Annotated in this window: 46 protein-coding genes and 1 pseudogene (2 of these 47 cut by a window edge); 21 read left to right on the forward strand and 26 right to left on the reverse strand. The window is 58.8% G+C overall.

From position 1 onward, the window contains the following. A protein-coding gene (locus tag GSUB_RS02650) for an NINE protein (protein WP_040199070.1) crosses the window boundary here: on the forward strand, positions 1–350 show its 3' portion. 70 nt of this gene lie to the left of the window's left edge; the window shows 350 of its 420 coding nt (coding positions 71–420); its start codon lies off the left edge, out of view; the stop codon is at positions 348–350. 31 nt (positions 351–381) lie between these two features. Here GSUB_RS02650 and GSUB_RS02655 read toward each other — a convergent pair whose 3' ends face one another. The 8 genes from GSUB_RS02655 to GSUB_RS02690 form a co-directional block, all read right to left on the reverse strand. Continuing rightward, positions 382–1,578 (reverse strand): 6-phosphofructokinase, encoded by a 1,197-nt coding sequence (locus GSUB_RS02655; protein ID WP_040199071.1) that lies wholly within the window; start codon positions 1,576–1,578, stop codon positions 382–384. Between the two features lie 66 nt (positions 1,579–1,644). Next, the gene (gene trxB / locus GSUB_RS02660; protein ID WP_040199072.1) at positions 1,645–2,592 is read right to left on the reverse strand and encodes a thioredoxin-disulfide reductase; all 948 of its coding nucleotides are present in this window, start codon (positions 2,590–2,592) and stop codon (positions 1,645–1,647) included. Continuing rightward, on the reverse strand, positions 2,576–3,457 hold the full coding sequence (gene lipA / locus GSUB_RS02665) for a lipoyl synthase (protein ID WP_200890163.1): 882 nt from the start codon (positions 3,455–3,457) through the stop codon (positions 2,576–2,578). Before lipA ends, trxB begins: the two co-directional genes overlap by 17 nt. Next, positions 3,429–4,148: a lipoyl(octanoyl) transferase LipB gene (gene lipB / locus GSUB_RS02670; RefSeq protein WP_158414030.1), complete on the reverse strand. Its 720-nt coding sequence runs from the start codon at positions 4,146–4,148 to the stop codon at positions 3,429–3,431. The genes lipA and lipB overlap by 29 nt, the downstream gene beginning before the upstream one ends. Continuing rightward, on the reverse strand, positions 4,132–4,323 hold the full coding sequence (locus GSUB_RS02675) for a ferredoxin (RefSeq protein WP_040199074.1): 192 nt from the start codon (positions 4,321–4,323) through the stop codon (positions 4,132–4,134). Before GSUB_RS02675 ends, lipB begins: the two co-directional genes overlap by 17 nt. A 92-nt stretch (positions 4,324–4,415) precedes the next feature. Beyond that, complete coding sequence (gene rd / locus GSUB_RS02680) at positions 4,416–4,574, reverse strand: rubredoxin (protein ID WP_040201971.1); 159 nt, start codon at positions 4,572–4,574, stop codon at positions 4,416–4,418. Positions 4,575–4,782: 208 nt separating this feature from the next. Continuing rightward, positions 4,783–5,442 (reverse strand): isoprenoid biosynthesis glyoxalase ElbB, encoded by a 660-nt coding sequence (gene elbB / locus GSUB_RS02685; RefSeq protein ID WP_040199075.1) that lies wholly within the window; start codon positions 5,440–5,442, stop codon positions 4,783–4,785. A 154-nt stretch (positions 5,443–5,596) separates the two neighbouring features. Then, positions 5,597–6,190, reverse strand: a complete 594-nt coding sequence (locus tag GSUB_RS02690) for a helix-turn-helix domain-containing protein (RefSeq protein ID WP_040199076.1) — start codon at positions 6,188–6,190, stop codon at positions 5,597–5,599. 183 nt (positions 6,191–6,373) lie between these two features. Between GSUB_RS02690 and GSUB_RS02695 the strand changes: the two genes are divergently transcribed. The 5 genes from GSUB_RS02695 to GSUB_RS02715 all read left to right on the forward strand — a co-directional run bounded on the left by GSUB_RS02695 (position 6,374) and on the right by GSUB_RS02715 (position 10,071). Then, on the forward strand, positions 6,374–7,102 hold the full coding sequence (locus GSUB_RS02695) for an HAD family hydrolase (RefSeq protein ID WP_040199077.1): 729 nt from the start codon (positions 6,374–6,376) through the stop codon (positions 7,100–7,102). A 132-nt stretch (positions 7,103–7,234) separates the two neighbouring features. Then, positions 7,235–7,504 (forward strand): hypothetical protein, encoded by a 270-nt coding sequence (locus GSUB_RS02700; protein WP_040199078.1) that lies wholly within the window; start codon positions 7,235–7,237, stop codon positions 7,502–7,504. After that, positions 7,505–8,473: an RluA family pseudouridine synthase gene (locus GSUB_RS02705; RefSeq protein WP_040199079.1), complete on the forward strand. Its 969-nt coding sequence runs from the start codon at positions 7,505–7,507 to the stop codon at positions 8,471–8,473. Between the two features lie 97 nt (positions 8,474–8,570). Continuing rightward, positions 8,571–9,374 (forward strand): peptidoglycan editing factor PgeF, encoded by an 804-nt coding sequence (gene pgeF / locus GSUB_RS02710; protein WP_040199081.1) that lies wholly within the window; start codon positions 8,571–8,573, stop codon positions 9,372–9,374. Positions 9,375–9,423: 49 nt separating this feature from the next. Then, positions 9,424–10,071 (forward strand): response regulator, encoded by a 648-nt coding sequence (locus tag GSUB_RS02715; protein WP_040199082.1) that lies wholly within the window; start codon positions 9,424–9,426, stop codon positions 10,069–10,071. A 320-nt stretch (positions 10,072–10,391) separates the two neighbouring features. On the opposite strand, the gene GSUB_RS02720 is transcribed toward GSUB_RS02715, so the two are convergent. The 8 genes and pseudogenes from GSUB_RS02720 to GSUB_RS02760 all read right to left on the reverse strand — a co-directional run bounded on the left by GSUB_RS02720 (position 10,392) and on the right by GSUB_RS02760 (position 18,614). After that, a complete protein-coding gene (locus tag GSUB_RS02720) occupies positions 10,392–12,227 on the reverse strand; it encodes an ABC transporter ATP-binding protein (RefSeq protein WP_052464425.1) in 1,836 nt (611 codons plus the stop codon). Between the two features lie 73 nt (positions 12,228–12,300). Further along, positions 12,301–13,233 (reverse strand): cobalt ECF transporter T component CbiQ, encoded by a 933-nt coding sequence (cbiQ, locus tag GSUB_RS02725; protein ID WP_040199083.1) that lies wholly within the window; start codon positions 13,231–13,233, stop codon positions 12,301–12,303. Beyond that, positions 13,230–13,856, reverse strand: coding sequence for a cobalt transporter CbiM (gene cbiM / locus GSUB_RS02730; RefSeq protein ID WP_040199084.1), 627 nt, complete (start codon positions 13,854–13,856; stop codon positions 13,230–13,232). Before cbiM ends, cbiQ begins: the two co-directional genes overlap by 4 nt. A gap of 6 nt (positions 13,857–13,862) precedes the next feature. Next, positions 13,863–14,180 (reverse strand): HI_1622 family ECF transport-associated protein, encoded by a 318-nt coding sequence (locus tag GSUB_RS02735; protein WP_144401922.1) that lies wholly within the window; start codon positions 14,178–14,180, stop codon positions 13,863–13,865. 5 nt (positions 14,181–14,185) lie between these two features. After that, complete coding sequence (locus GSUB_RS02740) at positions 14,186–14,524, reverse strand: hypothetical protein (RefSeq protein ID WP_040199086.1); 339 nt, start codon at positions 14,522–14,524, stop codon at positions 14,186–14,188. Between the two features lie 200 nt (positions 14,525–14,724). Next, complete coding sequence (locus tag GSUB_RS02745) at positions 14,725–15,519, reverse strand: DUF4198 domain-containing protein (protein ID WP_040199087.1); 795 nt, start codon at positions 15,517–15,519, stop codon at positions 14,725–14,727. Between the two features lie 232 nt (positions 15,520–15,751). Beyond that, a complete protein-coding gene (locus GSUB_RS02750; RefSeq protein ID WP_040199088.1) occupies positions 15,752–16,447 on the reverse strand; it encodes an anaerobic ribonucleoside-triphosphate reductase activating protein in 696 nt (231 codons plus the stop codon). Positions 16,448–16,455: 8 nt separating this feature from the next. After that, positions 16,456–18,614: pseudogene (locus GSUB_RS02760) on the reverse strand (ribonucleoside triphosphate reductase). A gap of 396 nt (positions 18,615–19,010) precedes the next feature. Between GSUB_RS02760 and nikR the strand changes: the two are divergent. Beyond that, positions 19,011–19,430, forward strand: coding sequence for a nickel-responsive transcriptional regulator NikR (gene nikR / locus GSUB_RS02765; protein WP_040199091.1), 420 nt, complete (start codon positions 19,011–19,013; stop codon positions 19,428–19,430). Between the two features lie 128 nt (positions 19,431–19,558). Here nikR and GSUB_RS02770 read toward each other — a convergent pair whose 3' ends face one another. The 4 genes from GSUB_RS02770 to GSUB_RS02785 form a co-directional block, all read right to left on the reverse strand. Continuing rightward, positions 19,559–19,843: a hypothetical protein gene (locus GSUB_RS02770; protein ID WP_040199092.1), complete on the reverse strand. Its 285-nt coding sequence runs from the start codon at positions 19,841–19,843 to the stop codon at positions 19,559–19,561. Between the two features lie 169 nt (positions 19,844–20,012). After that, the gene (locus tag GSUB_RS02775) at positions 20,013–20,786 is read right to left on the reverse strand and encodes an acyl-CoA dehydratase activase (protein WP_040199093.1); all 774 of its coding nucleotides are present in this window, start codon (positions 20,784–20,786) and stop codon (positions 20,013–20,015) included. After that, entirely contained in the window at positions 20,783–21,775 is a 993-nt protein-coding gene (locus GSUB_RS02780; protein ID WP_040199095.1) for a 2-hydroxyacyl-CoA dehydratase family protein, read from the reverse strand. Before GSUB_RS02780 ends, GSUB_RS02775 begins: the two co-directional genes overlap by 4 nt. A gap of 55 nt (positions 21,776–21,830) precedes the next feature. Then, the gene (locus GSUB_RS02785; RefSeq protein WP_040199096.1) at positions 21,831–22,163 is read right to left on the reverse strand and encodes a hypothetical protein; all 333 of its coding nucleotides are present in this window, start codon (positions 22,161–22,163) and stop codon (positions 21,831–21,833) included. A gap of 231 nt (positions 22,164–22,394) precedes the next feature. On the opposite strand from GSUB_RS02785, the gene murI reads away from it, so the two are divergent. The 12 genes from murI (at position 22,395) to GSUB_RS02845 (ending at position 46,848) form a co-directional block, all read left to right on the forward strand. After that, positions 22,395–23,192, forward strand: a complete 798-nt coding sequence (gene murI, locus GSUB_RS02790; protein WP_040201974.1) for a glutamate racemase — start codon at positions 22,395–22,397, stop codon at positions 23,190–23,192. A gap of 44 nt (positions 23,193–23,236) precedes the next feature. Continuing rightward, on the forward strand, positions 23,237–23,851 hold the full coding sequence (locus GSUB_RS02795) for a GerMN domain-containing protein (protein ID WP_052464428.1): 615 nt from the start codon (positions 23,237–23,239) through the stop codon (positions 23,849–23,851). Continuing rightward, entirely contained in the window at positions 23,848–26,244 is a 2,397-nt protein-coding gene (locus GSUB_RS02800) for a homocysteine S-methyltransferase family protein (protein WP_040199097.1), read from the forward strand. Before GSUB_RS02795 ends, GSUB_RS02800 begins: the two co-directional genes overlap by 4 nt. Before the next feature lie 88 nt (positions 26,245–26,332). Further along, entirely contained in the window at positions 26,333–26,827 is a 495-nt protein-coding gene (locus GSUB_RS02805; RefSeq protein ID WP_040199098.1) for a RomY N-terminal domain-containing regulatory protein, read from the forward strand. Positions 26,828–26,920: 93 nt separating this feature from the next. Beyond that, on the forward strand, positions 26,921–27,748 hold the full coding sequence (locus GSUB_RS02810) for a transketolase (protein WP_040199099.1): 828 nt from the start codon (positions 26,921–26,923) through the stop codon (positions 27,746–27,748). Between the two features lie 67 nt (positions 27,749–27,815). Continuing rightward, positions 27,816–28,760 carry a transketolase family protein gene (locus GSUB_RS02815; RefSeq protein ID WP_040199100.1) on the forward strand — a complete coding sequence of 315 codons (945 nt, stop codon included), beginning with the start codon at positions 27,816–27,818 and terminating at the stop codon, positions 28,758–28,760. 71 nt (positions 28,761–28,831) lie between these two features. Then, complete coding sequence (locus tag GSUB_RS02820) at positions 28,832–30,358, forward strand: sensor histidine kinase (protein WP_235269899.1); 1,527 nt, start codon at positions 28,832–28,834, stop codon at positions 30,356–30,358. Then, positions 30,330–31,700: a sigma-54-dependent transcriptional regulator gene (locus GSUB_RS02825; RefSeq protein ID WP_040199101.1), complete on the forward strand. Its 1,371-nt coding sequence runs from the start codon at positions 30,330–30,332 to the stop codon at positions 31,698–31,700. The genes GSUB_RS02820 and GSUB_RS02825 overlap by 29 nt, the downstream gene beginning before the upstream one ends. Before the next feature lie 331 nt (positions 31,701–32,031). Continuing rightward, positions 32,032–34,998 (forward strand): FG-GAP-like repeat-containing protein, encoded by a 2,967-nt coding sequence (locus GSUB_RS02830; protein WP_040199102.1) that lies wholly within the window; start codon positions 32,032–32,034, stop codon positions 34,996–34,998. A gap of 82 nt (positions 34,999–35,080) precedes the next feature. Next, on the forward strand, positions 35,081–35,860 hold the full coding sequence (locus GSUB_RS17835; protein WP_052464429.1) for a hypothetical protein: 780 nt from the start codon (positions 35,081–35,083) through the stop codon (positions 35,858–35,860). Between the two features lie 120 nt (positions 35,861–35,980). Next, on the forward strand, positions 35,981–36,784 hold the full coding sequence (locus GSUB_RS02840; protein WP_040199103.1) for an Ig-like domain-containing protein: 804 nt from the start codon (positions 35,981–35,983) through the stop codon (positions 36,782–36,784). Between the two features lie 323 nt (positions 36,785–37,107). Beyond that, the gene (locus GSUB_RS02845; protein WP_040199104.1) at positions 37,108–46,848 is read left to right on the forward strand and encodes a CxxxxCH/CxxCH domain c-type cytochrome; all 9,741 of its coding nucleotides are present in this window, start codon (positions 37,108–37,110) and stop codon (positions 46,846–46,848) included. A gap of 90 nt (positions 46,849–46,938) precedes the next feature. Here the strand turns inward: GSUB_RS02845 and GSUB_RS02850 are convergent, their stop codons facing one another. The 6 genes from GSUB_RS02850 to GSUB_RS02875 form a co-directional block, all read right to left on the reverse strand. After that, a complete protein-coding gene (locus GSUB_RS02850) occupies positions 46,939–49,449 on the reverse strand; it encodes a fused MFS/spermidine synthase (RefSeq protein WP_040199105.1) in 2,511 nt (836 codons plus the stop codon). 89 nt (positions 49,450–49,538) lie between these two features. Continuing rightward, positions 49,539–50,876, reverse strand: coding sequence for a tetratricopeptide repeat protein (locus tag GSUB_RS02855; protein WP_040199106.1), 1,338 nt, complete (start codon positions 50,874–50,876; stop codon positions 49,539–49,541). 3 nt (positions 50,877–50,879) lie between these two features. Beyond that, on the reverse strand, positions 50,880–52,391 hold the full coding sequence (locus tag GSUB_RS02860; RefSeq protein WP_040199107.1) for a 4Fe-4S binding protein: 1,512 nt from the start codon (positions 52,389–52,391) through the stop codon (positions 50,880–50,882). A 234-nt stretch (positions 52,392–52,625) separates the two neighbouring features. Beyond that, positions 52,626–53,531, reverse strand: coding sequence for a HEAT repeat domain-containing protein (locus GSUB_RS02865; RefSeq protein WP_040199108.1), 906 nt, complete (start codon positions 53,529–53,531; stop codon positions 52,626–52,628). After that, the gene (locus GSUB_RS02870; protein WP_040199109.1) at positions 53,531–54,286 is read right to left on the reverse strand and encodes a carboxypeptidase-like regulatory domain-containing protein; all 756 of its coding nucleotides are present in this window, start codon (positions 54,284–54,286) and stop codon (positions 53,531–53,533) included. The genes GSUB_RS02865 and GSUB_RS02870 overlap by 1 nt, the downstream gene beginning before the upstream one ends. A gap of 47 nt (positions 54,287–54,333) precedes the next feature. Then, positions 54,334–55,353, reverse strand: a complete 1,020-nt coding sequence (locus tag GSUB_RS02875) for an ethylbenzene dehydrogenase-related protein (RefSeq protein ID WP_040199110.1) — start codon at positions 55,351–55,353, stop codon at positions 54,334–54,336. Positions 55,354–55,835: 482 nt separating this feature from the next. On the opposite strand from GSUB_RS02875, the gene GSUB_RS02880 reads away from it, so the two are divergent. Together GSUB_RS02880 and GSUB_RS02890 are read left to right on the forward strand one after the other, a co-directional pair. Continuing rightward, positions 55,836–57,302 carry a CRTAC1 family protein gene (locus GSUB_RS02880; protein ID WP_040199111.1) on the forward strand — a complete coding sequence of 489 codons (1,467 nt, stop codon included), beginning with the start codon at positions 55,836–55,838 and terminating at the stop codon, positions 57,300–57,302. A 239-nt stretch (positions 57,303–57,541) separates the two neighbouring features. Beyond that, on the forward strand, positions 57,542–57,671 hold the 5' portion of the coding sequence (locus GSUB_RS02890; RefSeq protein ID WP_052464432.1) for a spermine/spermidine synthase domain-containing protein. Its footprint extends 2,309 nt past the window's final position; 130 of the gene's 2,439 nt are visible here — the first part of the coding sequence; the start codon lies at positions 57,542–57,544; its stop codon lies off the right edge, out of view.

The following is a 57,671-nucleotide window of genomic DNA, read 5'->3' on the forward strand; positions in this document are numbered from 1 at the left end:
ACCGCTTCTATTACGGCCGCCCCATCAGCGCAACGATCTATTTCTTCACCCTCGGTCTGTTTTTCATCGGCTGGATCATCGACCTGTTTCTGATCCCATCCATGGATCGCTCCGCCGATCTGCGCTTCACCCCCGGGGCGAGAGACTACAACATCGCCTGGGTGCTGCTCACTTTCGTCGGCGTATTCGGCGTTCACCGCTTTTATCTGGGCAAATGGCTGACCGGGTTGATTTATCTACTCACCGGCGGTTTGTTTCTTGTCGGCATCATTTACGATTACTGGACGCTCAACGCCCAGGTCAGTGAGGTGAACAGCCGTTTGGGAGGAGTGAACGGGGTCGTCTCCTGACGTGGCAGGAAACGGCCCCGCTGCGTGTTTCTTACAGATCGCTGGTCATGATGAACAGGGGCTGGCGCTGGAAGGATTCGTATTTGGGGCGCAGCCGCTCGATATTGTAGTACTTCTCCACGTCGACCACTTTTTTCTGGCCGGTGACGGTCGTGATCGGCACTGTGTCGTAATGGCCGTTGTGGATGCTGACCAGCCGTCCCGAGGTGCCTTCGAGCACCAGGTCGAGGGCGATATTGCCGAAGGCCATGGGAACGATGGAGTCCAGTGCGTCCGGTTCGCCGCTGCGCACCAGGTAGCCGAGGCGCTGGTTGAGCACATTGATGCTGCGGCCGTTATTAAACCCGGGCGAGAGTTCCTTGAGCATCGCCGAGACTTTGTCCCCGATCCCTCCCAGCTTGCGGTGACCGTACTGGTCGACCTCCTCCCCCTCGAACGACATATCCTGCTGGTGGCGCATTTTGGCCCCTTCGGAAACCAGGACCACGGCGTATTTGCTCGGATGCTTGTTGCGATCCTCGGTGAGCAGGCGCGCTAACTGCTCAATGTCGAAGTTGTGCTCCGGGATGATGCAGCGATCCGCCGCTCCGGCCATGGTCGGCAGCAGCGCGGTAAACCCGGCGTAGCGCCCAAAGACCTCGATCACCAGGTAGCGCTCGTGTGAGCCGGCCGAGGTGCGCAGGCGGTGGGTCAGCTCGATGGTGCGGGTGACGCAGGTGGAAAAACCGATGCAGTAGTCGGTGCCCGGCACGTCGTTGTCCATCGTTTTGGGGATGGCGACCACTTTGACCCCTTCCTCGTGCAGGCGCTGCGCATAGCTCAGGGTGTCGTCACCGCCGATGGGGATCAGAAAATCGAGCCCGAGAAATTCGATGTTTTTCAGCACCTCGGGGGTGACGTCGTTAATCTTTTCCGTGTACTTGTCCCGCAGGTGCGCGGGCAGATTGTCTTTCGGCAGATGGCTCGGCCGGGTGCGCGAGGTGTGTAGAAAGGTGCCGCCGGTGCGGCCGGCGCGGTTGACCACGTCGCGGGTCAACTCCTGCACGCACGAGCTGTTGTCGGCCTGCGGCTCTGCTACCAGTTCAACCAGTCCCGCCCAGCCGCGGCGAATTCCCAGAACCCGGTAACCTTCGCGCAGCGCACGGATGGTAATGGCGCGAATCGCCGGATTGAGTCCCGGCACGTCGCCGCCGCCTGTGAGAATTCCGATGGTTCCTTTGTTTGCCATGATGACACCTCCAAGGGTTGTGAATAAAACTGACGGAGATCTTTTTCGCACACAGATGTGCCGGACTTATTCCACGCCAAGATCATCCAGGTAGCGCGCGGCCTGCATGGCGGCGGTACAGCCGGAGCCGGCGGCAGTGATGGCCTGGCGGATGTTGGGATCCTGCACGTCGCCGGCGGCAAAAACACCGGGGATGCTGGTGCGGCATCCGTCATGAGTGAGGATGTAGCCGTCCTGGTCCATGTGCAGCTGCCCCTTGAACAGGTCGGTGTTGGGGTTGTGGCCGATGGCGACAAACAGGCCGTGGCAGGAGAAATCCTCCTCCTCGCCGCTTTTCACATTTTTCAGGCGCACGCCGGTCACCCCGGTTTGAGGATCGCTGTGGATAGCCGTAACCACCGTATCCCAGCGGAAATCGATCTTCTTGTTCTCCATGGCTCTTTTCTGCAGCGGCGGTGAAGCGCGCAGCTCGTCGCGGCGATGGACGACCGTGACACGGGAAGCGAACCGTGCGAGAAAAGAAGCCTCTTCCATGGCGGTATCGCCGCCGCCCACGATCACCACTTCTTTCTCCTTGTAGAAGAATCCGTCGCAGGTGGCGCAGACCGAAACGCCGCGGCCGTAAAGGTCCCATTCGTTTTCCAGGCCCAGCATGCGCGGCGAGGCACCGGTGGCGATGATCAGGGTGCGGCACTGATGGCATTGGTCGCCGACCCATACGCGAAAGGGCGTTTTCTTCAGGTCGACCCGGGTGACCTCCTCCTCGGCGAACTGCGTCCCGAAGCGCTCCGCCTGGCGCCGCATGCGATCCATCAGCTCATTGCCGTCGATGCCCTCGGGGAAGCCGGGAAAATTATCGATGACCGTGGTGGTGGTCAGCTGGCCGCCGGGTTGACGTCCGTGCACCACCAGCGGGCAGCAGCGGCTGCGCGCGGCATAGATGGCGGCGGTCAGGCCGGCGGGGCCTGAGCCGAGGATAAGAGTCTGCAGAATTGAATCACAGCTTTGGGGCATGATGAGACTCCTTGAACTGTTGTTCGGCGTGATAACTGGAGCGCACCAGCGGACCGGATTCGACATGAACAAATCCCAGTTTGAGAGCGTCCTGGCGCAGATCTTCAAATTCTTCGGGAGGGACGTAGCGGTGCACCGGGTGATGGCTGCGGCTCGGGGCCAGGTACTGTCCCAGGGTCAGAAAAGAGACCTCCATGGCGCGCAACTGGTGCAGCACCTCAATGATTTCGACGTATGACTCACCCAGACCCAGCATTAAACCGGACTTTGTGGGGATATGAGGAGCCAGTCGCTGTGCGTCCCGCAAAAGAAGCAGGGAACGATTGAAGTCCGCGCCCTGTCTCACCTGCGGGTAAAGGCGGGGCACTGTTTCCAGGTTGTGTCCGAGAATATCCGGGCCGGCATTGAGAATTGTTTCAAGGGCTTCGGGGTTGCCGAGCAGATCCGGGATCAGCAGCTCAACGCGGCAGGATGGCGCCTCCAGGCGCAGCGCCCGCACCAGGGCGGCAAATTGCTCGGCACCGCCATCGGGCTGGTCATCGCGAGTGACGGAGGTGATGACGGCGTGTTTGAGCTGCAGCGTGGCGACCGCCCGTGCAACTTTTTGAGGTTCGCCTTCATCCAGCGGCTGTGGCGTCCCGCCCTGAACATTGCAGAAGGCGCAGCTGCGGGTGCAGGTGTTGCCGAGAATCATGAAGGTGGCGGTGCCGCGGTCCCAGCATTCGCCCAGGTTGGGGCAGGCGGCGCTGCGGCAGACGCTGTGCAGCCCCTGCTCGCGGTGCAGGCGGTCGATGCGCGCCCACTGCGGTCCCTGCGGCAGGCGAACTTTAAGCCAGTCAGGTTTGCGTGAATGAGGCGAGGTCATGGCATCCATGGTGTTGAAGATTGAAGGTGGCGGCGAAGGCGCGAATGATTTGCTGCTCGACTGTCGTGCGCGAAGGAGCATTGGCACATTCAACGGCCAGTGAGGTCATGGTGACATCCTGCAGCCCGCAGGGCACAATGGCTTCAAACGCGCGAAGATCGGGAGCGATGTTGAGGGCGAAGCCATGCCAGGAAATCCAGCGGCGCACACCAATGCCGATGGAGGCGATTTTGCGCCCCCCGACCCAGACGCCGGTCTTGCCCGCCTGCCGCTCACCCTGCAACCCGAAGGCAGACAGCGTTTGGATCAAACATTGCTCAAGCAGCCGCAGATAGCGATGCAGGTCCCGCCCGATCTGGTCCATATGCAGGATGGGGTAGCCGACCAGCTGTCCCGGCCCATGCCAGGTCACGTCGCCGCCCCGTGAACTCTCATGACAGGCGATCCCCTGCCGCGACAGTTCGTCCGGCGGCAGACGCACATGGGCCTGGTTGCTTCCTCGCCCCAGGGTAATCACCGGGTCGTGTTCGAGCAGCATCAGGTACTCTGAATCCGCGTCATGCAGACGGCGCTCGATCAGTTTTTCCTGAAAGGCAAGGCCGGCCTCGTAAGAGAGCCGGCCTGCCTGCAGTACATGAAAACCCGTCGGCAGCGACGGGAGGGTGACGGTCCGGTCAGTCTTCCCAGGCAATGCAGGAGACCGGGCAGTTGTCGATTGCATCCTGAATCTTTTCTTCCGCAGCGCCCTGGGGCGCATACACTTCCGCCACGCCGTCCTCGTTCAGTTTGAAAACTTCGGGGACCAGGTCCACGCACAGATTGCAGCTGATGCAGGTGTCCTGATCGACAACGGGAGTTCTAGCCATGGCAACCTCGTTTATCTCAGATTTGTAACCGTTGCGCCTGAGGGCGCGGCTCCCATGTCAAAGAAGCTGTGTCCCCAGTGGTGAATCGATCTTTAAATTTTTTCGAAATTGCTCTTGTCCGCACCACACAGGGGGCAGACCCAATCCTCGGGTAGATCTTCAAAGGGGGTGTTGGGCTCGACACCGCTGCCCGGATCGCCTTCGGCGGGGTCGTAAACGTAGTCACAGATGACACAGCGATACTTGGACATGCTTTCCTCCTGATTAATAGACTTCTTGGTTTCGTGCTTTCTGTTGCTGAAAGACGAGAGACGGAAACGATTCTCCATTTTAGAACATTTCCGCCATCTGGCAAGCGCGGGGCGAAATTCGGAACCGGTTCTGCAAAAAGCGGGTGAACGCTTTGCTGCGCCCACCCGCTTTTTCATCAGGATCCCCCTCTTTTTCTGAAGGATTCGATCACGCCATCTTCAGTAGAGCCTGAACTGTTTTCTCAATCCCCTCGGCCGCTTCGCTGATGCGTCCGGCCAGCATATAGGCGGGGGTGGAGATGATTTTGTTCTCTTCGTCGACCACGAATTCGTTGACCGGGCACTGGACATGCTGCGCGCCCATCTTTTCCATGCCGCCGGCCACATCCGCGTCGTTGCCGATGGTCAGTTTGGGCTTCTGGTCGCCAAGGACTTTTGAAATCAGTGCCGGCGCGATGCAGACCGCGGCCAGCGGTTTCTTTGCCGCGACAATTTCCTTGACCAGACGTGACACTTCGGGGTGCACGGTGCAGTCGGGCCCTTTAACGGCAAAATCACATAGATTTTTAGCCACGCCAAAGCCGCCCGGCATAAACAGGCCGTCGAGCTGGTCCGCTTTGATGTCGGCGATATTCTTAATGTTGCCGCGGGCGATGCGGGCGGCTTCGACCAGGACGTTGCGCGTCTCCCCTTCAGCAGGTTCGCCGGTCAGGTGGTTGACGACATGCATCTGCTCCATGTCGGGCGCCATGCAGATGATTTCGGCGCCGGCCCGGTCAAGGGCGAGCATGGTGATGACGGCCTCATGGATTTCGCTGCCGTCATAGACTCCGCAACCTGCAAGAACAACACCTATTTTTTTTGCCATGTTCGCAACCTCCTTTGCTGGGGATGTGGTTGACATCCCTGATTCGATGATTTCCGATAGTCAGCAAAACTGATGTCAAAAAATATAGACCAGGGACCCGTCATGGTCAACCACAGGCCCTTTGGATCGAACAGTGGAGGCTGAATGCTGGAATTTACTCGCGGGAATAAAGAACCGCCACGGCCTGGGTGCGTCCCGGTGCGCGCGCGACGTAGCCATGAGGTTCGCTTGAGTCGTGATAGACTGAATCGCCCGGCTTCATGATCAGCACCTGATCGCCAAAATGCAGCTCAAGCTCGCCTTCAAGTAGAAAGAGAAATTCCTCCCCTTCGTGGCGGACCTTCATCTCTTCCGACCACTCGCCCGCCTCGAATTCGACCAGAAAGGGTTCCATGTGCTTGTGGCGCAGCCCGTAGGCGAGGCTGTGGTAGATATAGGGGGGGATCGGCTGTTCAGGGGTGTGGCGTCGTCGCATCTGCCGGCGTTGATCTGCACGCACCAGAACGCATTTGTCGGTGCCGTCTTCTTCTTCGAAAAAAGTGTGCAGATCGACTTTGAGCGCTTTCGAGATGCGCAGCAGGGTCGCCAGCGGGGGGATGACCTGGTTGTTTTCGATCTGGGACAGCAGGGGTTTCGATAAGCCGGTGGCATCGGAAAGTGCCTGCAGCGTCAAGCGTTTATGCTGACGCAGACGTCGCACCTTGAGTCCAATTTGAAGCTCTTTGACTTCTTCGCGGATGTTGTCCATGGTCTTTCTTGTCCTTGGGAGTGAGTCCGATTTATGACCGAGCGATCCGATGGAGTCAAGAAAAAATCAATAATACCATCTGGTTCGATTCCGTCCATGATCAGGTTTTCTTTATGATTCCACCGCGCCGACAGTTCTGTTAAAATGACATTTTAAGATCACTTTCATTTTGGATTTACTTATATGGTGCATTATCCTTCCGAAAAACCGCTGAAAGCTGTATTGTTCGATCTCGACGGGACCCTGCTGGATGTGGAAATGGCTGAATTCATACCGGCCTATGTGCAGGGATTGGCTTCGCATTTCACCGATCTGGCTGAGCCGGACCGTTTTGCCGATACGGTGCTGGCGGCGACCTTCGCTCTGATTCGCGACGACAGGGTACGTGCGAGCAATGAAGCGCTTTTTCTTGAAGCCATGCACAGCCGCCTGGGTATCGAGGCGGTCGAGTTTGGCCGTCGTCTCGATGCTTTTGTCGAAGACGGGCTGGGAAGGCTGGCTACCATGGTGCGTGCGTTGCCGGCGGCCAGAGATATTCTGCAGCTCTGTTTCGACAGGGAGCTGACGGTAGTGATCGCCACCAACCCGGTTTTCCCCCGCCCTGTCATCGATGCTCGCCTGCAATGGGGGGACTTGCATGATTTTGACTATTCACTGGTGACCAGTTATGAAAATACCCGCCTGTGCAAACCGCACCCGGGGTATTTCCATGACATTCTGACACAGTTCGACCTTGACCCTGAACAATGTCTGATGGTCGGCAACGACACCGAGCACGACCTGGCCGCTGCCCAGGTCGGAATTCCCACCTTCCTGGTGGAAACCTGGATGATCGACCGGCTCGACGGCGCGTTTCAAAGCGATATGCGCGGAGATCACGACGGTCTGCTGGAGTTTTTGCAGAAAGTCTGATTCTGCTTGCAGGCAGCCCGTATGATTAATTGACACAAATTATTTTTGCCGGTATTCTGATCTGGATTCATGGTTCTTGTTTAAGCGTCGGTCTTGAGCAGGGCAAGATCCATAAACCTTGATGGAGGTCCCATGCCCCGATTGGTTGACAATCCAAATCTGGCCTTTCGCCTGGCGCGAGCCATTGTTTCCGACATTGCCCTTTACAACCAGGAGAAGGTCGCGTCCGGAATCAAGAATGACAACATTTTCGATGTTCTTGCAGAAGAACTGGAAGAGGGTCGCGAACATTTTCATACCCGCGTAGCGGAGGATCTGGCCGGACGCGACCAGCTTTATGATCGCGCCATCGTTGATGTGATGATCAAGCAGGCGGGTAAAATCGAAAGCGCAATCTGGTAGATGGCAACTGAGCATAATTTTTTATTCGAGGCGCAGCAGGCACCACGCCGTCTCGATCATTTTCTCGCGGACGAACTGCCCGAACTGAGCCGATCCCAGATCAAAAGGCTGATTGAGGATGGACAGGTCCAGGTCGACGGCAGGGTGACCAAGGCTGGAGAAAAGCTTAAAGGGGGGGAGCGCCTGCGTGTCATCGAGCCCGCCCCGCAGGCTGCCCTGCCTGTCGCCGAAGCGATTGAACTCGAAGTTCTTTACGAAGATTCACACCTTATCGTCATCAATAAGCCGGCCGGCCTGGTGGTGCACCCCGCTGCGGGGCACTCCAGCGGGACGCTGGTCAATGCCCTGCTGCACCACTGCACCGATCTCTCGGGGATCGGAGGGGAGTTGCGGCCAGGCATCGTCCACCGTCTCGACAAGGAAACCTCTGGCGTGATGGTGGCGACCAAGGACGACGCCACTCATCAAGAGCTGTCGCGACAGTTTAAAGAGCATTCCATCACACGGCGCTATCTTGCCCTGGTGCACGGCATGGTCCAGAACAACCAGGGAGTGATCGACCGCCCCATCGGGCGCCACCCCACTGATCGCAAAAAGATGTCGAGCCGCAGCGGGCGAGGGCGGCGTGCCGTGACCCGGTGGCAGGTGCTGAAGCGTTTTGACCGCGATCGCCTGACGCTGCTGGAATTGACTCTGGAGACGGGGCGCACGCATCAGATACGGGTCCATTTCGCCGACATGAATCTGGCCCTGGTAGGCGACCCGGTCTACGGCAGTACCTCCCGGACCAACGCCCTGCATGATCTGGATCTGCGCCGGCTGGTGCAGCGTCTGGGGCGGCAGGCGCTGCATGCGCAGCTTCTGGGTTTTGTTCACCCCGCTACGGGCGAGTATCTGGAGTTCAAATCCCCTCCGCCCGCCGATCTCCAGGCGGTGCTCGACTATCTCGACCGGCTCTACGCCGAGTGATTGCGGGCTTGACCCGCGCCCCCCTCTGCATTTAATCTCTGTAGCAACGCGGCGTACGCTGCGCTCCTCATTCCACCAATCGGAGATACCTCCCCAAATGAAAATGGCACGTCAAGGAAAAATAAATTATCTGCAGCCTTCATGGGCGGCCGATTCTGCGGTGTGTGCCGGCTTCACCTCGCGCAACGGCGGTGTGAGTCGCGCACCCTATAATTCACTCAATCTCGGCTTCAATACCGAGGATCCGAGACATAACGTGGAGGCCAACCGCTCATCCCTGTCACGTTCTTTCGGCCTGCCGCCGCACCTGCTGCTGACCGTGCAGCAGGTCCACGGCACCGATCTGCTGGTGATCGATCAGCCCAACCCCGATCTTTCTCATTTCCAGCAATTGAGCTGCGACGGCATCATTACCAACCAGCCGGGAATTCTGATAGGGGTTCTGGTGGCGGATTGTTTCCCCGTCCTGATCTATGATCCGCGTCAGCATGTGGCCGCTACGATCCACGTCGGCTGGCGTGGCGCGGCGGCGGGCATTCTCGGCAAAGCGGTGCGTTCCCTGTCCCAGCTGTTCGATAGCACTCCCGACACCCTTATGGCGGGGATCGGTCCCGGCATCGGCGCGCATAAATATGAAGTCGACCGTCCGGTGCGCGATGCGTTCCGCGCAGACGGGCAGCCCTGGGATGAGCTGGCGAGCCCCCAGGGTCTGGGCAAATGGCGCCTCGACCTGCGTAAAGCCTGCTTCCTGCAACTGCTCAAGGCAGGGCTGCGGGAGGAACATATCGAAGCGGCCGATGAATGTACCTGCTGCCATCGGGAGCTGTTTTTCTCTCATCGGCGCGACCAGGGTAAAACGGGACGCCAGATGGGATTCATGCTCCTGTCTTCTCGAGGCTGAAAATTGACGACACCTCATCCGGTTGTCTTTTTTCACTGAAGTATTGCTCATGTCCATCAAAATAATCTTTGCGGATGATCACGAAATCTTCCACGACTGTGTCAAGGCCCTGTTCGATTCTCATGGCAGAATCGAAGTGCTGGCCACGGTGAGCGATGGTCGCGCGGCGGTGAGGCTGGCAGAGGAGCTCAAGCCCGATGTGGTGGTGATGGATCTGGCCATGCCGTTTCTCAACGGCTTCGATGCCACCCGCCGCATTGTGGCCGAAACTCCCGGTGTAAAGATCGTCGCTTTGTCGAGCCACAAGGATCGAAAGTTCATTCTTTCCATGCTCAAAGCCGGTGCACGGGGCTACGTGGTGAAGGATTCAGTCATTGCCGAACTTGTGCAGGCGATCGAGGTGGTCGTGGCCGGTGGAATGTACCTGAGCCCCGGCGTGACCGATATTGTCATGAACAATCTGCTTCATGGCGACGAAGAGGGGGCCTCCTCTCCCTTTGACAAGTTGACCCCCCGCGAACGTGAAACCCTGCAATTGCTGGTTGAAGGCACCCCGGTCAAGGATATCGCGGACCTGTTGAACGTCAGCGCCAAAACCGTCGAAACTCATCGCCATAATATAATGCAGAAGTTGGGGGTGGAATCCCTGCCTGAGTTGACCAAACTGGCGATTCGAGAAGGCTTGACGACCTTGTAAAACCTTTTCCCCTCCTCCTCTCTTCTGATTCTATCCACAGTTTGTCCACAGAAAGTGCTCCCATCTAAGGAATTTCGAAGTATAAAATAATCAAATATCGGGTAAAAATCAGGATTTTCCTGATAGGCATTTTTAAAAAAAAGAGTTATGGTATTTTCATCATTTTGGTTGAAACGGATTTGTTCCGTTATTTCAAAGAGATCGCATGTGAAGGAGGGGTTCCGGAGTTTTCTTCCGGGGCTGGAGAATCATTGCCGTGAAATGGAGGGCCTGTTCGGATTTATTCCGGGCGGGCCAATTTTTTTGCCTGACTGCTGAATCTAATGGTCTTCGGGGTGGTCGTGATCGTGGGGTTCCAGCTCATGATGGGGATGGGCATGGTCATGGTAGCGGGGGCGCGGTGGATGACAGTGGGCCTCACTGTCGGCGCCATGCAGGTGGGTATAGGTGTGCGCGTGAGTATGCTCGTGCTCATGGAGGTGACTGTGCTCCAGCTCGCCATGGCGATGGCGGTGTTCATGCAGGTGCCGGTGCGGGTGTTTGTGGGCGTGCTGGTGTTGCAGGGCCCTGATCTCGCGACAGTGCTCCCGGCGTGAGGTGAGGGTCAGCAGGTTGAGCCGTGCGCGGTCCTGGTCATGCAGAAACTCCCGTGTGCTGTAATCCCGTATGATCTCTCCCCGGTGCAGAACCACTGTCCTCTGCGTCAGCCTTGCTGTCAGATAGGGGTCGTGGGAGACAAGGATCCGGGTCTGGGGCAATTCCTGCAGAATGTTGAGCAACATTTCTTCCCCCTGTGGATCAAGCCCCGCAGTGGGCTCATCGAGGATCAGAATTTCGGGCTGCATAGCCAGCACGGTGGCGATGGCCAGCCGTTTGCGCTCTCCGCCGGAGAGATGCAGGGGGATGCGATCTTCGTAGCCTTGCAGGTGCACCTGCGCCAGTGCCTGATGCACGCGCCGGGCGAGCTCTTCTTTTTTAACTCCCATCTGGCGGGGTCCGAAAGCCACCTCTTCTGCACAGGTGGGGCAGAAAAGCTGGTCGGCCGGATCCTGAAAGATGATCCCGACCCGCCGCCATAGATCACGCCGCCTGCGTCGGTTGATCGGCATTCCCTCGAAAAGGTGTTCGCCGCTCCCCTCCAGGATGCCCAGCAGGCAATGCAACAGGGTTGTTTTGCCGGCGCCGTTTTCGCCGACGATGGCAACGCTCTCGCCGCGATTGATCTTGAAAAGGATCTTGTTAAGCGCCTGCGTTCCGTCAGGATATCTGAAGGAATAGTCCCTGACCGCGACCAGCGGCGAACTTTCCGGCCTGGGTAATGCCGCAGGGTCATTGGCTTCCGGCAGCAGGGGGTCGCAGCGGGCGGCTTCCGCCGCGAGGATGTCGTCAATGCCATCCAGGCGAAAAGAGAAATCCAATCCGTGCTCACGCAGGGAGCTGCGGTGGGAGACCAGTTCTCGCAGGGTATAGTCATGATGCACGCGCCCCTGGTCGAGCACAACGGCGCGCTCACAGAGATCGTAGGCAAATAGCAGGTCGTGGGTGATGCAGATCAGCGTTCCGTCGTAGTCGCGCAGCAATTCCCGCAGGATGTTGTCCTGTGCCGGGTCGAGGTTTGCCGTCGGTTCGTCCAGGATCAGAACCTGGGGGCGCATGGCCAGTAAAGTGGCCAGGGCGGCGCGTTTTTTCTGCCCGTAGCTTAGATGGTGAGAGGGCTTGTATGCCAGATCGGCCAGCCCCACCTGCGCAAGTGCGTTCCGTGCCCGCTCTGCACATTGCTCCGCACTCAGCTCCTGATTGCCCGGTCCGAAAGCCACGTCTTCGAGCAGGGTATTGCAGAACAGCTGGTCGTCGGGGTCCTGAAACAGCAGGCCCACTTCAAGGCGCGCCCGTCGCAGATGCTCGCCCTGCAACGGCTTCCCCTTGTAGATGACGGCACCGGCCTGGGCCTCGAGCAGACCGTTGAGGTGACGCGCCAGGGTGGATTTCCCGGAACCGTTCTGTCCCACCAGCGCGATGCGGTCGCCGGGCCGAATGGTCAGGTTGATCTGCCGCAGCGCCTGAGAACCGTCAGGATAGCTGAAATCAAGATCGCGAACCTCGATCAGCGCCTTGCGCTCCCGTGGTAAAGATGTTTCAGAGTCAATAAAGTGCATTTTTATCCAAGAATTAAAGGGTTTTCTCTGCGTCTTAGATATTCTCTCTCCGCCTCAGCGTTGAAAAAATAACTCAACCCCCCAGATAGAACCGATCAACCCCCAGCAGCACCGCTCCCAACAGAATCCAGAAGGTTGCCTTGAGCCAGTCTCCTGCTGAGGAGCGAAAGCGATGCAGTTCCTGGAACGTGCCGTCGTAGCCGCGTGCCTGCATGGCGTCATAGACGCGATAGGTGCGCTCAAAGCCACGCACGAACAACATGCCGAGAAAATTGCCGGTCACGCGCAGCGTTTCCATATTGGTCCTCTTGCGAAAACCGCGCACCTTCATCCCCGTTGCCATGCGGCGCGTTTCCTCCAGGACGACGAAAATGTACCGGTGCGCCAGATGAATCATGCGGGTGATCTTGTCGGGAACACCCAGCCGGGTGAGCCCTTCAAGCGTGACAGACAGGGGCGCGGTAGCCAGCAGGGGCTCCATCAGCAGGGCGACTGCAAAGGCTTTGCAGCAGATCGTCAGCGCCAGCGCCGCACCGCGCAGGTTGAAGGAAATCCCCTCCATGCCTGTAAAAACGACAAGCGTATCCTCTGGCTGGGTGGGGACGGTCAGGGGCATAATGACGATGAACATGACCAGAAAACCCGACATGGCGAGCAGACGGCGAAGGGTCCGATGAAACGGCAGGCGTGCAAGTGGTACACAGATCAGGGCCAAAAGCATCGCCGCGGATGCCGCGGGCAGGGAGCGAACGGCCACAACGAAAAAGGCGAATGTGATCAGGGAAACCAGCTTGAAGCGCACATCCCAGAGGTGAAAAAATGATCGGTTGGATGCGTTGTTGTCGAGTTGGGGGATGGACCAGTCGCGATCAGTGCGGCTGCCGTTGCTGCGCTCGCCACGGCGTACCCACCAGGCCAGCAGAGCCCATCCGGCCATCAGTCCCGCCGCCATAGCGGCCAGCACGGAGCTCGGCAGGATGATCGTGGCGCCGGGTGTGATATTCATGAAGCCTCTGCGGAAAAGGGAGTGGAACCCGCACGCAGCAGTTCAGGTTTAACCCGCAGCAGAAAGGATACGGTAAAGGCGCTGACCGCGCCTTCTATCGCGATTACCGGCAGATGAGCCAGAAGAGCGAGGCGGGCGACGCCGGAGAAATCCTCCCCTCCGGTGGTCAACAGAAGCGCCAGAAGCAGCGCAGAGAGCACCGTGCCGCCGCCACCGGCCAGGGCGGCAGCCAGCATGTGGCGTTTCGGCCCATGTCCTTTGAGTTTCTGGAAGGCAAAACCGCATGCCAGGGCCGGTACCCCCATCATCAGGGTGTTGGCGCCAAGAGCGGTCAGCCCGCCGAATTGAAAAAGCAGACTCTGCAGCAGCAGGCCGATAGCAATCGCGAGAAAGGAAGAGGGCCCGAGCAGAACCCCGACCAGCCCTGGAATCAGCATATGGACACTGGTTGGCCCCAGCGGCACGTGAATCAGGGAGGCAACGAAAAAGGTCGCGGTGATGACCGCCACTTTCGGCAGGTCTTTTTCTCCGGTCCGTCGCACGCTCCACGCGGCGATGGCTACGGATGCCACGGCGCATCCCAGGGTGACGCCGACCGGCAGGACTCCATCGGAAATATGCATGAGGCTCTACTCCCGCCGCCGCTCGCGGCGCCCGGCCACAAAAAAGGCTACTCCGAAAAGACCCAGGATATAACCGATGCCGCTGAAGATCTCTTCTGCTCCCGGCTTCTCAAGCTCCTGGCGCAGTGCGGCGACCTCCCGGTGCAACCGGCGCAAATCGCGCTCCATCTGCGCGTGACTTTCTTCAAACGCGGCCAGCATTTGATCGCAGCTCTCACCGGCAGCGCAAGCTCTCTCACCGGCAGCGCAAGCTCTCTCGCCGGGGGCGCAGACAAGGAGAAAAAAAATCGCCAAGGCAGTCAATCGACGTTTCCATCTTGCCATAGGACTTATTCTCCAAAGGTGGATTTTTTCAATTTGAAGCGGGTTTTATGGCCCATCCCGGCATCGAGAATAATGACCAGATCCTCTTTTTTTGGAATCGCGAACGAGAACAGCCCCTCCTTATTGGTGCGGCCTTCAAGCAGAGCTTCTTCGTTCGAGTCGACCACGGTGATTTTGCCGTCTTCAACGGCCCGCCCGTCAGGGAAATAGCTTTCGGTGTAGACCGTGACGCCTTCGATATAGGCAAAGATATTGACCTTGTGAGCAAGGGCTGTGCCGGCCTGCAGGGTGAAGAGCACAATCATGCTCAACAGCAGGAGCAGCTTGGGGGATTTAATGGTCATGATGGATCCTCTATTTTTGGTCAAGAGCTTGAACCACGGAGAGCACAGAGAGCACAGAGAAAAACCGAGAAGCAGATCGGAGTGTAAGATTGCTTGGGAGAAAACTGAACCCTATGAAGTTCATGTTTTTCAAAATCTCTGTGGACTCTCTTTTTATCTCTGTTTTTTACCTTTGTGGTAAAAGCGTTTTTGTCGATTGGTTATTTCATCTCCCGCGTATGCACCCAGTAGACCGCGCCGATTTCGACTTCCTTCTGTTCCCCTTCATGCTCCAGGGTCCAGTCCGCCAGGCTGAGGGCGGAGAATCCCCACCAGCCGGCGCGCGGCATGGCATAGTGGAAGACACCGTCGGCATCGGACTTGATCACCTGGGTGACAAAGGCGTCAGCGGGTGCGGTGATCCATTGGGGGTTGTCGGGCGATTCATTCAGATATTCCACTTCGATCTCGGCGAAAGGGACGGGCTGCCCGTCGCGCAGGACGCGGCCGGAGAAGAGGTTGCCGCTCCACAGGCCATAGGGGCGGGTCAGGGGGACGATCTCTGTTTCGAGCCCAACCGGCTCATCCCACCCTTGCTGCAGACCGTAAGCGTTGACGCAGACCTTGGTGTAGTGGACGATGAAAAGATCTTCCGCCGGCTCCCAGTAAGGGGTTGGCTCCATGTAGAAGGTGTAGTCTCCGGGACGCTTGAGGGTTGTCTCGGCGACCCAGAAAGTGAAGTCTTCCTCCTGGTCGGCGCTTTTGCCGCGGACTGCAGAGAGGGCCGGGAGCAGATCTGCTTTTACACCGTCATGCAGCACCCCGAAAACCCGGGGCCCGGCCATCTCCATGTAGTGACCTTCCATGGGATGGATGAACTTGGCTGCAAGCTTCAGGAAAGGGCCGCTGTCGGAGGTAACGAGGGGTGAAGAGGGGATTATGGCGCCGAAATGGGCCCCGGCGGAGGTGCACAGGACGAACAGCAGGGCGGCTGTGGAGAGAAGAAGCCGAATCATGTCAGGTCGCTCCCTTGAAAAAAAGTCATGACAGGATCATGTAAAAGGTGCTCTTTGAAAGGGATGGAATATGTTTGCTACCGAAATGCGTTTTAGTAGCACGGACAACATAGAAAGAGACTCAACAATTGTCAAGTTTCAAGCGAACCGGGGCGAAAAGATGAGGGTATTTTCAGGTTTTCTGATTATTGCTCCGGAGCAGGGCGCCCCGGATGGCTGGGCCGACGGGATGTTACAGGCCGCGTAGGGAGACTTGGGCGGCGTATTGGGAAGCGATTTCTTCAAAGCGGCGCAGTGTCGCGGCACTGTGGGCGCTGCGCTTGCGCCAGTCGGGTGCCAGGGCGTGCTCGGGCACGAACTGCTGCAGAATCCAAAGCGGTGCGCCCTGCAGCAGCTTGCCGAGTTGATGGAGGTCGGGTTCTTCGATCAACCCCGGCACGCAGGTGGTGCGCAATTCGTAATCGATGGTTCCGCTGCGCAGCAGCTCGATCGATTGGGGCAGAAGCTCGAGATCGACCGGAGCCCGATGCAGTTCATTGTAGCGTCCAGGAGCCGTCTTGAGATCCAGGGCGACGTAGTCTACCAGGCTTTCGTTCATCAACTGCTCAAGCACCGCGGGAGCGAGGCCGTTGGTATCAAGTTTGATCAGCAGGTCGAGTTCCCTGATGCGGGCGAGAAACGCCGGCAGTTCCGGATCGAGGGTTGGTTCGCCGCCGGAGATCACTACACCGTCGATGAACTTGCGTCGATCTTCGATCTCGCGCAGAAGGGTATCGGCTGGATAATCGGGATGATCCTCGGGGGTGAGAACCAGGGAACCGTTGTGACAGAACGGACAGGTGAGGTTGCAACCGCCGTAAAAAACGAGGGAAGCGATCCTGCCCGGATAATCGAGCAGGCTCGTTCCCTGAAATCCTTTAATGCCCATGGCCAGTGTCAGTTCCGGCCCTGGCCGTGCTCGACCAGGAACTCGCGGCGATCCTTGAACTCTTCTTTCTTGCCCTTGTTCCATTGCTGTACGGGGCGGAAGAAACCGCAGACGCGGGAGTAAACTTCAACTTTTGCTTCACATTTGCTGCTCATTGGACTCCTCCTGTGGGTGAGACGGTTCAGGCCGCCTCGTGATCATGGTAAGGGCACTCGAAATGTTCGCCGGGGATGTAGCCATGCTCGGGGCAGATGGTAAATGTCGGCGTAATGGTGAAATAGGGCAGATGGAAATTCTCGGCGATGCGCCGCGCCAAGAGTCGCGCGCTGCGCCAGTCCTCGAGGCGTTCACCGAGGAAGCCGTGAAAGACGGTGCCGCCGGTGTAGCAGGTCTGCAGGGCATCCTGGTGACGCAGGGCCTGAAAAATATCGTCGGTGCTGCCTACCGGCAGCTGGGTGCTGTTGGTGTAGTAGGGCTGGTCATCGCCAGCGGCATGGATTTCGGGAAAACGCTCGCGGTCGGCGCGTGCCAGGCGGAAACTGGTGCCTTCACCCGGCGTGGCTTCCAGGTTGTAGAGGTGACCTGTCTGGTCCTGGTAGCTTTCGAGCTTGCCGCGCATGAACTCCAGGGTTTCCTCCGCCAGCTTGTTGCCCGCGCCGGTGGTGATGTCGCGCCCGACGAGGTTGACACAGGCTTCATTCATGCCGATCAGGCCGATGGTGGAGAAGTGGTTGTCCCAGTGGCTGCCGGAGCGCTCCTGAATTCCCTGCAGGTAGAAGCGGCTGTAGGGATAGAGGCCGTGCTCGGTGAAGCGCTCGAGTTGCTTGCGCTTGATCTCAAGGGAATCGCGGGCGATATCCATCAACTCGCCGATGCGGGCGAAAAAGGCCTCTTTGTTTTCGGCCTGGTGGGCGGCGCGGGGCAGGTTGATGGTCACCACACCGATGGAGCCGGTCAGCGGGTTGCTGCCGAACAGACCGCCGCCGCGACGGCGCAGTTCGCGATTGTCGAGCCGCAGGCGGCAGCACATGGAGCGCGCATCCTCGGGGCTCATATCGGAATTGATAAAGTTGCTGAAGTAGGGGATTCCGTACTTGGCGGTCATCTCCCAGATCGGCTCGAAACGGATGCTGTCCCAGTCGAGGTCGCGAGTCAGGTTGTAGGTGGGGATCGGGAACGAGAAAATGCGCCCCGAGGAATCCCCCTCCATCATCACTTCGCAGAAGGCACGGTTGAACAGGTCCATCTCCTCCTGGAATTCGCCGTAGACCGAATCCATGAGCTGTCCGCCGATCACCACGGCCTCCTCGGCCATGCCCGCCGGGGGCGACATGTCCATGGTGACGTTGGTGAACGGAGTCTGGAAGCCGACCCGGGTGGGGACGTTCATGTTGAAGATGAACTCCTGCATGGCCTGCTTGACGTCCTTGTATTTCAGTCCGTCATAGCGGATGAACGGCGCCAGCAGGGTGTCGAAGTTGGCGAACGCCTGCGCGCCTGCCGCTTCCCCCTGCAGGGTGTAGAAGAAATTGACCACCTGCCCGAGGGCGGTGCGGAAATGTTTCGCCGGGGCGCTCTGCACCTTGCCGTAGGCGCCGGTGAATCCTTTGAGCAGCAGATCCTTCAGGTCCCAGCCGCAGCAGTAGACCGAGAGCATGCCGAGGTCGTGAATGTGGAAATCCGCTTCGCGATGGGGCGCGGCGATGTATTCGGGGTAGATCTTGTTGAGCCAGTAATTGCTGGTGATATTGCTGGCGATATGATTGTTGAGTCCCTGCAGGGAGTAGCCCATGTTGGCGTTTTCGTTGACCCGCCAGTCCTCCTGGGCCAGGTAGCTGTCGATGGACTCGACCGACTCGCGCATGAATTCGCGCGTGCGGCGCAGCGATTCGTGCTGACGGCGATAGAGGATATAGGCTTTGGCGACCTGGGCGTGGCCGTTTTCGATCAGGATCTTTTCCACCAGGTCCTGAACGTTTTCGACTGTGGGGACGCGATCGTCCTTGTAGATCACCTCAAGGATGCCGACCACCTGGCGTGCAATATCCGCGGGGCGCTCCATGTCCGTGCCGCCCACGGCCCTCACCGCTTTGCAGAGTGCTTCAACGATCTTGTCCTGTTCGAACGCGACCACGCGCCCGTCGCGTTTGCGGATGAAAGGTACCATGAGTTTTCCCCCTCTTGTCGAAATTTGCACGCCTGTCTGCCACGATAATTCATGCAGCCGACGGCGTCTGAAACCGAAATTGAATTTAGCATAGAGATGGACGCAGTCAAGGCAAAAAGCCCAATATGTAGATTAAAATTATCGGCCGCAACACCATATATTGTGATCAGCCGGTGGACAGGTTGTGGATAAGCAGAGGATGAAAAAGACGGGTCGGCCCCTGCAACCCCTCCTCTGGCCGCGCTTGACCGCAATAAGGGAGCATGCTAGACAGTTTTTCAACTCGACCCGTTTTCCCCTGTATGCGTTGCTGTATTCGGTTGCCCGACTCTCAGGTCTTGCCGGATGACCAGGAGGGGCAGGAAACAGGTTTTCATCTTACTCCTGGAGGACCCTATGGCTGAAACCACCCGCTTCGGCATTTCCATCGACGAACGTCTGCTGCAGCAGTTCGACGAGCTCATCGAAAGCAAAGGGTATGACAATCGCTCCGAAGCGATTCGCGACCTGATCCGTAATGCCCTTGTGGAGCAGCAGTGGTCCGGTGATGACGAGGAAACCGTGGGAACGGTGACCCTGGTCTACGATCACCACACCCGCGACCTGGCGGACAAACTCACCGAGCACCAGCATTCGCACCATGAGGCGGTGATCTCGACCCTGCATGTGCACCTCGACGCGCATCACTGCCTGGAAGTGGTTGTGGTCAAAGGTCGCACGTTGAAGGTGCGCCGTCTGGCCGATGAGTTGATCGGCACCAAAGGGGTCAAGCACGGCAAGCTGGTGACCTCTACCACAGGAAAAGGCTTGCAGTGAACTCAGTGTGGCGGCGTGTTGCGACAGAAAAAGTCGCATTGATGGCTTCGCCCCCTGTCATAAGGCAGGGAGCGAAGCTGAAGCGAAGGGGTCGTGCGGGTCGAAGATGAACGGAGGGGCGGAACAGATCAGCGATCTTCCAGCTTGTGACAGAAAAGGCAGCGCATGGGCGCATCGCCGGGCTTGGCCGGGTGCTCCGGCGGGAAGGCGATCTGTTCTCCGTCGTGGCACTGCTCGCACTGGGCGTCGACCTCGATCTTTTTCATGCCGGCTTCGCGCATTTCGTAGAAAGGGCGGTGGGTTTCGTCGTAGGGAACGCGCGTCGTTTTGATGGAACCGGAGATGACATAAAAAGTGATGAAAACCGCTGCCACGATGAGCAGAAACAGCCCGTCTCTCTTGCGAAAAGTCATAAGAATCGATCCTTGTTCAAGGGTGGTCGGTTACTGTTCAGTGCGGGGTCGCAACTCCCATGACAAGGGCCACTTTTCGCCATCCCTGGCCGTTTGATTGGCGCCATACCTGGCGCCAAACACCCTTGTCATGGGAGTTGCGACCCCGCGCGGTAAATCGGTACGATCTTTATTCCCTGCCGGCCAGCACCGCACAGCCGATGGCACCGTTGTGCTGGGGGTGTTCGGGCGGCAGGGGAGCGCACCCGACGGCCTGGTGCAGCAGGTGCAGGAAGGCCTGGTTGCGCGCCACCCCTCCTGTGACGAGCAGGGTGTCGCGGGGGAAGCGGCGCAGCATCGGCATCACCCGCTTGATCAGGGTCTGGTTGATCCCAGCGCACAGCTCCGACAGGGGGTAGCCCTCGACGATCTTGCCGATCAGCTCGCTTTCCCCGAATATGCCGCAAGTGGCATCCAGAGGTACAGGGTTTTCGCTGTGGCGCGAGAGCTCGTCAAGGTCGATTTCCAGAACCTGTGCCATGTTTTCCAGGTAGCGCCCGGAGCTTGCGGCGCACTTGTCGTTCATCAGGAAATCCTGCAGGATACCGTTTTCCACCCGCGCGACCTTGGTGTCCTGGCCGCCGAGATCAAGCAGGGTGAAGGTTTCGAGGCCGGTCTGAAAACGGGCGCCGGCGACATGAGCCTGAATTTCCGGAATGACCCGCGCGCCGGCCAGGTTGATGGTGTTGCGGCCGTAGCCGGTCACCACCATGGCTTCGGCCTCCTCCTGGCCGTCAAACAGGTCGAGAGCCGGGAAGTCGATCGTCAGGGCGCCGTCGCGCAAGCCGCCGTAGCGGCGGTAGAAGGAGATGGTGTCGAATTCGCGCAGCCACAGCAGTTTATCGTTGTCCATGGCGGCGAATTTGACTTTGCGGCTGCCGAGATCGATGCCGAGAGTTCTCATGCCTTACGCCCCTTGAGCATTTCAACAAACCCTTCCAGGCGGATGCGGCCGCGGGCATCGAGAGGGCCGGGGCGATCTCCTTCCAGAGTCATAACCGGAACGTCGAGCTTGCGGCGCACGATCAGGTCCTCGATCTGTCGAAAGCAGAACGATTGGACGTAGTGGATGACGCCGTCGATGCGCCGCCTTGCCACCTCCCGCTGGATGTCTTCCAGGCGGGTGAAAATGTCGTAGGGATAGGTGTAGCGCAGGTACTGCTCCTCCATGCCGGTGCAGGAAAAGGGCATGGAGAACTGGCGCTGGGTTTCGTTGAACACCACCCGCGCCTGCATCTCCTCCAGCGCCTCGTAGAGACCGCCGACAATGGGAGGCACCCCGATGTAGGCCAGTCGAAGGGCGTCCCGGCGCGGCTCGCGGGCGCGCGCCTGTTCGAGAAAGGCGTCAACCTGCTTTTCATAAGCCGCCACATCGCCGTTCATGTCCGAGGTGCACAACTGGTAGAAGTTGTTCTCCTCACCGCTAACGCGGTTCTCCTCCCAACTGAGCCGATCGATTTCGTGAACCTTGGCGCGGACCCGCCCAAGTTCACCACGGGCGTCTTCAATCTCGGCGCGGGTGACGGCGAAATATTCGGCCAGCTGATCGATCTGGCGCCCGATCGCTTGTTGCGAGCGGTCGTGGGGGTAGGAGAAGGGGATGGTCGCGGTCCCTCTGAGCGAGAGCACTTCCATCAGGGCGCGCGTATTGGAGCAGTCGCCTTCGGTGACCGCAATCACTTCATCGATGCCATGACGGACCACCGCGCCGTAAAGACCTTTGATCCAGGCGCAGATGTTGCGGGGAAAGCCATCGATTTCCGCCTCCTCGATCAGGGCCTGAGGGTCGGGTGCCGTAATGAAGATATTGTTGAGGTCCACCGGCCGCCTGCCTGCGGCTACCAGAACTTCAAGGGGAATTGTGGTGGTGAATCCGACCGTGGCGTGCGTCAATCTTGAAAAGCTCCAGGGGTGTCAGGGTTGATGATTCCCCGCGGTGGGAATGTGTTCAGTCCGTGCGGATGAAAACCAGGTAGATGACAATGCCGACCAGCACGACCCCGCCGCCGATGAAAACAAGCAGCGCGTCGTTGGTTCCCTCTTCCAGCGAGGTTCCACGCCCCATCGTGTAGGAGAGCAGCCAGGCGAACCCGACGCAGCCGACCAGGGTGGCCAGCAGCGTGCGCCATTTCATGACCAGCGCGACCAGCGCCAGAACCCCGCAAACCGCCAGGAACCAGGGATTCGTGATCAGTTCACCGAGGTTTGCCTCCTGCAGGGTGCGCACGACTTCATCGGTGCGCAGGTGGCGAAAAAAATCGGCAATGCGCGAAAGATCCATGATGAAAAGGAATCCTTATGCTGTTTGGTTGTTTTGCGCGAAAGCTTACTATAGCAGTTTCCTAATGGCTGCGGAAGGGGAAGACTGGGGAAGCCGCCATTTTTCTTGACTTTGCATGGGCCGTTTTCTACGATGAGCGGCCGATTGATGCCTTTTTCCGGGCATGATCGGGGACTGCGGTTCCGCTTATTGAATCAGGGCTGCGGAGCCTTCATCGGGAGAGAGCGGGTGATTTCAGAACGTGCCATCGGGGTTTTCGACTCCGGAGTCGGCGGCCTGACGGTTCTCAAGGAGTTGAGCCGTCAGCTGCCGGAAGAGGAACTGGTTTATCTTGGAGACACGGCGCGTGTCCCTTACGGCACCAAAAGCCCCGCCACTGTCACCCGCTACGCCCTGGAGGCGGCGGCCTTCCTGGTTTCCCTCGGCGTCAAAGCCCTTGTCGTCGCCTGCAATACGGCTTCGGCGGTGGCCCTGCCGGCCCTGGCGGCACGCTATCAGATGCCCGTTTTCGGCGTGATCGGTCCCGGTGCCGCGCGCGCCCTTCAGCTCAGCCGCGGCAGGCGCATCGGCGTCATCGGCACCGAGGGCACCATTAAAAGCGAGGCTTATGCCCGCGCTCTTCACCAGCTCGACAGCCGCGTTCATGTGTTCGGCGTGCCCTGCCCGCTGTTTGTTCCTCTTGCGGAGGAAGGGTGGGCCGATCATCCCATTGCGCACATGGCGGCCAGTGAATACCTGATGCCGCTGCTGACCGAGAAAATCGATACACTCGTTCTTGGTTGTACTCATTACCCCCTGCTCAAGAACACCCTGTCTCAAGTGCTTGGTCCCCAGATCGCCCTGGTCGATTCCGCTGAGGAAACAGCGGCCGCAGTTGCGTGCCGCCTGAATGAAGACTCCCTCACTCGCCATACCCCCTGCTCGCCTCACCGTTTTTTCGTCACCGACGTGCCCGATCGTTTTGAACGGGTTGGCGGAGCCTTCTGGGGGGAGCCGCTGCATGGTGTCAAACAGGTGGAGATCGGTTGATTGAATGCCGGGCTCAAAGCCGGGCTGAAAGCGGAGATTCAGATATGTTTTCAAGGCGCTCCATTCTCGCATCGGCAGTTATTGTTCTCGGACTGGCGGCAGTTTTTGCCCTCGCTTTCTGGGCCGGCAAAATCAATCTGTTCGCCCCCGCGCCGCCTGAAGTAGCGCCCACGTCCACTGAGCCGCCGGTGATGCGTGAAATCATCCTTTATTTCAGCGACCCGCAGGCGGAATTTCTGGTGACGGAAAGCCGTGAGATCGTCGAGTGCGGCAGCGACCGGGAGTGCGTACGCGCGGTGGTTGAGGAGTTGATTCTCGGTCCCAGGGAAGGGCTCATTACGGTATTGCCGCCCCAGGCGAAACTGCTGGCGGTGGATATAGAGGGGCCGATTGCCGTTCTTGATTTCAGCCGTGATCTGATTACACGCCATCCCGGCGGCAGCATATCGGAATTGCTGACGGTGCATGCGTTGGCCAATACGGTTGCGGTCAATTTCCCCCATCTGCGACAGGTGAGGATACTGGTCGCCGGAGAGGCGGTGGAGACCTTGAAGGGGCATGTGGATGTGAGGGCGCCGATCGCCGCTGACTTCCGCCTGACGCGCCCGCCATCGGATGGCGAAACGGATGATCACCCTGATCAAGGAGGCTCGAAATGAATTCTTTTCTCAACGCCCTCAAGCAACGCGTGCTGGTCCTAGACGGCGCCATGGGGACCATGTTGCAGGAGCGGGGACTGGCCCCCGGCGCCAGCCCCGAGGCCATGAACCTGGAGTCGCCCGAAGTGGTGGCGGCAGTTCACCAGGCCTATGCCGAAGCCGGGGCCGATATCATCGTGACCAATACCTTCGGTGGCAACCGGGTCAAACTCAGTCATTATCAGCTTGAGAACCGGGTCGAGGAGATCAATGCGCGCGGGATCGAGCTGGCTCGCCGCGCCGCGCCGCAATCCTTCATTGCCGGTTCCATCGGGCCCACCGGCCGCTTTCTCGAACCGGTCGGAGATGCCGGTTTCGACGAAATGGTCGAGGTGTTCGGCGAGCAGGTTCGAGCTTTTGCCGTTGCCGGTGCCGACCTGATCACCCTGGAGACTTTTCTCGATATACGTGAATTGCGGGCGGCGGTGGTGGCCTGCAAGGAGTTTTCTCAGCTGCCGGTGGTAGCGCAGATGACTTTTGACGACGGCGGGCGCAGCGTGCTGGGGACGCCGCCGGAAGCTGCAGCCGTGACCCTCGATGCGCTCGGGGTGGATGTGGTGGGGTCCAACTGCGGTCTCGGCCCCGAGGGAATTCATGCCCTGCTCGAGAAGATGCGTGCCGTGACCGCTCTGCCTCTTATTTCACAGGCCAATGCCGGGCTGCCGCAGCTGGTGGGTGATCAGACGGTTTTTCCTGCCGGCCCCGACGATATGACCGTTCTGCATGACCGCCTGATCGCCCTGGGCGTGCGCATCATCGGCGGCTGCTGCGGCACCACGCCGGACCATATCCGCGCCATCCGTGCGGCCCTCGAAGGGCGCGACCAGAACTGGACCCCGCCCGCTCGCGGCCTGTATCTCTCCAGCCGCGGCACGGTGGTGCCGGTCGGGGGAGAGGCGGCCTGCGCCATTATCGGCGAACGCATCAACCCCACTGGCAAAAAAGGTTATGCCGCCGAGCTGCGGGAGGGCAAAACAGCCTATATCCGACGGGAAGCCCAGGAGCAGACCGACGCCGGGGCCGTTCTGCTCGATGTCAACTGCGGGGCGCCGGGGGTGGATGAGCCCCTGTCTCTTGAGCGTGCCGTGTTTGCAGTCAACGGGGTCAGTTCGGCGCCGCTGGTGCTTGACTCCTCCGACCCGGAAGCCCTGGAGCGAGGACTCAAAGCCGCAGACGGCAAAGTGCTGATCAATTCGGTCAACGGCGAGCGTAAAAGCCTCGATACGGTCTTGCCACTGGCCCGCAAATACGGTGCCGCTGTAATCGGCCTGGCTCTGGATGACCAGGGAATTCCGGCCGACGCGCAAGGGCGCGTCTCCGTAGCGCGCGCAATCCTCGATGCGGCCGTGAAGGCTGGTCTTCCGGCCCGCGATGTGGTGATCGATGCGCTGGTTCTGACCGTCTCCGCCGAGCAGAAAGGGGCGGCAGTGACGCTGGAGGCTCTGCGGCAGATCAAGCAGGAGCTTGGCCTGGCCACCGTGCTGGGGGTCAGCAATATCTCTTATGGTTTGCCTGATCGCCCCGTTCTGTCTTCCGTATTTTTCGCCATGGCGCTGCAGGCCGGTCTTGACGCCGCCATTGTCAACCCCAAGGAAGAGCGGATGATGGATGCTTTCCGCGGTGCCATGGTTCTGTTGGGCCGCGATCTCCGCGCCGAAGAATATATTGCTCATTACGGCAGCTTCAAGGCGCCGCCCCATGTGCCGCAGGCCGAAGGCCAATCTCTCGATATCCGCGCGCAGCTTGCCGCTGCCATTATCGAAGGGGACTGCGAAGGAGCGCCGGCTTTGGTGCGTCAGGCTTTCGATGAAGGCTTGAGCGCCATGCAGATCAGCAACGAAGGTCTGCTGCCGGGGCTGGAGGAGGTCGGGCGTCGCTTCGGCGAGAAGCAGATCTTTCTCCCCCAGGTTATGTTGTCAGCCGACACCATGCATGCGGCATTTGATGTGATCAAGGAGCGGATGCAGGGTGAGACGGGCCCCTCTTCGGGGAAAATCCTCATGGCTACGGTCGAGGGAGATATTCACGATATCGGTAAGAACATTGTCTGCACCCTGCTGGAAAATCACGGCTTCGAAGTCATCGACCTCGGCAAAAATGTGCCTGCGCACCGGATCGTTGAGGCGGCGCTGCACCACAGGGTGGATGCCGTGGGGCTTTCGGCCCTGATGACCACGACCCTGGCGCGCATGGAAGAAACCCTGGAGCGGTTGCGGCAGGAAGGCGTCAAAGTGTTTACCATGGTGGGCGGTGCAGTGGTGACCGAGGATTATGCCGCGCGCATCGGAGCCGATCTCTATGGAGGCGACGCCATGGATGCGGTTCGCAAAGTTAAGCAGCTTCTGGTTAAGTGATTTTACTTAGAGCTCCTTTAGTATTGCGCCATTTCGCGGAGTGTGATATCAAGGACCGACGTATAAAGCAGTTTTCGCGGGGGACGACATGGTTGTCGGGTTCAATCACAATGTGCGCTACAAGGGTGAACTCTACCATGTGCAGACCGAAGACGGGGGGCTGAAAAAACCTCAGATTATCACTCACCTTTACCGTGCCGGCAGCATCCTGTCCAGCAAGCGGGTTTCCTATGCCGACATTACCCGGATCGAGAATCTGGCACGGGTGGTTGAGGACCTGATGAAGGAGCAGCACAAGGAGATGCTGCGGCGACTCAAGAACGGCGATTTTGACGGAGTCATTCTGGAGCGTTTCGGTGAGAATTGCGCTTTGGCTGCTCAATCCACCTCCGTGGATGAAAATACCGCGCCTGACGTCCCCGAGATGCTTCCACGGGCTGTTGAAGTACGGCGCGAACCGGTGGCGGAAGAGCTGGAAAATTCAGCATCGCCTGAAGACAAACCTTCCGATGAGCGTTCGCCGGAAGGTCTCAGCCTTGATGATCTCGTTCTGTCCTATCTGACCGGTGGGAAGGACGAATAAATAACGGATAGACAACGGATAGACAACGGGTGCCTCGACACTTGTTGTCGGATGACTCATTCAGATTATTGCTTTGGAAGGAGAGAATCATTCATGCTCGATGAGCAGAAGGTCCAGGAGTTGAACGATACCGCCCGTCAGTTGCGGGTGGATGTTCTCAAGATGCTCAACACCGCCCGTTCCGGCCACACCGGGGGAAGCCTCTCGGCGCTGGACGTGTTGACGGTTCTGTTTTTTCAGACCATGCGCCACGATCCCACCAATCCTCACTGGCCTGATCGCGACCGCTTTGTGCTCTCCAAGGGGCATGCCGCGCCGGCGCTCTATGCCTGCCTGGCTCATGGCGGCTATTTTCCGCCCGAGGACCTCAAGACCCTGCGTCGCCTCGGCAGTCACCTGCAGGGGCACCCCGACATGCGCAAGACGCCCGGGGTGGAGGTCTGTACCGGCTCTCTCGGGCAGGGGCTGTCCCAGGCTGTTGGGCTCTCTCTGGCCGCCCGTCTGCAGAAGCGATCCAGCCGGACTTACTGCCTGCTGGGTGATGGCGAGGTTCAGGAGGGGCAGATCTGGGAAGCGGCGATGGCCGCCGCCCACTACCAGCTTGACAACCTGTGCGTTCTGCTGGACTGGAACGGGTTGCAGATCGACGGTGAGGTGCAGAAAGTTATGGGGGTGACGCCCCTGGGACCCAAATTTCTCGCCTTCGGCTGGCATGTCCTGGAAGTGGACGGGCATGACATCTCGGCGATCAACCGCGCTCTGGACGAAGCGGCCCGGTATTCCGGCAAGCCGACCATGATCGTTGCCCGCACCGTCAAAGGCAAGGGCGTGCCGTTTTTCGAGCACAAGGCCAACTACCACGGTGTGCCGCCCAGCGACGATGAGCTCGACCGCGCACTGGAGCACCTGGGGCATTCCTGATTTTCTGGGGATGCTGTCCGCCGCCCGTGAATTTATCAGATATTCAATACATGGAGTTTAGAACGCCGTGAGCGAAAAAATAGCGACCCGTGATGCCTACGGGAAGACATTGCTGGAGTTGGGGCGCGAAAATTCGAAAATCGTGGTTCTCGATGCCGATCTCTCCGGTTCGACCAAAACCGGACTTTTTGCCAAGGAATTTCCCGAGCGGTTTTTCAATGCCGGCATTGCCGAAGCCAACATGGTGGGAATGGCGGCAGGCCTGTCGGCCGGCGGGATGATCCCCTTCGCGTCCACTTTTGCCGTATTTGCCTCGGGGCGGGCCTTTGAGCAGATTCGCCAATCCCTGGCCTATCCCAGGCTCAATGCCAAGATCGTTGCGACTCATGGCGGCATCACCGTCGGGGAGGACGGCGGTTCGCATCAGTCCGTTGAGGATCTCGCCATCATGCGGGCTCTGCCCAACATGACCGTTCTCTGCCCTGCCGATGGCCCGGAAACCGCCGCTGCGGTGCGGGCGGTCGCCGAATATGATGGCCCGGTCTACATGCGTTTAGGACGCGCCAAGGTGCCCTGCGTGTTCGAAGAGGGATTCGACTATCGCATCGGTGCCGGCAAGCTGGTGCGCGAAGGTACGGATCTGACCTTTGTCACGACCGGTCTGATGACCGCCCAGGCCCTGGATGCCGCCTGCATCCTGGAAGAGGGGGGCGTCAGCGCCCGGGTTGTGCACCTGGGCACCGTCAAGCCTCTCGATGTTGATCTTGTTTTAAAAGCCGCCCGGGAAACCGGCGCGCTGGTCACCGCAGAAGAACACTCCGTTATCGGCGGTTTGGGCGGTGCCGTTTGTGAAACCCTGGCCGAGGGATTTCCGGTGCCGGTGGAGCGGGTCGGCCTGCGGGACGTTTTCGGCCAGTCCGGAACGGCCGAAGAGCTTCTGCTTCACTACGGGCTGACGCCGGCAGAACTGGTGGAGGCCGCACAAAGAGTGCTCAAGCGCAAGTCACGCTGAGCGTGCCGCGACGTCCCGGCCGGTAACCTGTGAAAAACGCCTGTGGCACCCTTACTGGGGGATGACTCATTTTGCCGTTGAAGACCACCGATGTCAGTGTGATCACCAAGGTGATCATTTTCAGCGTTATGCTTGTGGTGGTGGGGATTTCCAGCTTTGGAGCCTTTCATCTCAAGCGCGAGCGCGAACACCTCTATCAGGTGTCGCGCAAGAACGCCCAGGTTCTGATATCGACGATTGAGCGGTCCATTTTCAACTCCATGTGCCTCGGCAATACCGAAGAGGTGCAGACGATGCTGGAGACGGTCGGCAACGGCCCCGATCTGGTCAACGTGCGCATTTTTCATCCTTCGGGTGTCGTGCTCAAGTCTTCCAACCCGGCGGAGCTGGGGCAGCTGGTCAATGCCGGAGATTACGCGCTTTTTACCGAAGGGCGGCATGAGGGGATTTTCACCCTTGGCGACCAGGAAGTGATCGGGATTGTTTCCCTGATCCGCAATCAGCCCAATTGCGCCCGCTGTCACGGCCCCGGTGAGCAGGTGCTCGGCATTCTAAATCTCAATGTATCTCTGGCGGAAACCCACGGTCAGCTGCGTGAAACCACCCGCCTGTTTCTTTTTTCGACTCTCAGCATGATCGCAATTCTGGCTGCCGGAATCAGTTGGGTGCTGGTGCGGTTTGTCAAGAGTCCCCTGCGGCATCTTGCACGCCAGATGGCCCGCGTGCAGAACGGTGACCTGGGAGTGCGCATCACGCCGCGTTTCGATGACGAGATCGGCCAGTTGTCCCATAGTTTCAATGAGATGGTGGATAACCTGGAGAAAGCCCGCGAGGAACTCAAGCATTATCATTATCGGCAGATGGAGCGGGCTGATCGCCTCGCTGCAGTGGGAGAGATGGCCACCGGGATTGCCCACGAAATCAAAAACCCGCTGGCGGGCATCAGCGGCGCCATGTCTGTGCTGGCCGATCAGTTTGATGAAGACGACGAGCGCAGAACGATTATCGCCGAGGTGCTTGACCAGCTGGGGCGCCTGAACAAGATCGCGACGGATCTGCTGCACTTCGGACGCCCGGCCAAGCCTCATTTCAGCCATATCGACGTCAACGAGCTGGTGCGCAAGACACTCTTCTTCTCGGCTCAGCATCCGGAAGGGCGCGAGGTTGAAAAAGTTCAGGAGCTGGCCGACAACCTGCCCTTGATCTGGGTGGACGAAAAGCAGATTCAGCAGGTGCTGTTCAACATCATTGTCAATGCCCTGCAGGCCATGCCGGAGGGCGGTGTCTTGCGGATATCAACCTCCCGGGCTGAAGATGCCGATCGTATACGGATCACCATCAGCGACACCGGACGGGGTGTGCGCCCGGAGCAGATTGAACAGATTTTTACCCCGTTTTTCACCACCAAGACCCAGGGCACAGGATTGGGTTTGGCCATCTGCAAGCAGATCATTGAACACCATGGCGGCGTGATTATGGTCGAAAGCCGCCTGGGTGAGGGAACAACCTTCATTATTGAATTGCCGACCGCCGCTGCGGGCGGCTCAGAAACCAAGGGAGAAGCGCCCGGTGCCGAAACAGAAAATACTCGTCGTTGACGACGAACACCTGATCCGTTGGTCGCTGGAGCAGAATCTCAACAAGCAGGGCTATGAAGTACTGACTGCCGGCTCCGGCGAGGAAGCCCTCAAGGTGATCCACGACGAATCACCCGACCTGATGCTGCTTGATATCCAGCTGCCGGGTATAAACGGCTTGGACGTGCTGGAAAAAGCCAAAGCCATCGATGAGGAACTCATTGTCATCATGATTACCGCCCTGGGGGTGCTGGAGACGGCGGTCAAGGCGATGCGCATGGGAGCCTACGACTATATCAGCAAGCCGTTCAACCTTGACGAGCTGGCGATTACCATCAAAAAAGCGCTGGAAACGGGAGAGCTCCGGCGAGAGGTGGCGCATCTGCGATCCTCTCAAACGCAGAAATTCGGCATTCACAACATCATTGGTGAAAGCCGCCACATGCACGACATGCTCGACATGGTCAAAAAAGTGGCTCAGAGCGATGCCAGCACTGTGTTGATCCAGGGAGAGAGCGGCACCGGCAAGGAGGTCATTGCCAAGGCCATTCATTTCGAGAGTGCGCGCGCTGACAAGCCTTTTATGGCGATCAACTGTGCGGCGGTGCCGGAAACATTACTCGAAAGCGAGTTGATGGGGCATGAGCGCGGTGCCTTTACGGATGCCAAGGTGCAGAAAAAGGGCCTGTTTGAAATGGCCGACGGCGGCACCATCTTTCTCGATGAGATCGGTGACATGGCCATGGGGATGCAGGCCAAGCTGCTGCGGGTTCTTGAGGAGCGCTCCTTCCGCCGCATCGGCGGTTCCAAGGATATCACCGTCGATGTACGCATCATTTCCGCAACCAACAAGAATCTGATGCAGTCCATCGAGGAGAAGAGCTTCCGCAACGATCTGTATTATCGTTTGCAGGTCATCCCGATTTTTCTGCCGCCGCTGAGGGAGCGAAAGGATGATATTCTGCCTCTGACCGAACATTTCATTCAATTCTTCAACAAAGAGTTCGGCAAGAACGTGCGCGGGATCTCCAGAATGGCGGAAAAATTTCTGTTCGAATACCACTGGCCCGGCAACATCCGTGAACTGCGCAACGTGATCGAGCGCGCGATCATCCTGGAGAATGAAGAAACGCTGTTGCTCGAGCATCTGCCCCAGGAGATCGTCGGCAAGACCAGTACGGCGGCTTCTGCGCCGTTGAGCTTTCGGATTCCACCGGAAGGGGTGGACATCGAGGAGGTCGAGCGTGAGCTGATCCGCCAGTCACTCGAACTTGCGGAAGGCAACCAGTCCAAGGCCGCGAAAAAGCTACACATGGGGATCGATGCTTTTCGCTATCGGATGAAAAAATTCGGCTTTCTTTGATGGCGTCGCAAAAAGTCCGCCCTACGGCGTTACGGCACTTTTTCAGGACCTCGACATACCTGATGTATGCCTTCGCCCCTGAAAAACCGCCAGGGCTTGTAGGACGAAATTTTTGCTTAGCCATCCTCTGAGTTTTTGCGAATGCACCTTCTTTAAAATTTTCTTTTGAACAGCGACCTTTTTTGTTTCTTTTTCTGCCCGCACGGCTCAATCGAGTCTGCGGGTTTTCTTTTGGTACCTCGCTTGCATAAAACTTAACAATAATTCATAAGTCAGGATGAATCTCAACTTAAAGTATCTCTCGGAACGCAGTCGTTCAGGAGGATCGTATATGCGCGCTCACTCAGCCGAAAAATCCCTGATTCTGGCCATTTGGCTGATTTTCGGAGTGATATGGCTGGGCCTTGTGCCCGTCGCCCAAGCCGCGAGTGTCCCGAACATCACCTCGTTGGGGCATATCGATGAAGGGATGTCCGTGCCTACCGATCTGGCGATGGATGGTGAAGGCAACCTTTACGTGGCTGAGCCGCGGTCCAAAACTGTGGTCAAGTACGACCCCTATGGAGTGCCGGTGAAAACCCTGGGGCCTTTGCCGGTTTCGGTGGCTTCTCTGGCGGTGCATACAGATTCCGACGGTCATATTACTCTCTATGGTGCCGGCGAGTCGGCGGTGCTGCGCATGAACGCTGAAGGAGAGGTTCTCGATTATGTGGGCGGCGGTCCCGATGCCTTTGAACGCGCTTTCGATCTGGCCGTGGATCACCAGGGCTTCCTGTTTGTGGCGGACAGCCAGGCTCGGCAGATCAGCGTATTTGATGGTTCCGGCAGCCTGCAGTTCCGTTTCGGATCTCCCGGCACTGGCGACAGCCAGTTTTCCACTCTGACCGCCATGGAAGTCGACCCCTACGCCGAAGAGATTTATGTCGCCGACAATTACGCTGAAGGGTCCACCGTCGAGCCCAGAATCCGTGTTTTTGATTTCAGCGGAAATTACAAGCGGTCCCTGCCGGCCAAGTCCGGATTCGGCTCATCGGCACTTGTTTCTTTTGGCGGAATAGCCTTTGATGACCAGGGTCGAGGCTACTTTCTGGACAGTCTGAAGAATCAGGTCCGTATCCTGTCCCTTCCTTCCACTTTTCTCAAAGTTCACTCATCCTCAGGATACAATCCGGGGCAGTTGGTGGCGCCGTCTTCCCTGATATACGATGGCATCAACAGCCGTCTACTGGTGTTGTGCCCTGACGGGCGAATCGAGCTGTTTGGGGTCGATGGCGGGTCCAACCCGGTAAAGCTCAACAGCCCGCCGCAAACACCCGTGCCCGTTTCGCCTCTCGGCGGCAGCGAGGTCGATTCCCTGCGCCCGACCCTGATTTTTGACAATGCCCATGATGGGGATGACGATCTTTTGACTTATGATGTTCAGGTGTGGCGGGACGGAGCTGTCGTGGCAGAGATGTTCGATGTCTCTGAAGGTGCTTCGCAGACCAGTGCGGTTGTTACGCAGGATCTTGAAGAGAATATGGAGCATACCTGGCGGGTTCAGGCTTTCGACGGAACGGATATCAGTGACTGGAGCGCCTTTGAACGGTTTTATGTCAATGCAGTGCAGGAACCGCCCACCCGGCCGGTGATTACTCTACCGGAGCAGGGAGCCGTGATCGAGGCGGAGGATTTTCTTGCGTGGGATGCCTCTCTGGACCCCGACCCCTCTGATAAGGTCAGCTATCAGATTGCGCTGTTCGACGGTGCGGAAGAGACCGAACCGCTGGTTGAGCAGGATGTGGAGACCACCTCAGTCACGCTGGGCGACCTGTCTTCTCCTATTTCTCTCAGAGCGGGACAGACCTATTACCTGCAGGTGCAGGCGGTGGATGAACATGGTGAATGGTCGGACCCGAGTGAGAGGCGTGAGTTTGTTTACGGCGCAAGCGTGTTGCAGGTCAGGGCCAACCTGCCGGGATGCCGTGTTTATCTGGGCGGCAACCATGCCTATCCCGGACGTTATATGGGGGAAACGCCCCTTGAAGTTTCCGAGCTCGCTCCCGGCGAATACACGCTGGTCATTGAGCGGGCCGGGTGCGAAACTGACCTACGTCGAGTCGAAGTGGTGGCTGCGCAGGAGACGGTTGCTTCTTTTGACCTACGCCCCGTTTTGATCCCCGAGGATTTTGTCCGGCGTGCGGTCACCGTCACTCGCGGCGGCGGTGAACTTGTGGCGCCGTTCATGGTTGATTGGGATGGTGACGGCTCCCTCGATCTGCTGGCGGCCGATCGCTCGGGGCGCTTGCTGCTGCTCTCCGGTTCTGAAGCCGGGGTCGATTTCTTCGACTCCGCTGAAGTCCTGCCGCTGCCGCTGATTCCCGGGGCCACCCCCTTTGTTGCAGACTGGAACAACGACCAGATCCCCGATCTGCTGGTGGGCGGCCAGGATGGCAGCGTGCTTTTGTTTCGTGGAACCGCTGCAGCGACAGGAGGACTCTCCTTTGATGGCGGCAGCTATCTGCAGGCCAACGGCGCGCCTTTAGCCGTCGCGTCCGATGCGGTTCCGGTTGTGGTCGACTTTAATCTCGATGGGGCCAAGGACCTGATCGTGGGTGACGGAGACGGAGAGGTGCGGTTGTTTCTCAACCAGGGCAGTGACGCCGCTCCGCAGTTTGCCCAGGGAATCCTGCTGAAAAAATTCGATGCTGCTGCGGCGCCGTTTTTTGCCGATCTTGACGGGGATGGCCGCCGTGATCTGGTTGTTGCCGCAGGCGGTGAAATAGACGGTTTCTCGATCCATGGCGAAAAGGACCTCTCTTCTCTGCCCGGAATCCATCTTTCTGTTCACGAAGGCGTGCGGAAAGGCGCAACCTCTCTCCCGGAGGTGGCCCAGGCCGAGGAGGTCTACGACAAGCGCCGCAAGAAAAGCAAAGCTCCCAAGAAAACCGAAAATTTCATGCCCGAGGTGCGCCATTTTTTCATCGCTGACCTGGATGAGGGGGCCGGCAAGGACATGATGGTAGTGGATGATGAAGGGATGATCTACTTTTTGGAAGCACAGGGAGAGAAACTCAGCCCGCATTTTATCGAGGCCATGCAGGAGAAGCTTGATTTCATGGCAGCAGACTTTTCCGCCTCCGCAGCTATCTGCAGCGAAATCAGTACCAAGCTGGCAGACGGTCGCTTTGGTTCTGCACGTGAGCTGGTTGAAGACTGGGCGGAAAGTGTCGCTGTTGATACGGAGTTGGGGCTGCAAGTCATGGAGTTGCGCGCCCTGATGCCACATCCGAGCGACAAGGTTTGGGAAAGTCAATGAAAAGATTGCGAGAAAAGGGCGTGTCGGTTTATTCTTTTACTGAGCGACTGACCCTCTTCTCGTGCGGGAGTTCCGGTCCAACATGATGCGCATTATTCTAGCGATGTTTTTTATCCTTTTGCTGTTTCAGGCGTCGGCTGTCGCCGTCATGGGACCGCAGGGAGTTGCTAATACCGCTCATAACCTCTCTTCTCAGGATGGTGGGACCCTGGATTACTACGTGTCCGACAATGAGGATGAGATCTGCATCTTTTGTCACACTCCCCATGGTGGTTCACTTGATGGTCCTCTCTGGAACCGCAGTTCCCCAGGAAACAGCACCTTTACCCATTACACTACCGCCACTCTGGACTCCATCAGTGCCGGTGCAACACGGGTTCTCAGCGATGAGTCGCTGATCTGCATGAGCTGCCACGATGGCGCCATGGCGATCAATCATGTCCTCAACCCCAGTAACCGCACTGGCACCCAGCCGACCATTGGCGGCATGACGGATGTGCAGATCGTCACACTTCCTGGCACCATTGGCGGCGCGATTGGAAAATCGCTTCAAGACGAATATGCCACGACCGATCTGACCGATGATCATCCGATCTCTTTCAGCTATGATGATGTCCTGACATTTTACGGCAGCAGCGGCAAGACAGGGCAGCTGCACAATGTCGCTGCTGCGATCGGTAGCGGAGTTCGATTCTACGGCGAAAAGAACAGGGTCGAATGCGGTTCCTGCCATGACCCTCATGTCAACTATGATTCCGGTATTCCCGACGGCAATGATCCCACTGCCAACGAAGACTACCGCCCTTTTCTGATTACTCCTAACATCGGCAGCGCCCTCTGCCTGGCCTGTCATAACAAGTAGTCCAGCCTTTCTGCTACCTCTTGTTGGTTCTGCTGTATTTCGGTGGTAGGCGTCTTTCGGCCAAATTTGACATCCGCTGTCTTTTTGGCGGATAAAGGGGCATCCATCGGGAGGATTATAATGCGGCATCTTTTATCTTTTTTCCTGCTTTTATTGATATCCCCACTGCTTTCGCACGCGGAACTGCCCCCTCAGGGTACGGTAGTGGGCCAGGTCGCTTTTGACACGCACAAACCGCTGCGCGGCGTAGCTGCCCTGTGGGATGTGGCTTCGGGCAAGGTTCCTGATCCCCGCAAGTATATTCTTATTCCCGCGGCGGTTGTGCCTCTCTCTGCCGAGGGGCGCTTTGAATTGAAAGCGACTCCGGGCGAGTATTACCTGGGCGCCATTGTGCGCACTACTTCAGGCCCCGTTGTTGCCCCCCCCCGGCCAGGTGATCGTGTCATGATGAGTCCCGACGCGCAGGGGGGGGCACTCAAAGTCCACATCAAAGCCGGGCAGACGCTGGATGTGGGTCTACATCGGGACGGGTGGGTTTACGAAGGATTCGCGTCCGAGTCAGAGTTGGCGCTGACTGGTGTCGTGCGCGATGTAAACGGTAAGCCAGTCCAAGGGGTGCTGGTTTTCGCTTTTGCCGATGCTGCCATGTCTACGCAGCCGGTGGCGGTTTCCGACCGCAGCGGAGAGGACGGCGTTTACTTTCTACGGCTCAACAGCTCAAGGCCGGTTTTTCTTCGAGCCCGGGAGTCCTACGGCGGCGGTCCGCTGGCGGGCGGTGGTTATGTGGGCGTTTACGGAGGTCACGAACCGCAGGCGGTCAAGCCGCCGGAAAAAGGTCGGGTGTCGGGGCTCGATATCGAAGTGCTGAGTCTCCCGTCCGCCGGGAACCGTGGACAGGGCCGGCCGGAGGCTCCCTCTCAATAAGTACATAATATTCCAACTATCTTTTCCTTTTTTTCCCAAGATAGCCTCCCTTTCCCTTCCTGACTTTCCTTTTAAATCACCACTGTTTCTTTTATCCGGCTGTCCAGAAGGGTCTGTGCGTTTTCCTGTGCTAAACACACCCTTTCAGGTGGAAAACGGAGTGAAGTTTGCATGCTTGATAAGGTACAAATCTTTGCATTTTGAATATTAGTGATTTTAAATGACCTTTTGCTAAACCTGGCGGAGTGAAAAACTCCGATCTTCGTCAAATGGCGTGTCGGGTCGGTGTTTTGACGAAAAAACGAGGGGTGTGGAGCCTTGATTTGAAGAGCCGGAATGACAGCATCATCGCTTTTTTGGGGTCGATCCTGATTTTTCTGTGGATCGCCATGCCGGCGCATGCGATCGAAGTGCATAATTTCGACTGCAAGAACTGCCATAAGTTGGGTGTTTCCTACACAGATCTGGGTAACTCTGCTACCAATGTCTGCCTGGAGTGCCATAAAGACAACCCTCCTTCGGTCACCATGCTTGATGGGACCAGTGCCACCCCTACAGGGCTGTTCGCGCCCACCGATGCCAGCAATGCCATGGGATCCTATCCCTCCGGTCTGTCGGAGGGCAGTGGTGCCGGCGCTCAGACCTCCCACATGTGGGCAGGGCGCGATGTTAAGGAAGCGGCCGGTGCACAGGCGCCGAGTGGTCGCGTATTTTACGGCCGCTATGGGATTTCAACCGGCAAACTGACCTGCCAGCGCTGTCACGACCCCCACAGCCGCGACGCCACCAATACCAAGATTCTTCGCCTGGGCACAAACGGCAAAGAGCAGATGTGTCTCGACTGCCATAAACCCTGGAACCTCGACAACACCGATCATGGCCTTTTGACGCATCCCGTCGTTTCAGACTACCAGGCGGTGTACGATACCGCGCCGGATAAATACAGGAGTCCGGCGCAGGTGGCAGAAGCGCAGGGCGAAGTGACCCTGGTGGAGGGCGGAGTTTCGTGCTCATCCTGTCATGGTGTGCATTTTACCGATTCCGACGGCACCACCGTTGATGGTCCCGCCCAGGCTTTGAGTGAGGGGGACGGAAAACTTCTGCGTGCCGATGGCCCTAAAGGAACCGACCCCTCTGCCCTGTGCCAGGCTTGCCATGCCTATAAAGAACATGGCAGCGGGACTGAAACTGTCGGTTGCCTGGTGTGTCACAGCGGCCATTCCTACAACGGCGGGACCCCCAATTACTATATCCTGCGGGGACAGGCTGAAACTACGACTTACGGGGTCGTCAATTCGCTCTCCTACACCGACCTGGCAAGCGACCTGGGCGGCACTTCAAGCACGGCGCAATTGTGGGCCGGCAGCGCCGGCAGCGCAGACGGTTACTGTGAACGCTGTCACGGTGAGTTGACCAGCATGCCTGGCAGCACCCGTATGCATATCGAGGGCGAGGACTGCAACGGCTGTCATGGGCACAATGCGGCGGGCAATGATTACGCCTTCGGTGCCAATTGCACCGACTGTCATGGGTGGCCGCCTTCCACCATAACCGCGGGCGGACCTGACGGCTACGCCTTTGTCTCCGGAAGCCGAGATTACAGCCTTGACGCGAACTACAAACCGGAAACCACCACCGCCCATCTGACTCATGCCGGCTCCGTCAGCGGTTACGGACTGGCCTGCGCTCACTGCCACGACGATGATTTCGCCACGACTCATAACGATGGCAATTTCCAGAATGTGTTCAGCGGTGTCAGCGCCCATTCCGTCACCAGTGCCGGTGGCCTGCTTTCGCCGAGCTATGATAAGACGGGGGATGGAAGCTGCAGCAACGTCTATTGCCACAGCAACGGCGGCGGGCGCAATGCCACCGGCACCAAGGTCCTGAGCGACTACACCACTCAGACCGTCTCCTGGGCCAATACCACGATCAGCAGCTGCGCAGCCTGTCATGGTAATGACTCCATAACCATGACAGACCTTGGCAATTCAAGGGCGCATAATGCTCATCTCGACGCCGGCTACGCCTGTGTCATCTGCCACGAACAGACTGCCCTCGACGCTCATAACCTGGTCAGTGGCGCTGAGTCGGGCCTGCATGTCAACGGTGCGGCGGATGTCCTTTTCGCCAACGATTACGAATTGAGCACAGGCAATGTCCTCGGGTCGGGATCCTATGGCACGGACGGCAGCTGCGCGGTGTACTGTCATTCCGACGGCCTCGGCACAACCGCGACTCCCGATTGGGACGCTCCCGCCAGCGGCGCCTGCGGCACTTGCCATGGCAACGCTCCGGAGAGCGGCTCCCATCTCCGCCACGTGACCGATGAAAGCGGTCCGCAGCTGACCTGCAGCGCCTGTCATCCGACAAACTCTGATGACGCGACCCACACGGCACATGTCGACGGCAAGATCGATGTCACTGACGGCATCTGTGACAGCTGCCATGCGGTGGATGAAGGTGAAACTGTTCCTGTATGGGGGAATGCCGGCACCCTGGATTGCCTGACCTGCCATGGCGGTGCGACCCTCTCCGTGATTGGCGGGAAGACGGCCCCTGACAAATCGCTGGCCACGGGCAGCGGGCACAACCGCCCGACCGCCGACGGACCCTATCCCGTATCCGGCAATGCCGCGGCCGCGCGGGCCTGCCTCGACTGTCACGACGGCAGCGCGCCCGGGCATTTCGACGGCATCAGCGGCAACGACGCAAGAGTGATCGAGGCAGGCGCATTCCCAGCGGATTACAGTCTCGACAAAAACGGTTTCTGTGCAGGGTGTCACGCCTCGATCCTGACCCATCAGAGTAAAGATTGCGTGGCCTGCCACGATCCGCACGGTACCGCCAATATCGAGATGGTTCATCGCGCGCAATCCGTGCAGAACAGCAAGGATCTCAGCGGTAGCGGCGCGTTCAGCGGGGACGTTGTCTTTACGGCACGCACGGGCGTCGATTCCTTCGACGAACTCGATGACGGCGCCGGCGCCAACGCCGATGATATCTGCGCCACCTGTCACAGCAGCGCCAACGGCATCAGCCACAACAACCGCGAAGTGACCGGGCTGCACAGCGCCGGCGACATGCGCGGGACCGACTGCACCCAGTGCCACGGTCACGCAAAGAATTTCAGCCCGGTGGGGACCGCCTGCAACCAGTGCCATGGCAATCCCCCGACCAGCGGCGCCCACGAGGCTCATGCGCTGGTAACCCTTCACACCGATGCAGAAGATCTCAGCGATTGCGAGGCCTGCCACACCGGCGCGGCATCCTACAGCTACGATCCGGCCGGTGATCGCACCGCCGGATACAATCACAGCTATTCAGTTGGGCGCAAGACAGTTCTGACCTCGGCGGTGGGCTATGATGAGGCGACTCAGACCTGCGCGACGGCCTGCCATCTTTCAAGTGAGGCCGACGGTGCCTGGGCCGACTCCGACGGACTGGCCTGCGACGCCTGCCATTACTATGCGGCAAATCCCACTTCGGCTGGCAATCAGGCCTACACTGGCCCCCTGGCCGCAGCTCTGCCACTGAGTTCCCGGCACAACGCCCATTTCGACGCCGGAACCCAGTGCGCCGATTGTCATGGCACGCTCGAAGCCCAGGGACCGGGGCTCGATCACAACAACAGCAAGGATGCGGTCAGCGACGCGGACAAGATCCGCTACCAGGGATATGAATATCTCAATCCCACCGGCACCGATGTGCAGGTCGATGACAGCGCCTTCAACCAGGGCGGCGGCAGCACCTGGCTCAACAGCGCCGTGAGCAATGACGGCGGCAATACCTGCGCCAACCTCGACTGCCACAATCCATCAGGCACAAGCTACAAGGCCGACTGGGATGTCGACACCGCCGACTGCACCCTGTGTCACAGCGCAACCGACCCGACCACCGGCGCGCATACCAAGCACCTGGGTGGTCGCGATCCCATGTATGGCGGTAATTTGGTCTGCATCACCTGCCATGTGGACAATGGCTCCGATACGGCTCACCGAGATGGAGCTGTTAGCCTGAGGCAGTCGGCGTATTCGACGTGTAACTGGTGTCACCAAGGTCATGATTCACAAAATTATGGATGTTTAGACTGCCATCCGATGGTTGACGGCGACATGCAGCGGGATGTGTCGAGTATGTGGCAGCAGACTGACTTGATTGCAGGAAACTGCTGGGTCTGCCACGAATCATCTCCTTCTTCCACGGCGCATCCGATACATCTTTCGGGAAATTCCGGGCCAGGGATTGGTACCAACTGCAACACATGCCACCAGTCCAATGCGAACAACAGTTCCATGAGCGGCATGCTAACCCATATGAACGGCACAATCACATTTGTCAATCGTGCGACACCGGCTTCACCTTATGAAGCTGCCTCCGGTACCATCCACCAGCCCGCCAATGACGGGATCCACAGTTGCGACAACTGCCACGGTGGCTCAACAGCGGCTAATCTGGCCAAGGATGCCTGGAGTGCAGGAACGTCGGTGACCTGTGCCAGTTGTCACGGCCAATACGACGCCGCCAACAGCGCCGCCGACGGCAGCGGAGTGACTGCCCCGGCGCGGGCGGGCTCCTTCGACAGCGTCGGTCACGGGCGGAGCAGCGGCGAGTTCCCGCCGGCACAACAGTGTGTCAACTGTCATGACAGTACTTCCGCCCATATCAGTGGCGTGCTTGATGATGCCGACCGGCTCTCAGTCAGTACGGGAGGATACGACTTTTCTGTGGCAGGGCAGAAAAACGCCTATTGCCAGGATTGTCACATCAACCTGGGCGGGATGGTGGTTCATTACGGCAACACCCGGACCGCTGGTGGCAGCAGCACCGACGCCCTTCACTGCGCCACCTGTCACGACCCTCACGGCCAGGGCGGCCAGGATGCCATGATCCGCGGAGAGATCGGTGGACTTAACGTCACCGGCTTTACCGATCGCAGCGCCCGCAGCAGCTACTTTACCTCCGCTGCTGAACTGAGCGGGGGCAATTACGGTGTATGCCAGGTGTGCCATGACAGCGTCGAGGTGGCTTATTTCAACCGCGCGGCCGAAGACGATGCCGGTCACAATCCGGGATCGGTCTGTACCGGATGCCATGTTCACGACAGCGGCGAAACAGCATTTGAAGCGGATTGCATGGGATGCCATGGCGGCGGACTTGCCGCGGAAAACTTTGAGAATTTCTGGCCCGATGTCGACAGCAAGGATCCGGTCGACTGGCCCAACCGCGCCGGTGCCCATGCACAGCATGTTATTACCATCGGCGATATCATCAATGGCGGCGGTCCCGGCAGCGCCACCACCGCCGACAAGAACCAGTCCTGCGTTTTCTGCCATCCGCAGGGGGCGCACAGCGGCGACCAGGCCGCAGCGCCGGCCGACACCTATCGCGACGGCCAGGCCGGCAACGATGATGCTGGAGATTACTACCTCTACCTGCTGGATGATCCGGCCAACCCGGGCAGCCTGTTTCCGTTGGACACCGATGGCAGCTATACACCCTATAATTATGCCGATCGCACCAACCAGAGCGTCAATTACAGCACCTGCAGCAATCTCGACTGCCATGGCAACGCCCCCTATACCCCGCAATGGTACGGGGACGAGGTTGTTCCGGGGGCACCTGCCGGCCTGAGCGCGGCCACCCATGATGCCAGTGGAACCCATGTGGCGGGTGAGACGGATGAACCCGGCACGGTGCTGCTGACCTGGACGGCTCCCGGGGATGACGGACAGCTCGACGGGACGGTGTATCGCTACGATGTGCGCTGGAGCACTGCACCGATCGATGACGCCAACTTCACTTCCGCCAACCCGGCCGGGAAGCCCCCCATTCCTCAACGCCAGGGGCGTGCCCAACGCATGGTGGTCGACGGCTTGACGCCAGGCCAGAACTATTATTTTGCAGTGCGGGCCTACGATGAAGCGGGGAATGCAGGGGATATTGCGGCGACGGTATCTGCAGCGACGGCCCACGAAGACGACGTTGTGCCGATCTTCTGGGGTATCGATCGCGTTGAAACGACCCTGGAATACAGCAATGACGGCACAAAGACCTCTTCCGCTCTTGACCTGAGCTGGGCGGCGGCCAAGGACCATACGCTGCCTCTCGATTATCGCATCTGGTGGAGCACCTATAATCTCAAGACGCATCTTTCGCGCGGCGGCTCTCTGCCCGAGGTAGAAACCTCCTATACCGAGGATGGCGGCGGAGGCGCACCGACGGAAGGCGGCAGCGACTACACCATTTACACGGCCACAACCACCGCATTGCGCTATCGGGTTCAGGATCTGCAGATCGGCATCCTCTACAATTTCCTGGTGCGGGCCGAGGATGGGGCTTCCCCCTCCAATCGGGAAGAAAATCTTGTGACTCTCTACGGCATGGCGGAAGCGCAGCAGCCGTTGCCGACCGAACTGCTTGTTTACCTGGCAGACGGCGGCACGACTAGTGCCGCCGGGGGGCTGGATCCTCAACTCGATCCTGCCGATCCGGACTGGGCCGGTGTTTCATCTTCAACTGTTGAACTGTGGCCCGGCAATTCCATTGCCTGGATTGCCGGCAGCGCCTACAGCGTCGATACCAAGGTGACCGGCATCAGTTTTGACATCCGTGTCGAAAACTGGAATCGTGACCCACAGATGCTCGATTACGAATTAGGCTATGCCGATGGCGGCGGTGCATGGGTCGATACCCTTGGTTCAATTTCTGCGGAATCGGTCAGCATGGGGAAAAAGGCCCGTCGCGTGGTGCGGATGCCTATGTCGCATTTTGACGGAACCGTTCCTGCCGGACATCGACTGGCCGTGCGCGTGACTTCCGATTCAAGCAACACCCAGGATATGGATATCCGGTTTGGCGATTCTACCAACAAAGGGCAGCTTCTGGTGCGAGAGCAGGTTTACAATCATGCGCCTGATGCCGTTGCCGGTCTGTCGATTACCGAACAGGCCAATGGGGGGTATCTGGATCTCAGTTGGAGCGCATCCAGCCCCAACGACACGGGACAGACCGTAACTTACGATGTCTTCGGCTCCGCCGATGCCGGCGTGACCTTCCCGTATGTGGTCGCCGCGCAAACGACAGACACCTCAGTGACCTGGGATACGGTGGGAGACGGTCTGACCGGCGGCAGCTTCAACTGCGTGGTCCGCGTGGCGGTCAACGACGGTTATCTGCACGAAACCGGCATGGCTTACCCGGATAATTATGCCAGTTTTGCAACCGCCGACAGCGCATCCTATGCCCTTGACAACAGCCTCGATACGGAAGCCCCGGCCGCAGTGTCTCTGCAGGTCCCCGAGACGCGACCGAAGCAGGGTTCCGTTGTGCTGGCCTGGGAGGCGGTGGGCAACGACGGCTACAATCACGGCACCCGCGCCTCGCAGTATGACATTCGTTACCAGAAGACGGCGCAGGGCGCCTACGACTTCAATACGGCGACTGCGGCTGAAGACCCACCGGCTCCCGGTTTCAGCGGCACGGCGGAAACTTATGAACTGCTGGGGCTGGAGCCCGACCAGGAATACTACGTGGCCATGAAGGTGGGTGACGAAGCGGGCAACTGGTCGCCGCTCTCCAACATCATCACCACCCAGAGCGGACCGAAATACTGCGGTATCTGCCATTCGACCCCGCCGGACGAACCGGCCATGGCCGGTGTGCATGCCGCCCACGGTTATACACTGGCGGATTGCGCCAAATGCCATGGAGAGGAGGTTCTCGACTTCACTGTGCGTCACCAGGACGGGCAACTCAAGCTCGGCTGGGGGTACAATGTCGGCGGCGACGGCTCGCGCAACCCGACGGTGACGGCCAATATCTCGGGCGAAACCGTCACGTACACCCAGAACGGCGTGGTGATCTATGAGGATACGGACGGTGCGGGCGGGTTCAATGCCACCGGCACTTATGACGAGGTCACAGGCGTGCATGGCGACAGCGGCACCTGCATGAATTTCACCGCTCTCGGCAACCAGGCATCCGGGTGTCATGGACCCTTCACTCCGCGTTGGGATAGCGGTCGCGACGGCGTTAGAGAAGAGCCGAAGTGCGCCGATTGTCATGGGGATCACAGCGCAGCACGCGATGTGGATCCTTACGGTCGCATCTGGGATGACAATATCAACGACGCGCCGGTTCCGGAAATTCAGGCTTCCCCGCCGGTGGATAATCACGGCTATGACGCCGGCCGTTATGTCGGTGCGCACCTGGTGCATCTCAATTCGTCCTTCCGCTTCGCAAAGGGGGATTCCTGTCGCCTTTGTCACAAGGACACCATGACCTCCGGGTTGCACGCGGACGGCAAGCCGGATGTGGCTTTCGACATCGCAGCGGACTACGATGATGAGGCCCCTGCGCAGTTTACCCCCAATGCCTCGGGGCCGGGCACGCCGGGCACCTGTGCCAGCCTCAATCCTTACGGCTGTCACGATACGGGTGCGACCTGGACCACCAATACCACCGCCAAGTGCAACGAGTGTCACGGTTTCTACGGGAAAAATTATGATGTCGCCGGCAACAGCAGCGAAATCCCCCACGTCAGTGACGGCGGAGTGGTGCGCGAATGCACCTACTGTCACGTGGCCGGGCATCCCCAGTCGCCTGACGGTGTCAGCTCCGGGGACCCCGACGCGCTGCTGATCAACAACAATCCCGCAGTCGGGATCAGTTACCGCTCCGGCGGTATCCATCTGCGCTGGGAAATCGGCGGTCGCACTCAGCTGGCGAGCGGCGACCCCATCGACACTCTGGCCGAGATCTGCTGGGGCTGTCATGAAGCGCAAAGTCCGGTGATTTCCGAGTGGGGCACCAATACCTCCGCCGCTACCGGCAACAGCCCCTATGATTACGGCACCCTCAACCAGAGTTCCTGGGTCGGTGCGGTATGGTCGAGCGCCTATGGACAATCGTCGGGAGACCCCTTTTATTACAAGCGGGGGCAGATCCAGTCGATTCATACCACCAACCCCGACGGAACTTCCGCAGTGAGCTGGAATGCCGATGGCGGGCGCTATGACGAGACGGTCGACCCGGTAGCGAAGATCCGCTGCTCCAACTGCCATGATGTGCATGACAGCAACCTGGCGCCCGGCGACGAGATGAGCGGCGCCCCCTATCTGCGCGGCACGTGGATGGGCAATCCCTATGAAGAAGATGGTGCGCCCTGGAACAAGACCTATTCGCTTCCTTCTTTCAGCCCTTCCGGTGCTGCAAGCAATAAATACGGGCGTGTTCCGCGCGGCGGATCGGCATACGGGGAGTTGGGCGGCTATTATATCGACCAGAACAATGTCGTGCCGGGGACCGGCGCCACAACACAGACCTCGGCTCAGTTCCCGACGACCGGGTGGACCCTTGAAAATTCAGCCGGCCTTTGCGTTCTGTGCCATGGCTCCAATGTCGACAACATGGATCAGGCGAGCGGAGAGAATCTGTGGCTGGGCACCAATGGCCACAGCAACTCCGCTATTGGAGCAGACTTTGTCAACGCCGCCAACATCTTCGATTATAGTCACGGGCGGCCTGCGCCGAATGTCAATACCTTTGGCGGAAAGGGGCGTCCCGACAGCAGCTACACCAGTATTGTTCCTGATATGGGGTTCGTCAGCCAGGGCGCCGACTCATTAGCGGGAGGAGGCTATCGTGGCACCTATTCGGAATCAGGTGGATACAGCCCCAGCATGACGGAATATTATGCCTATGGATTCAATGACTATGACTGGGGAGCCTCGGTCGATAGCACAAGTATCGATGTCATGTACCATCAGTTCTCCTGCTCCAAGTGCCATAACCCGCACGCCTCGCGGCTGCCGAAGCTGATGATCACCAACTGCCTCGACATCCGCCACAACACCTGGGATGACGCCCAGTCCAGCTCTCAGACGAAGTACACGGATTCCAGCCTGGACAACGTGGATCGTAATAAGCGGGCGGCCTACTATGCTTCGGCGCAGAACTGCCACCGCTACGACGACAGCCGCTCCACGCAACAGCTCAAGGGAGGATGGAACAAGGTGACGCCCTGGATGAAGGACAATCTGAATGAGGTGGTGCATCCCTAGAGGATGCGAGGTGACATCTGCTTTCCAACTGGATTCTTTTTCAGTCATTTGCTGATCGGTTTTTATCCGGCGATGCGGGGTGGAGACTGATCAGCTTCCCTCGATCTCGGCCGCCCTGCGCATGAAATGGGCGGCTTCGTTTTCCATGCCGGCCCGGGCGAAACTTTTGCCCAATTCGCGCATCGCCTCTGCCGCTTCCGCTGCCGTGTCTCCCAGGTTCGACAGGGGGAGCCAGGCCTTCTGTCGCGCCGCAAGCAGGGCATTCATATTGTTGCGCTGGTGCAGACCAAGAACCTGCTCTCCCAGGTTGAAGCGGGCTGAAAATTCCAGGATCGGGCGGTCGTCGGTATTCATGCGGTCGGCAGCCGCTGCAAGGCGGTGCGCGGCGTCGGAACCGAACAGGTAGTGGCGCGCGATCAGATCGCCCGGGGCGCGGATGTCGATTTCTGCCATGACCTTCCCTATCTCCGGAAGAGTCAGACGGTCGGCAAGAAGTTGATAGTCGAAGGAAAAATCGCCTTGCGCCCCCAATAGAATGATGTCGGCGCCGGTTTGAAAGACCTGCACGTGCGGGAAAATGTCGACGAAAGTCCTGAAGGCGAGCCTGAGATTGTCGGGAGTGATGTCGTAGAGCCCGATCCATTGGCAGAAAATACCCTCCGGCGCCAGGCGTGAGGCGGCGAGGCGGTAGAAGTCATGGGTAAAGAGGCTGGCATTGCCCACCTGCCAGGGGTTGGAAGGTTCTGAGATGATGATATCGTAGATTTTTTTCTGGGTCAGCAGCAGATGGCGGCCATCCTGCACAATGAGATCGATTTTCGGATTGTTCAGAGCATGGCCGTTGGCTTCCCTGAAGTAAGGTTCCACTTGGACCACTTCCGGTGAAATTTCGACGCAGTCGATGTTCCGGGTGGGGTGCTGCGCCAGCCCGCGCAGGGTCACGCCGGTGCCGAGCCCGATCACCAGCACTTCGTGCGGCTGCGGATGAGCCAGAAGCGGGAGGTGCCCAACCAGGACCTGGGTGCTCATGTCGCGTCCCGTGCCGCCATCGGTCTTGCCGTTGACTGTGAAAAAGCGATGGTTGCCATCAAGGCTTTCGTGAACCGCTACGGTCGTCCCCCGCCCTTCGATCACTTCGAGAATCCGTTCATCCTTGAGAACTTCCTTTATGCCCCCCATGGCGAGGTATTTCGGGGCGTAGCAGTAAACGCCACTGTTCATCAGCTTGGTGTCCCAGGTCAACGTCTGCAGCAGTATTCCTGCGAGCACCGCTGTCGCTGCCGTTCCCCAACGCACAAGGGCGGGAAAGGGACGGAAGCGAAAAATCAGATAGAGGCCGAAAGCGGTATTGAGCAGAGCGAGAGCCTGGATGCTTTCCAGCAGTCCCAGCGCCGGGACCAGAAAAAAACCGGCGGCAAGGCTGCCGAGCACCGCGCCGAGAGTATTGTGCAGAACCACCAGCCCCACGCCCGCGCCGGTCTGCCGCTTGCCGGGATCAAGAATCGCCACCGCTGCGGGCAGCAGCGCGCCGGAAAGGATGGTCGGCGGTCCGACAATGCCGAAGGTGATCAAAAAGGATAGAAAAGACAGCAGCCACCAGCGTTCTGCAGAAACGTCATGGGCCCATTGAAAAGCCAGCGCCAGCTGATCGTAGAATGGCGCCATGACGGTCACAGTCAGGCCCATGCATAATGTCAGCAGGCAGAACAACCGTTTTTCATTCATGTCCGGTCTGGCCAGTCGCGCGTACAGTGCACCTCCCAGTGAAATCCCCACCAGAAACGCCGAGAGCATCATGGAAAAGGCATAGACCGTGTTGCCCAGGAAAAGCAGCAGAACTCGAGTCCAGAGCACCTCGTAGGCCAGAGAGAAAAGACCGATCAGTGCAATGCCGACTAGAATCGGGCGGTGATGAGCTGCACGGGGCTGCCAGGAAGGCAGGCTGGTTGTGGGGAGCACCGGCGTTGGATCAGGCTGTTTTCGCGCAAGCAGATAGGCGGCCTCGGCGATCGCCAGGTTGAGAGCAACGGCCAGGTAGCCGGTCCATGACAAGCCCAATGCAGGGATCAGCCAGAAGCCGGCGGCAAGGGTGCCAAGTGTCGCACCCAGGGTGTTCATGGCGTAGAGGCGTCCGATCTGTCCGCCACATTTGCGGCGTGCAAACAGGCGGCACATGACCGGAAAGGTGCCGCCCATCAGAATAGCGGGCGGCAGCAGCAAAATGGCGCAGAAGAACAGGTGCAGGCTTTGAGTGAGCAGGGGAAGACCCGGCAGTACCTGAGCCCAGAAAATATAGATTGTCTCCACCAGCCGCAGAGTCGGGGGAAAAAGCAGGGCGGTGACAGCGATACCGACTTCAAGGACGGCATAGGTGCGCAGCAGATTGACTCTGGGGTGAACCGTGTAGCGACCCAGCAGAAACGAACCCAATGCCAGCCCCGCCATGAAGGTCGCAGTGACGATGCTGACAGCCCACATGGTGTTACCGAAAGTCAGGGAGAGGTACTTGCTCCACAGCACCTCGTACACCAGTGCGCAGAAGCCTGACAGGGCGAAGAGGATATAGATCAGCTTTTTGCGGGAAGAAGAGAGTTCCGGCATCGGATGCCTCCGATGAGAGTTGATGGGCCGTTGTTCGCACCTTGTGCGCTTTAGGAGAATATGTGCGAATCGCGTGATTCTAGCATTGCCTATTCCTGAAAGACAAATGATTTCAAATCATTTTCAGTGAGTGTCGATATTCTGGAAAGCTGCTCTTCAGTCTCGGGATAGTAGATGTCGGACCAGGGCAGACGTGCCAAGTCTTGGGCAAGATCCCGAAGAGGAGCGATCTGTTCAAGTTCAAACAGCAGGCCGATGCGCCGCATTCTGATCAATGGGTCGTTCGGCAGGGCCTTCTCCGCCAGTTCCTGCATCTGCAGGGCTTTTTCGAGACGCCCCGCATCGCGCGCGGTTGTAGCCAGCGGCAGATATTCGAGGGCATAGACCGAATCAAGGGAGACGGACCGTTCGAGGGCTGCAAGGGCCTGGTTCCCCTGTTTCACCGCTCGAAGAGCCCGGTAGCGGGCAAAATGAAAGGCGGCCTCGTTCGGATGTTCCTCGCACAGTTTCGTTAATTTTTCGGCGACGCGTTCGGTTTCGAGGAATGTGGCCAGATAGAGGGCCTGGGCCTGTTCGCGCCAGGGGGCGGGAAGGGGAGCATCAAGTTGCGCAGGGTTGTCCAGCCAGAACCTCAGGCGTTCGACGAGGAACCGAAGGTCGAGGGGCACGCGCCCGCTGCGGTTGCCGGCGGTGAGGGTCGTGGCGAGAGTCTCCCACGATTTGTCTCGCACCTGGACCAGCATTTCCCGACCCAGGTCGTGAATGGGCGTTTTGACTTCGTTGCGGTAGAGCTCGCCAAAAAAACTCAGATCGAAATGGGTGATGACCAGCCCCTCAAGCCCAGGCAGTTGCTCAGGGTGGACGATGCGAAAAGGCACTCCGCCGGCAGTGCCGGCAAAGCCCTCGGAAGCAGCGTGCAGGGAGTGTCCTTCGCTTTCACTCAGGATCCCGGCCTCGGTCAGCTGTTGTCGCAGGGTGGCCAGATCAAGCTGATCGGGGTCATGGGCGGAGGGAATGACCCAGATCAGTTCCCGGAAAAATCCCGCCTGCAGTGCAAGCCTGACGCTCATGGAGGGAAAGAACAGCGGATCGGGACGGCCGGGAGCGGCATGATCCGCTATGTTCTCAGGGGGGCCGCTGCGAATCAGCTCCAGAGCTTCCCGTTCCAGCTCTTCAGGGATCGGCAGTAGAAAAGGATCCTGGGAAAACAGGACCAGCGTCGGGCGTTGCGCGACATGGGTGCGCCAGATAGGCAGAGCCTCGGCCGGATGCTCCACCCGGTGAACGGAGGAATCCTGAACGATCTGTGCTTGCCGTTTCTCAGCGTCCGCAGGAACGGCTACGGGAACTGGCGCAGGGCCTTGGGCCGAATCCTGGCAGGCGCAGAGAGCGAGCAGAAAAATCACAATTGCGATAGAGCGGAACATAGCCTACCTCACGAAAAGCCAGCGGATTACCGTTGAGCCGTAGAGAGCGCTGAGCATGCCGACGGTGACCGCCATGGCGGTGACAAAACCCGGTGTCGAGGTGCCTGAGGGCAGGGCGCGCATGCAGCGGCGCACCGCCGGGAGGCACAGGGCCGCGCCGCCGAGCAGCAGCGTCATGATGACCCATTTGAGGGTGTCGAGTTGCAGCAGCAGCCCCGGAGAGGGCACTGTATGCATGACGTTCATGGCCAGGTAGCTCTTCACCCCGCCGGGGTCGCGCAGCGCATAGGGCAGAAACCCCGCCTTGGCGTTGATTTTGACCACCGCCAGAATCAGGTGAATGGTGAGCAGTAGCGGAATCAGCGGCAACGCCAGATGCCCCATGCGAGCCCAGAAGCCGATTTCCGCTATGGGCGCTGAGGTGGGGGCAGGGTGCGGAGGCGAGTTCTCGTCTGTCAGCGTCGTTATCCGCAGGTCGCTCAAGCGCCAGATTCCCCAGGCAGGAAGGAGCAGCAGCAGGGGAAAGATCACGGCGGCCCACAGCGCCGCAAGCAGGTAATAACCCGTGCCTGTCCACCCCAGCAGCAGCGCGGCCTGCTCGGGCGCGGCCCACACCCATTGGCGCAGGTCGGGATAGACCTTGGTGAAATTGACGGTGAGAAGCCCCAGCAGGACGAGAAAGAACAGGGTCTCGGAGGGCGCCAGCGGCGCGCGGCCAAGATCGCCGAGCCAGGGCCTGCGCCCCATGGCGATGTTGTCGTTGTCGCAGTTGTGGGCGCAGTGCAGGCACAGGGTGCAGGCCGCCGCGTCGTTCATCTGCTCTGGCACCAGGTCGACGGGGCAGGTTTTGCGTTGCCCGTGCCAGAACAGCACCGCCGGACCCAACGCCAGCTTGCGCCACAAGGGCTTGCCGGAAATGCAGTTTTTTTCGCTGCAGGCTTCACAGGTCTCAGCGTTGCGAACCCGCAGGCTCCAAGGGGCAAGGCGCGCATAGAGGCCGAAAACGGCGCCCGCGGGGCACAGCAGGCGGCAGAAGGCGTGGCCGCGAAAAACAAGTCCGGCGAGCGCGGCCAGCAGCAGAAGCAGCGCCAGCAGGCGCGCCGTGAGGTCGGGGTGGCGGTGCAGCTCCAGAAAATAGACTGCCAGCTGCAGCGCCAGCAGCGCCAGGGTCACGGGGATAAAGTTCTGCAGCCACCGGGGCAACGGGCGGTTGAATCCGAAGCGGTTGGCCAGCCCGTTGATCCACCCCAGCGGACAAACTGTGCACCAGCCGCGACCGAACAACAGAGCGATAAATACGATTCCCATGATCCACCACACCCAGAACAGATGGGTGGTGAGGCTGGTGTACATCAGAGGGTCAGGCACCTTGACGCCGGGGATGGCGTGATGGTGCCAGCCGGCGGCGATCATAATCAGCACCACAGCCAGGCACAGCAAACGTGCGATGCGCCAGGTCCATGGCGACCGCATGACCGGGCCGAGGAGAGGTGTGTTGAAGATGTTTTTCAGCATGATATTTACGTCTCGTTAAGAGGCATTTTTAACACGAAGGCACGAAGAAAAGCTTTAAGAGCGACAGGATTAACAGGATCTACAGGAATTTAAAAATTTCTGAGCATGTGTATTAATCCTGTCATTCCTGTTGATCCTGTCAAAAGTGTTTTGATTCTTTTCTTATTTTTTTCTTGGTGTTCTTAGTGACTCCTTCGTGTCTTCGTGTTGAAAAGCTTTTATGTCTGTCATCTCTCAGTGATACACATTATCCGGCGGCACCATCTCCCCTTTGGCGTTGCGGTAGAGGGTGCGCTGACCGGTGATCATTTCCAGTGAGCGGGCCGACCACTCGCGGACCACGGTCACTTCATCTTCCAGGGTTTGCCGCAGAGGCTGTTCAGCTTTTTGGGCGCCGAGGGGGCCCAGGGCCATGGCGGCGTTCATGCGGACCTCCCAGTCCCCGTCTGTCAGTCCGGCAATAAGCGCGTCCGTGGCCTGCGGATCGCGCAGCTTGCCGAGGGCCAGCATGGTTTCAGCCCGGTGGTTCGCATGGGGTTGTTCGAGCAGCGCCTGGAGGGCGCGGCGATCGCCGATGTCGCCCAGGGCGTGGATGATGCCGCGGGCCATCTGCGGTGAGGCATGGGGCAGCGCCTCGATCAGGGCGGGGACCGCCGGTCGATGAATGCGCACCAGGGCGCGCACCGCCTGGCGGCGCACCTCGAAATTGGCGTCGTCAAGCGCAGCGATCAGGTTCCCGGTAAATGACGGATCATTGATCTTGCCCAGCGCCCAGGCCGCGACGTAGCGGCGCTCCAGGGCGGTATCGGCCAGGATTTGCGCAATTCTGTCGGCCGCCTGTTGCGCGCCGAGGTTGCCGAGCGCGGCAATGGCCGCCTCGCGCCGGGCGGCGTCAGGGTCTTTGATCAACTCCATGAGAAAGGGCACGGATGTTTCGCCCTGTTCCATCAACAGGTCATAGGCGCGTTCGCTGAGAACCGGATGCCCCAGCAGCTGCGCTGTTTTACGCAGCGCAGCTGCATCGCCCTGACGGGCCTGACGTTCCAGGTCGCTGAAGTCGAGGGGGGTGCGGTCGCTTTCGCATCCCGTCACCAACCCCATCAGAATGAAGAAAAATAAAAAAAGCAGAGCTCGTTTCATTACCAGACCCGTGTGACGTAAATGTCGACGTTTTGGCGCTGCTCGCCTTCGCGCAGCACCACCGCGGAGGGTTCAATGGTACCCTGGTCGTAGCGGCCGTAGAGGTCGCCGATCTTGGGAGGCCCGCCGAATTTATCCCGCGCGGCGAGGTAGTAGGTGCCCCCCTCCGGCAGATGAATCAGATAGCGGCCGTCGGGGCCGGTTTTTTCCGAGACGAACTTGGGCCGCTCCGACATTTGCACATGGTCGTAGACGTGCACCCGTGTGCCTTCCACCGGTCGTCCCTCACTATCCAAAATGCGTCCGCTGAGGATCGTCTGCGTTAAATCCTGTTCTGCGGCCAACTGTTTATCGTCGCCGACTTTAAGCGGCGCTTCCACCGCGACCTGCGTCACCCCCCCGCGGACTGTGAGAGTCAGGAACTCGCTGCGATGGTCGCCGGTCACCACCGGCCCGGAAGATTCGCCGTTGGCGCGTTTGCGCACCACTCCAATATAGTCGCCCTCGGGCAGGCTTAAACTGAAACGTCCGTCGCTGTCGCTGGCGGCGGAAACCGCAAATGCGGGGCCATACAGATCCATCCCCTCCTGGTAGACGTAGAGATAGGCGTCGGCCAGCGGCGCCGTAACCCGCCCCTCGACGACAGCAAGCCATTCGCCCGCCGTTTCGGAATCGGACGGCGCCTGATTACACGACACTATAAAACAGAGCAGAAACGCTCCAATAAAAATCCGCAGATATCTTTTCCCTATCATATTTCTCTCCGTCTTCGATTTTCTCTCTCCGTCTCTGCGTTAAAATATCACTCCAGCAGCACCAAAGTTTCCCGCAGAGTCGAAGCATAATGCTCGCTCAAGGTGTGATCCATGACCGCAAGACCGAAATGGGTCGCGTTTCCCTCCCCGGGCAGAAAAGATCGATCAAGAGGATCGACGCTGATCCGATTTCGTCTCAGGGTCAGAACCCAGCGCCCGTTCTCGTGCCGACTGTGCGCGCTGACATCGGCGCGGCTGCCGTGAGGAGGTGAAACCAGGTACCCCGGCGCCAGAGTGCCCGGCGCGTAAAATCTGCCGCCGGGCGGTCGACCGTCGGCATCGACGAGGGGGCGGTCCTGCTCGCCGAAAGGAGCGTCCGTTGAGTTCTGAAGGCTGGCCATGCGCGAATTTCTGCTGAAGATTTCTCCGGGTAGGTCGCCGTGCATCCCTTCTTCGTCGATGCGGCGGTCATCGGCGAACCCCAGACGCGCCGTAAGATCGGCCTGCCAGGACCACAGGTCAAGCACTTTGTCGGGACTTGCAAGCTTCATGCGGTGACCGGCATGAAAGCCGCTGCCTGATACTCCGAAGTCATCGATATGACAGGAGCGCGCACAGGTAAAGTCAGAAAATTGTGCCGGATCGGCCCAGATCAGGCCGAGACCATCCTGCAAACGTGGTTCGTTGTTCCACTTCTCGCCGTCGAAGATCCAGGGGTTGAGAGCGGTGTCTGCAGTGGGGTCGCGCCAGACGAGACGCAGATAAAGGTCCGTTTCCGTATAGAAGGCTTTCATTTCCACCCGGATCGGGTCAGGCAGCTGCCCGCCGTGATGACAGGAGGGGGTGGACGTATGAACGGTGTCCTCGTTGATATCAGGCAGAGGATTCTCCTTGTGCGGTCTCCCTCCGCGCACCGTGACCGTGCGGGGAAGCGTTCTCTGCCAGTCCGTCTCGCTCGGTGGTTTTTCGAGCTTCAGGGCATAGAGCCGGTCGGCGGGTATCTCGCGACATGAGGAGATAAGGGTTAAGGCAGAAAAAAAGGTCAGGATGACACGGTGAAGGTTCATTTTGTCCTTTAGTGAAAGCGCTTTTTTAACGCAGAGTCGCTGAGAAAAAGACAGAGTACGGAGAGAGACCCTCATTTTGGTTGGTCCTTCAACTGTCGAATGTCTATTTTATTGGCAACACAGATCAATATGATAACATTAATCAAACAGCAAAGAGCATACCAGCCGAAAAAATATATAGGTCAGGGTGCGTTGTAGAGGGTATCGATAAAAAACTGTGTGCAAGGCAGATTTGATGTCGGAATTTTGTCTCGGATAACTGAAAATCAGAAGTGAAAAGCGGCTTGTATTTTGCATTTTCTTGCAGAAGATTCATGGTTTTTTATTCACTCTTTACCGTGAAGGATTCCAACGGGAGAGGATAAATGGTAAATGCTCGCTTCGACGGTGCTTTTCTGAGAAGATACTCGGCGGAAGATTGATCTGACCAATCTTTCATCCGGTGATTTAGCGAGCTTGATCGGTTAAAAGGAGATATGGCCATGCTCAAAGGATGTGTCGGCTTTTTGGTTTTTTCAATGGTACTGCTTGCGGGAACGATTGCGCCTGCTGCCGTGGATTTCAGCGATATATCCGAAGCCGCCGGGGTGGCCGACGACGGCCTGGGCAAAGGGGTGGCTTTTGCCGATGTCGACAATGACGGTCTGGTTGATCTTTATGTCTCCAACAAAGGGGGCGCCAACCGATTGTATCTCAATCAGGGCAACGGGGTGATGATGGACGCTACGGCGCTGGCCGGCGCAGGGGTGGACCATCCCGGCCTGACCATGGGCAGCGTTTTCGGGGACATCGACAATGACGGCTGCGTTGATCTGTATCTGGCGACCGGCGGCACCTATGAAATCGAAGCCAACCGTCTTTTCAAAGGGAACTGTGACGGTACTTTCACCGACATCACCGAGCAGGCCGGGGTGGGGCTCAAGGCTTTTACCTACGGAGCTTCCATGGTCGACTTTGATAACGACGGCTACCTCGACATTTACTGCGCCAATTACGGTGTCGGCGCAAAGAACGTGCTGTACCGTAATAACGGCGACGGCACGTTCTCCGATGTGACCGAGCAGGCCGGCGTGGGTGACCCGTCCTGGAGCTGGATGGGGATCTGGAGTGACGTGAACAATGATGGGTATTCCGATCTTTATGTGGTCAACGGCCGTTATCCGGCCGGCGAGCGCAATCGGCTCTACATGAACAACGGCGACGGCACCTTCACAGAAAATGCCCGTGCCGCCGGAGTCGATGACCCCAACTGGGGGCTGGGCGCGGCCTTTGCCGATGTGGACAACGATGGCGACTTCGACCTGTTTGTGTCTAACTATGTCGGGGGCAATCAGCTGTATCTAAACAGCGGCAATGGTACCTTTACCAAGGCTTCTGCCCATATCCGGGGCGGTCACGACGGCTGGGGAAAGGGGCCGACTTTCGGCGACATCGACCATGATGGAGATCTCGACCTCTACGAAGGGGACTGCAAACTGGCCAACCAGCTTTATCTCAATGACGGCCGGGGACTTTTTGATGACGTGGCCGGTGATCAGCCGGAGCTCAAGTGCGAAATGGTGCGTACCAAAGGGACGGCCTTTGCCGATATCGACAACGACGGTGACCTCGACCTCTATGTGATCAACTGGGGCGCGCCCAACAAGCTTTACGAAAACCACCGCAATGACAGCCGCTGGCTACAGGTCGCATTGAAAGGAACCGTATCCAACCGGCAGGCCATCGGCGCCCGTGTCAAAATTCTGGATCCGGAAACCGGTGACTTGATCGCCGTGCGCGAACTGCGCTCCGCCACCGGTTTCTGCGCGCAGCAGCCGGCGACTGTCCATTTCGGCCTGGCGGACAGGCCTGTGGTCGACCTGGTCGTCGTTTTTCCCAGCGGCATTGAAGTCCGCCAGGAGGGGGTTGCTTCCGGCCAGCGCCTGGAGATTGACGAGCCTCGGAGATAAGGCAGCCACTAAGGCACGAAGATCACTAAGGGACTGCTGTAAAATGCCTGTGCTTAATTTGCCGGACAGGCCCGTTGCATATCTATTAATACAAAGCATCTCTATTAATACAAAATTTTTGGGTATCTATTCACCTCGCGGGGTCGTCACTCCCATGCTGAACAGTTACATTTTAAGGAAGCCGCCCTTTTGGAGCGGCTTCTTTGTTACCGGCACATTTCTGGCACTGCCTGGATTCCATGGATAGTTCTGCAAACCTCGATCGCCGCACCTGCTGGGGGATGTTTCTGCTGTGCATGGCCGTGCTGATGTACGAGCTGCTGCTGACGCGCATCTTCAGCGTGCTGATGTGGTACCATTTTGCGTCCA

Origin of the sequence: Geoalkalibacter subterraneus (assembly GCF_000827125.1) — a bacterium.
GTDB lineage: Bacteria > Desulfobacterota > Desulfuromonadia > Desulfuromonadales > Geoalkalibacteraceae > Geoalkalibacter_A > Geoalkalibacter_A subterraneus.

Excerpts from the sequence above, each read along its gene's own strand:
- GSUB_RS02720 (WP_052464425.1), bottom strand. The coding sequence starts at position 12,227 with ATGCACTTTATTGACTCTGAAACATCTTTACCACGGGAGCGCAAGGCG.
- GSUB_RS02675 (WP_040199074.1), bottom strand. The coding sequence starts at position 4,323 with ATGGCTAGAACTCCCGTTGTCGATCAGGACACCTGCATCAGCTGCAAT.
- GSUB_RS02865 (WP_040199108.1), bottom strand. The coding sequence starts at position 53,531 with ATGAAACGAGCTCTGCTTTTTTTATTTTTCTTCATTCTGATGGGGTTG.
- GSUB_RS02740 (WP_040199086.1), bottom strand. The coding sequence starts at position 14,524 with ATGACCATTAAATCCCCCAAGCTGCTCCTGCTGTTGAGCATGATTGTG.
- GSUB_RS17835 (WP_052464429.1), top strand. The coding sequence starts at position 35,081 with ATGATGCGCATTATTCTAGCGATGTTTTTTATCCTTTTGCTGTTTCAG.
- lipA (WP_200890163.1), bottom strand. The coding sequence starts at position 3,457 with ATGACCTCGCCTCATTCACGCAAACCTGACTGGCTTAAAGTTCGCCTG.
- GSUB_RS02785 (WP_040199096.1), bottom strand. The coding sequence starts at position 22,163 with ATGGATCTTTCGCGCATTGCCGATTTTTTTCGCCACCTGCGCACCGAT.
- pgeF (WP_040199081.1), top strand. The coding sequence starts at position 8,571 with ATGAAAATGGCACGTCAAGGAAAAATAAATTATCTGCAGCCTTCATGG.
- nikR (WP_040199091.1), top strand. The coding sequence starts at position 19,011 with ATGGCTGAAACCACCCGCTTCGGCATTTCCATCGACGAACGTCTGCTG.
- cbiM (WP_040199084.1), bottom strand. The coding sequence starts at position 13,856 with ATGCATATTTCCGATGGAGTCCTGCCGGTCGGCGTCACCCTGGGATGC.
- GSUB_RS02795 (WP_052464428.1), top strand. The coding sequence starts at position 23,237 with ATGTTTTCAAGGCGCTCCATTCTCGCATCGGCAGTTATTGTTCTCGGA.
- GSUB_RS02735 (WP_144401922.1), bottom strand. The coding sequence starts at position 14,180 with ATGGCAAGATGGAAACGTCGATTGACTGCCTTGGCGATTTTTTTTCTC.
- GSUB_RS02655 (WP_040199071.1), bottom strand. The coding sequence starts at position 1,578 with ATGGCAAACAAAGGAACCATCGGAATTCTCACAGGCGGCGGCGACGTG.
- GSUB_RS02705 (WP_040199079.1), top strand. The coding sequence starts at position 7,505 with ATGGCAACTGAGCATAATTTTTTATTCGAGGCGCAGCAGGCACCACGC.
- rd (WP_040201971.1), bottom strand. The coding sequence starts at position 4,574 with ATGTCCAAGTATCGCTGTGTCATCTGTGACTACGTTTACGACCCCGCC.
- elbB (WP_040199075.1), bottom strand. The coding sequence starts at position 5,442 with ATGGCAAAAAAAATAGGTGTTGTTCTTGCAGGTTGCGGAGTCTATGAC.
- GSUB_RS02690 (WP_040199076.1), bottom strand. The coding sequence starts at position 6,190 with ATGGACAACATCCGCGAAGAAGTCAAAGAGCTTCAAATTGGACTCAAG.
- GSUB_RS02700 (WP_040199078.1), top strand. The coding sequence starts at position 7,235 with ATGCCCCGATTGGTTGACAATCCAAATCTGGCCTTTCGCCTGGCGCGA.
- GSUB_RS02870 (WP_040199109.1), bottom strand. The coding sequence starts at position 54,286 with ATGATAGGGAAAAGATATCTGCGGATTTTTATTGGAGCGTTTCTGCTC.
- GSUB_RS02805 (WP_040199098.1), top strand. The coding sequence starts at position 26,333 with ATGGTTGTCGGGTTCAATCACAATGTGCGCTACAAGGGTGAACTCTAC.
- GSUB_RS02745 (WP_040199087.1), bottom strand. The coding sequence starts at position 15,519 with ATGATTCGGCTTCTTCTCTCCACAGCCGCCCTGCTGTTCGTCCTGTGC.
- trxB (WP_040199072.1), bottom strand. The coding sequence starts at position 2,592 with ATGCCCCAAAGCTGTGATTCAATTCTGCAGACTCTTATCCTCGGCTCA.
- GSUB_RS02830 (WP_040199102.1), top strand. The coding sequence starts at position 32,032 with ATGCGCGCTCACTCAGCCGAAAAATCCCTGATTCTGGCCATTTGGCTG.
- GSUB_RS02880 (WP_040199111.1), top strand. The coding sequence starts at position 55,836 with ATGCTCAAAGGATGTGTCGGCTTTTTGGTTTTTTCAATGGTACTGCTT.
- GSUB_RS02750 (WP_040199088.1), bottom strand. The coding sequence starts at position 16,447 with ATGGGCATTAAAGGATTTCAGGGAACGAGCCTGCTCGATTATCCGGGC.
- GSUB_RS02855 (WP_040199106.1), bottom strand. The coding sequence starts at position 50,876 with ATGTTCCGCTCTATCGCAATTGTGATTTTTCTGCTCGCTCTCTGCGCC.
- GSUB_RS02850 (WP_040199105.1), bottom strand. The coding sequence starts at position 49,449 with ATGCCGGAACTCTCTTCTTCCCGCAAAAAGCTGATCTATATCCTCTTC.
- GSUB_RS02860 (WP_040199107.1), bottom strand. The coding sequence starts at position 52,391 with ATGCTGAAAAACATCTTCAACACACCTCTCCTCGGCCCGGTCATGCGG.
- GSUB_RS02840 (WP_040199103.1), top strand. The coding sequence starts at position 35,981 with ATGCGGCATCTTTTATCTTTTTTCCTGCTTTTATTGATATCCCCACTG.
- GSUB_RS02800 (WP_040199097.1), top strand. The coding sequence starts at position 23,848 with ATGAATTCTTTTCTCAACGCCCTCAAGCAACGCGTGCTGGTCCTAGAC.
- GSUB_RS02770 (WP_040199092.1), bottom strand. The coding sequence starts at position 19,843 with ATGACTTTTCGCAAGAGAGACGGGCTGTTTCTGCTCATCGTGGCAGCG.
- GSUB_RS02775 (WP_040199093.1), bottom strand. The coding sequence starts at position 20,786 with ATGAGAACTCTCGGCATCGATCTCGGCAGCCGCAAAGTCAAATTCGCC.
- GSUB_RS02695 (WP_040199077.1), top strand. The coding sequence starts at position 6,374 with ATGGTGCATTATCCTTCCGAAAAACCGCTGAAAGCTGTATTGTTCGAT.
- GSUB_RS02715 (WP_040199082.1), top strand. The coding sequence starts at position 9,424 with ATGTCCATCAAAATAATCTTTGCGGATGATCACGAAATCTTCCACGAC.
- GSUB_RS02875 (WP_040199110.1), bottom strand. The coding sequence starts at position 55,353 with ATGAACCTTCACCGTGTCATCCTGACCTTTTTTTCTGCCTTAACCCTT.
- GSUB_RS02810 (WP_040199099.1), top strand. The coding sequence starts at position 26,921 with ATGCTCGATGAGCAGAAGGTCCAGGAGTTGAACGATACCGCCCGTCAG.
- cbiQ (WP_040199083.1), bottom strand. The coding sequence starts at position 13,233 with ATGAATATCACACCCGGCGCCACGATCATCCTGCCGAGCTCCGTGCTG.